At 62.4% G+C, this 57,671-nt stretch carries 29 protein-coding genes (2 of these 29 running past the window's edge); 20 read left to right on the top strand and 9 right to left on the bottom strand.

The annotated features are described in order from the left end of the window. Together ACZZZU_RS14400 and ACZZZU_RS14395 are read left to right on the top strand one after the other, a co-directional pair. Positions 1 to 441 carry the 3' portion of a DUF3237 domain-containing protein gene (locus tag ACZZZU_RS14400; protein ID WP_122492227.1) on the top strand. 147 nt of this gene lie to the left of the window's left edge, so 441 of the gene's 588 nt are visible here — the last part of the coding sequence; its start codon lies off the left edge, out of view; it ends in the stop codon at positions 439 to 441. 209 nt (positions 442 to 650) lie between these two features. Further along, complete coding sequence (locus ACZZZU_RS14395; RefSeq protein WP_463550988.1) at positions 651 to 2,309, top strand: C80 family cysteine peptidase; 1,659 nt, start codon at positions 651 to 653, stop codon at positions 2,307 to 2,309. Between the two features lie 21 nt (positions 2,310 to 2,330). Here the strand turns inward: ACZZZU_RS14395 and ACZZZU_RS14390 are convergent, their stop codons facing one another. Next, positions 2,331 to 2,972 carry a hypothetical protein gene (locus ACZZZU_RS14390; RefSeq protein WP_122492225.1) on the bottom strand — a complete coding sequence of 214 codons (642 nt, stop codon included), beginning with the start codon at positions 2,970 to 2,972 and terminating at the stop codon, positions 2,331 to 2,333. A 415-nt stretch (positions 2,973 to 3,387) separates the two neighbouring features. Between ACZZZU_RS14390 and coxB the strand changes: the two genes are divergently transcribed. Genes coxB through ACZZZU_RS14370 form a run of 4 tightly spaced genes read left to right on the top strand, consistent with a single transcriptional unit; the run spans position 3,388 to position 7,628 of the window. Further along, positions 3,388 to 4,512 (top strand): cytochrome c oxidase subunit II, encoded by a 1,125-nt coding sequence (gene coxB / locus ACZZZU_RS14385; RefSeq protein ID WP_463550987.1) that lies wholly within the window; start codon positions 3,388 to 3,390, stop codon positions 4,510 to 4,512. 10 nt (positions 4,513 to 4,522) lie between these two features. Further along, positions 4,523 to 6,124 (top strand): cytochrome c oxidase subunit I, encoded by a 1,602-nt coding sequence (gene ctaD, locus ACZZZU_RS14380; RefSeq protein ID WP_463384280.1) that lies wholly within the window; start codon positions 4,523 to 4,525, stop codon positions 6,122 to 6,124. A 7-nt stretch (positions 6,125 to 6,131) separates the two neighbouring features. Continuing rightward, positions 6,132 to 6,677, top strand: a complete 546-nt coding sequence (locus ACZZZU_RS14375; protein ID WP_122492222.1) for a cytochrome c oxidase assembly protein — start codon at positions 6,132 to 6,134, stop codon at positions 6,675 to 6,677. 27 nt (positions 6,678 to 6,704) lie between these two features. Continuing rightward, a complete protein-coding gene (locus ACZZZU_RS14370; RefSeq protein ID WP_463384278.1) occupies positions 6,705 to 7,628 on the top strand; it encodes a cytochrome c oxidase subunit 3 in 924 nt (307 codons plus the stop codon). A 2-nt stretch (positions 7,629 to 7,630) separates the two neighbouring features. Here ACZZZU_RS14370 and ACZZZU_RS14365 read toward each other — a convergent pair whose 3' ends face one another. Further along, positions 7,631 to 7,834, bottom strand: a complete 204-nt coding sequence (locus ACZZZU_RS14365; protein ID WP_122492452.1) for a twin transmembrane helix small protein — start codon at positions 7,832 to 7,834, stop codon at positions 7,631 to 7,633. Between the two features lie 76 nt (positions 7,835 to 7,910). Between ACZZZU_RS14365 and ACZZZU_RS14360 the strand changes: the two genes are divergently transcribed. The 7 genes from ACZZZU_RS14360 (at position 7,911) to ACZZZU_RS14330 (ending at position 13,002) form a co-directional block, all read left to right on the top strand. Next, positions 7,911 to 8,642 carry an SURF1 family protein gene (locus ACZZZU_RS14360; protein WP_463550986.1) on the top strand — a complete coding sequence of 244 codons (732 nt, stop codon included), beginning with the start codon at positions 7,911 to 7,913 and terminating at the stop codon, positions 8,640 to 8,642. Continuing rightward, a complete protein-coding gene (locus ACZZZU_RS14355) occupies positions 8,639 to 9,220 on the top strand; it encodes a hypothetical protein (RefSeq protein ID WP_463550985.1) in 582 nt (193 codons plus the stop codon). Before ACZZZU_RS14360 ends, ACZZZU_RS14355 begins: the two co-directional genes overlap by 4 nt. Before the next feature lie 15 nt (positions 9,221 to 9,235). Further along, the gene (locus tag ACZZZU_RS14350) at positions 9,236 to 10,267 is read left to right on the top strand and encodes a COX15/CtaA family protein (protein WP_463550984.1); all 1,032 of its coding nucleotides are present in this window, start codon (positions 9,236 to 9,238) and stop codon (positions 10,265 to 10,267) included. 27 nt (positions 10,268 to 10,294) lie between these two features. Beyond that, positions 10,295 to 11,194 carry a heme o synthase gene (gene cyoE / locus ACZZZU_RS14345; RefSeq protein WP_122492217.1) on the top strand — a complete coding sequence of 300 codons (900 nt, stop codon included), beginning with the start codon at positions 10,295 to 10,297 and terminating at the stop codon, positions 11,192 to 11,194. Positions 11,195 to 11,333: 139 nt separating this feature from the next. Next, the gene (locus ACZZZU_RS14340; RefSeq protein ID WP_463552139.1) at positions 11,334 to 11,906 is read left to right on the top strand and encodes a biliverdin-producing heme oxygenase; all 573 of its coding nucleotides are present in this window, start codon (positions 11,334 to 11,336) and stop codon (positions 11,904 to 11,906) included. Then, positions 11,899 to 12,300, top strand: a complete 402-nt coding sequence (locus tag ACZZZU_RS14335) for a YbaN family protein (RefSeq protein WP_463550983.1) — start codon at positions 11,899 to 11,901, stop codon at positions 12,298 to 12,300. The genes ACZZZU_RS14340 and ACZZZU_RS14335 overlap by 8 nt, the downstream gene beginning before the upstream one ends. 72 nt (positions 12,301 to 12,372) lie before the next feature. Further along, positions 12,373 to 13,002: an SCO family protein gene (locus ACZZZU_RS14330; RefSeq protein ID WP_463550982.1), complete on the top strand. Its 630-nt coding sequence runs from the start codon at positions 12,373 to 12,375 to the stop codon at positions 13,000 to 13,002. Between the two features lie 96 nt (positions 13,003 to 13,098). Here ACZZZU_RS14330 and zwf read toward each other — a convergent pair whose 3' ends face one another. Further along, positions 13,099 to 14,523 carry a glucose-6-phosphate dehydrogenase gene (gene zwf, locus ACZZZU_RS14325; RefSeq protein WP_241000496.1) on the bottom strand — a complete coding sequence of 475 codons (1,425 nt, stop codon included), beginning with the start codon at positions 14,521 to 14,523 and terminating at the stop codon, positions 13,099 to 13,101. A gap of 200 nt (positions 14,524 to 14,723) precedes the next feature. On the opposite strand from zwf, the gene hexR reads away from it, so the two are divergent. Both hexR and ACZZZU_RS14315 read left to right on the top strand, forming a co-directional pair. After that, positions 14,724 to 15,602, top strand: a complete 879-nt coding sequence (gene hexR / locus ACZZZU_RS14320; RefSeq protein WP_122492212.1) for a transcriptional regulator HexR — start codon at positions 14,724 to 14,726, stop codon at positions 15,600 to 15,602. A 174-nt stretch (positions 15,603 to 15,776) separates the two neighbouring features. Then, positions 15,777 to 15,998, top strand: coding sequence for a PA3496 family putative envelope integrity protein (locus tag ACZZZU_RS14315; RefSeq protein ID WP_122449843.1), 222 nt, complete (start codon positions 15,777 to 15,779; stop codon positions 15,996 to 15,998). Here the strand turns inward: ACZZZU_RS14315 and ACZZZU_RS14310 are convergent. Beyond that, positions 15,958 to 16,902, bottom strand: coding sequence for a LysR family transcriptional regulator (locus tag ACZZZU_RS14310; protein ID WP_463384271.1), 945 nt, complete (start codon positions 16,900 to 16,902; stop codon positions 15,958 to 15,960). The genes ACZZZU_RS14315 and ACZZZU_RS14310 overlap by 41 nt on opposite strands. 161 nt (positions 16,903 to 17,063) lie before the next feature. Between ACZZZU_RS14310 and ACZZZU_RS14305 the strand changes: the two genes are divergently transcribed. Continuing rightward, positions 17,064 to 18,479: an acetyl-CoA carboxylase biotin carboxylase subunit gene (locus ACZZZU_RS14305; protein ID WP_122449841.1), complete on the top strand. Its 1,416-nt coding sequence runs from the start codon at positions 17,064 to 17,066 to the stop codon at positions 18,477 to 18,479. 11 nt (positions 18,480 to 18,490) lie between these two features. Then, positions 18,491 to 20,302: a sodium-extruding oxaloacetate decarboxylase subunit alpha gene (gene oadA, locus ACZZZU_RS14300; protein WP_463550981.1), complete on the top strand. Its 1,812-nt coding sequence runs from the start codon at positions 18,491 to 18,493 to the stop codon at positions 20,300 to 20,302. 285 nt (positions 20,303 to 20,587) lie between these two features. On the opposite strand, the gene ACZZZU_RS14295 is transcribed toward oadA, so the two are convergent. Next, entirely contained in the window at positions 20,588 to 21,568 is a 981-nt protein-coding gene (locus tag ACZZZU_RS14295; protein WP_463550980.1) for an asparaginase, read from the bottom strand. 182 nt (positions 21,569 to 21,750) lie between these two features. Further along, positions 21,751 to 23,199, bottom strand: coding sequence for an alanine/glycine:cation symporter family protein (locus ACZZZU_RS14290; protein ID WP_122492208.1), 1,449 nt, complete (start codon positions 23,197 to 23,199; stop codon positions 21,751 to 21,753). A gap of 232 nt (positions 23,200 to 23,431) precedes the next feature. On the opposite strand from ACZZZU_RS14290, the gene ACZZZU_RS14285 reads away from it, so the two are divergent. Next, entirely contained in the window at positions 23,432 to 24,250 is an 819-nt protein-coding gene (locus tag ACZZZU_RS14285; RefSeq protein WP_463550979.1) for an XRE family transcriptional regulator, read from the top strand. 267 nt (positions 24,251 to 24,517) lie between these two features. On the opposite strand, the gene putA is transcribed toward ACZZZU_RS14285, so the two are convergent. Then, positions 24,518 to 28,459, bottom strand: coding sequence for a trifunctional transcriptional regulator/proline dehydrogenase/L-glutamate gamma-semialdehyde dehydrogenase (gene putA / locus ACZZZU_RS14280; RefSeq protein ID WP_463550978.1), 3,942 nt, complete (start codon positions 28,457 to 28,459; stop codon positions 24,518 to 24,520). Positions 28,460 to 28,871: 412 nt separating this feature from the next. On the opposite strand from putA, the gene ACZZZU_RS14275 reads away from it, so the two are divergent. After that, positions 28,872 to 29,969, top strand: a complete 1,098-nt coding sequence (locus ACZZZU_RS14275) for a DUF1615 domain-containing protein (protein ID WP_463384266.1) — start codon at positions 28,872 to 28,874, stop codon at positions 29,967 to 29,969. Positions 29,970 to 30,017: 48 nt separating this feature from the next. Here the strand turns inward: ACZZZU_RS14275 and gspD are convergent, their stop codons facing one another. Then, positions 30,018 to 31,940 carry a type II secretion system secretin GspD gene (gene gspD / locus ACZZZU_RS14270; RefSeq protein ID WP_463384265.1) on the bottom strand — a complete coding sequence of 641 codons (1,923 nt, stop codon included), beginning with the start codon at positions 31,938 to 31,940 and terminating at the stop codon, positions 30,018 to 30,020. A gap of 13 nt (positions 31,941 to 31,953) precedes the next feature. Further along, positions 31,954 to 32,649, bottom strand: a complete 696-nt coding sequence (locus ACZZZU_RS14265) for a type II secretion system protein N (protein WP_463550977.1) — start codon at positions 32,647 to 32,649, stop codon at positions 31,954 to 31,956. A 286-nt stretch (positions 32,650 to 32,935) separates the two neighbouring features. Between ACZZZU_RS14265 and ACZZZU_RS14260 the strand changes: the two genes are divergently transcribed. Next, positions 32,936 to 57,671 carry the 5' portion of an Ig-like domain-containing protein gene (locus tag ACZZZU_RS14260; protein ID WP_463550976.1) on the top strand. Its footprint extends 17,984 nt past the window's final position, so 24,736 of the gene's 42,720 nt are visible here — the first part of the coding sequence; the start codon lies at positions 32,936 to 32,938; its stop codon lies off the right edge, out of view.

The following is a 57,671-nucleotide window of genomic DNA, read 5'->3' as shown; positions in this document are numbered from 1 at the left end:
CCGCGCGAAGAAATGGGTAAAGGCCCCGACGGCACCCGGGTGAACTACCCCATCGCCGGCGGTACTTTTGTGGGCAAAGACATCGACGGCAAACCCATGAAAGGCACCGTGGTGCCCGGCGGCGCCGACATGTCGGTGATGCGCGAAGACGGCGTCACCCGCATCAACGCCCTGTACCGGCTGAAAACCGATGACGGCGAAATCATCATCATCGACAACGCCGGCATCTGGCGTTTGAACGAATCGGGCTTGGCCAAACAAGCCAAAGGTCTCGAATTCAAAGACATGAAAGAAACCGACTTCTACTGCCGCACCGTGCCCTCGTTTAAAACCCAACCGGGCAAGCACGCCTGGCTCAACGACTACATCTTCGTTGGCTCCATTGATGGTGTCAGTGAGCATGAGGTCTTGATCAGCGTTTATCGTATGGCCGGCGCTTAATCGGAACGGAAAGAACGCGGTTTCGACCGCGTTCTTTCCCGTTGGAATCAGCATTAAGTGGAAAGGACGAGCCGACGGTTTCGGCAACGCCATTGCTTTTTTCGTCGCGTAAAAAAGGGAAAGCGTGCCTGAGGGTACAGAGGCCTTTCCTGCATAGCTTCCTGCAGCGGACACCTACGCTGGTCCGACTTTTAATCCAGGTCGCGGCCATGAACAAACACTGCTTTCGCCTTATTTTCAGCAAGCCCCTGGGCTTTCTTATCCCCGTCGCCGAAATCTCCACCGCCCAGCGCAAGCCCGGGCAGCAGCGAGCCACCCCGGCCATTTCACTTCCTTCGATTGCGCCCGTTTATTCGCTTAAACGTTTGGTGCTGTCTCTGCTCTTGGCAGGCTCGCCAAGTTGGGCCACCGCAGAAATTTTGCTGGATCGCAGCACCGGCGCCACGGTATCCAGCGCCGTCAATGGCGTGCCCGTGATCGAGATCGCCAACGCCCCTGCAAACAGCAGTATGCAAAACGTGCCAGACACGCACACGGTCGTGAAGCCCATTGCAAGTGAAGCAGTAAATACCGCTAAAACGGCTTTGCCGGTGGGCGAAAGTACCGAATACCGTCCAACTCTACCGCCACCCAAAGGGCCCAAGATTGAGGTAGACAACTATTTGCTCGTTAACTTGCAGCCAGACGATGCGATCATTAATAAAAGTTTGAGCCTTAAACTTAATCGGCATCCGGACAATACCGTGTTGGCACACGTAACCCCAGAAGGCGGAGTCCAGTTTGACGGCGATGGAGCATCGCTCTTAGGAAAGAAAGTCGCATACAAGTTATCGGGCCACGGCAATATAGATGGTGACCCAACCATAGGTGGCCTCGACCATCTTGGCGTTAAGGACTTGTTGGATAAGATCAAGACGATCGCTCCCGATCATGAACTAGTAAAGCTGACACTGGCGGGCTGCAAAACTAACTGCGAAGCGAACAGTTTGACTAAGTTGGTCCAAAGCAGCTTATTGGGCTCTGGAATCGAAGTCCCCGTGAAAGGATATGATGCAAGTGTAGTTACGAAACCTGATGGTAAGGAATTGCGGGCGGTTACCGAGAAAATTGAGCCAGCGCTGGAGCTGACGGATTCTTGGGTAAACCGGACTGACGTTGCCTCCAAAAACGAAGGTAACTTTTACACCAGTCCGGATGGGGATTCTTGGCTTCTAAGGCCCGTTGCAGATGAGAATTATCGGCGGGCTACGAATGAACAGTTCGTTGCGAAATTATATGGCTTTACCAACGATCAAAACGCAGGCAAAACCCTTATATGGGACAAAGCCAACGATAAAATATTTATGGCCGAGCCTTATACAAAAGATTTCACTAGACCCTTGGCCGACGCGATGGCAACCGCAAGCGGTTTGACCGCCGGATTAGGAATGGATCTTTGGTTGGGTAACTGGGGAGTTTTAACAGACAAAACAAATGCGGCTGGAGAGCCTGTGTTCACTAGAACTACGGACCAATCCTTGGAATATTGGGCAGGAAACCAATACCAACGGAATGCAATTTCCTATGATGTTGCAACCCAACTAAAAAATATGGTAAATCCTGCTGTGGGAGAGAGGGCCAAGATTTTTGCAAACATGCCGAACTCTGATAAAGCCGAATCAATTATGAAAGTGTTAGCCTATTTTAATGACGATGCAGAGGTATGCGCAATTTGCAACGCTTTCGGGCCGGGGACATTTGAAGAACGGAAGGAGTTAGCCAAAACCCTTCTTTCGCGAAGAGACGAACTTGAGGACGCATACGTGAATATAAAGGTCGATATGCGGCTGGAAGCGGCCAACTCCCAAAAAACGGATACTCAACCTTAATTTGCCAAAAAGGCTCATCCTTCAACTCAACCCTTGCAACTCCACACCCAGTTGCTGCGAAAAACACGGCCACTTTTTCCACGCAGCATGGGTGATGGGGTTGCTAAGGCGGCTGCGGTAAGCCTGCACCGACTCCTGTTCGAAAATGCTCGCTTCGAGCATGCCATCCACTGCGCGGTGAACCACTTCATCCAACTCGTTGGCGAAGGGTTCGCCGATCAGTTGGTGGGCGATTACGTTGGCCAGGGTCGTGTCCAGCGGAATCAGTGGCTGGCCTAAATGGGTGATGTAACGGTCGTTCACTTCTTCAACCAGACGGTGGGCCAGGTAGGCCTCGTCGAGCATGCCGTCCAATCCTTCGTGGCCGTCCATTAGCGCTGATGGTTCGAGGAAAAACGCTTCGGCGACTTTCAGCACCGGTTTGATCTGCCCCTCTATGCCTGCATCCCGCGCCACTTGGTTGGCGGCGTCCAAAATGTCTGGCACCTGATCGATATAAGCCTTCACAAAACGCACCAGCGCCTGCTTGCCATCACCTTCGGGTAATCGAATGGTGTGGTGCAGCTCGGGCATTTTTTGTTCCAGCAGGTTGGCAAGGTTGGCGCTATCGGCTTCGTGTTGATGGGCGCGCTGGATCAGCTCGCGCAGTGCGGCGGTTTTCATGACTGCTCCCAAACAAAGGACATGGGTAAATGGACAGCCCCGTTCACGGATGAAACAGGTCGAAGACAGAGACATTAGCTGGCAGCGAGCGGGTGTTAAGACCGGATTGTCATAATTACGAAACCTTTATGCTAGCCCGTTATAACGCTGGCGTTACACCTTTCTCCAAGCCAATAGAACCGGGGGCTTTAGCACAAGGCCTGGCCGGTTGCGGCGATTTTTGCCTCGACATTGCGAGGAGCAAGTCGCTGGCTATACTCCGACTCGAAAGGCTGATTCGAAACACATGACCTGATGAACCCGGACTGAGCCACGGCAAGGCGAGGGTGCGACAGCTAAGTCAGTTTTCTAGCAGACGCTCCCTTGGCCGCAGGCATAGCCGGCGGGATAACAAGAACGATAAGGGGAACCCGCAATGATGCGACATCCACGAGTTTGGATGGGCCTCCTGCTGTGGTCGGTATTCAGCCAGGCAAACGCTGCCTGGACCATGAATATGACGCAGGGTGTAACGGCTACAAGTAACGCCGTGTTCGATCTGCACATGACAATCTTCCTGATCTGCGCCGTCATCGGCGTGCTGGTATTCGGCGCCATGTTCTGGTCGATGCTGGTCCACCGCCGTTCCACCGGCCAGGTCGCCTCACACTTCCATGAAAGTACGACGGTCGAGATTCTCTGGACCGTAGTGCCCTTCATCATCCTTGTGGCGATGGCCGTTCCGGCAACCAAGACCCTGATCAAAATCTACGACAGCAGCGAGTCGGAGTTGGATATCCAGGTCACCGGCTATCAGTGGAAGTGGAACTACAAATACCTCGGGCAAGAGGTCGAGTTCTTCAGCAACCTGGCCACGCCCACCGAGCAAATCCATAACCAGGCGCCCAAAGACGAGCACTACCTGCTGGAAGTGGATCAGCCGCTGGTGATTCCTGCCAACACCAAAGTGCGCTTTCTGATCACCGCCGCCGACGTCATCCACTCGTGGTGGGTGCCGGCCCTGGCGGTGAAACGCGATGCCATTCCAGGCTTCGTCAACGAAGCCTGGACCAAGGTCGACAAGCCCGGCATTTACCGTGGCCAATGCGCCGAGCTGTGCGGCAAAGACCACGGTTTTATGCCAATCGTGGTCGAGGTCAAATCCAAAGAAGATTTCGCCAAGTGGCTGGATGAGCGCAAGCAGGAAGCCCTGGCGCTCAAAGAGCTGACCAGCAAGGAATGGACGCGCGAAGAATTGGTTGAGCGCGGTGACAAGGTCTACCACACCACCTGCGCTTCCTGTCACCAGCCTGAAGGCCAGGGCCTGCCGCCCATGTTCCCGGCGCTCAAGGGCTCCAAGGTGGCCACCGGGCCGAAAGAAGAGCACCTGCACACGGTGTTCTTCGGCAAACAGGGCACGGCCATGGCGGCGTTCGGCAAGCAATTGTCGGAAGTGGATATTGCCGCAGTGATCACCTACGAACGTAACGCATGGGGAAACAACGTCGGTGACATGGTCACCCCTAAAGACGTGCTGGCCCTGAAACAGGCGAAGGAATAGGAGACCCATCATGAGTGCAGTGATTGAGCCTGGCCATGCTGGGCACGCCGACCACGACCACGGTCATCACGGCCCCGCCAAGGGCCTGATGCGCTGGGTGCTGACCACCAACCACAAAGACATCGGCACCATGTACCTGTGGTTCAGCTTTGCGATGTTTTTGATTGGCGGCTCGTTCGCCATGGTGATTCGCGCCGAACTGTTCCAACCGGGGCTGCAAATTGTCGAACCGGCCTTCTTTAACCAGATGACCACCATGCACGGCCTGGTGATGGTGTTTGGCGCGGTGATGCCGGCGTTCGTTGGCCTCGCCAACTGGATGATTCCGCTGATGGTCGGGGCGCCGGACATGGCCCTGCCGCGCATGAACAACTTCAGCTTCTGGTTGCTGCCTGCCGCCTTTGGCTTGCTGATCAGCACGCTGTTCACCGCCGGTGGCGGACCGAACTTTGGCTGGACGTTCTACGCGCCGCTGTCCACCACCTACGCGCCAGAAAGCGTAACGTTCTTCATCTTCGCCATTCACCTGATGGGCATCAGCTCGATCATGGGCGCGATCAACGTGATCGCCACCATCCTCAACCTGCGCGCCCCCGGCATGACGCTGATGAAGATGCCGCTGTTCGTCTGGACCTGGCTGATCACCGCGTTTCTGCTGATTGCGGTAATGCCGGTGCTGGCCGGTTGCGTGACCATGATGCTGATGGACATTCACTTCGGCACTAGCTTCTTCAGCGCTGCGGGTGGCGGTGACCCGGTGCTGTTCCAGCACGTGTTCTGGTTCTTCGGCCACCCCGAGGTGTACATCATGATTCTGCCGGCCTTCGGGGCCGTCAGCTCGATCATTCCGGCGTTCTCGCGCAAGCCGCTGTTCGGCTACACCTCCATGGTGTACGCCACGGCCTCGATTGCCTTCCTGTCGTTTATCGTCTGGGCGCACCACATGTTTGTGGTCGGCATTCCGTTGGTGGGCGAGCTGTTCTTCATGTACGCCACGCTGCTGATCGCCGTGCCCACCGGGGTGAAGGTGTTCAACTGGGTGACCACCATGTGGCAGGGCTCGCTGACCTTCGAGACGCCCATGCTGTTTGCCGTGGCCTTCGTGATTCTGTTCACCATTGGCGGCTTCTCCGGGCTGATGCTGGCCATCGCCCCGGCGGACTTCCAGTACCACGACACCTACTTCGTGGTGGCGCACTTCCACTACGTACTGGTGCCCGGCGCGATCTTCGGCATCTTCGCCTCGGCCTACTACTGGCTGCCGAAATGGACCGGCCACATGTACGACGAAACCCTCGGCAAGCTGCATTTCTGGTTGTCTTTCGTGGGCATGAACATGGCGTTCTTCCCGATGCACTTTGTGGGGTTGGCCGGGATGCCGCGACGGATTCCGGACTACAACCTGCAGTTCGCCGACTTCAACATGGTGTCGTCCATCGGGGCGTTCAGCTTTGGCGCCACGCAGTTCCTGTTTTTGTTCATCGTCATCAAGTGCATCCGGGGCGGCAAACCGGCGCCGGCCAAGCCGTGGGACGGTGCCGATGGGCTGGAGTGGACCATTCCATCACCTGCGCCTTATCACACCTTCACCACGCCACCGGAAGTGAAGTGAGTCTGCAATGAGCGACGGCTTGCCGACCAAAACCCTGGTCACCCGCCTGCTGTTGTTGGTGGTGGTGATGTTCGCGTTCGGCTTTGCCTTGGTGCCGATTTACGACGTGATGTGCAAAGCGTTTGGCATCAACGGCAAAACCTCCGGGCAGTACGCGGGCGCGCAACAGCAGGTGGACGAAAACCGGCAGGTGAAGGTGCAGTTCATGGCCACCAATGCGGCCGACATGGTGTGGGAGTTCCGCCCGGTGTCGAGCGATTTGGTGGTGCATCCGGGGGCGGTCAACGAGATGACGTTTATAGCCCAGAACCCCACAGACAAACCCATGGCGGCGCAGGCCATTCCCAGTATTTCGCCGTCCGAGGCAGCGGCCTATTTTCACAAGACCGCCTGCTTCTGTTTCAACCAGCAAGTGCTGCAACCCGGTGAACGCGTAGAAATGAAGGTGCGCTTCATCGTCGACCGTGATCTGCCCAAGGATGTCTTCCACCTGACCCTCGGTTACACGCTGTTCGACATCACTGCTCGCCATCCGCCGATCGCGGCCAAGTAAGCGGTGTAAAACAAGGAGAACAATAAAATGGCGACGCACGACGAGGCCCTGCCAAAGAGCCCCAACTCCACCTACGAGCATTACTACGTTCCGGCGCAGAGCAAGTGGCCGATCATTGCCACCATCGGCATGCTCGTCACCATGTACGGCCTGGGCACCTGGTTCAACGACCTGAAGGCCGCCCGGCCTGAATCCCACGGCCCGCTGATTTTCAGCATCGGCGGTTTGCTGGTGGCGTACATGCTGTTCGGCTGGTTCAGCGCGGTGATCAAAGAAAGCCGCTCGGGCCTGTATAGCGCGCAAATGGACCGCTCGTTCCGCTGGGGCATGAGCTGGTTCATCTTCTCGGAAGTGATGTTTTTCATCGCTTTTTTTGGCGCGCTGTTCTACGTGCGTTACTGGTCCGGCCCGTGGTTGGGCGGCGAAGGTGCGAAGGGCATCGCCAACATGCTGTGGCCGAATTTCGAGTACACCTGGCCGATGCTCAACACGCCGGATCCCAAGCTGTACCCGGCCCCGAAAGCGGTTATCGACCCGTGGCATCTGCCGCTGATCAACACCATCTTGCTGATCAGTTCCAGCGTCACCGTCACCCTGGCTCACCACGCGTTACGCCACGGCAAACGCGCCGCGCTGAAGGGCTGGCTGGGGCTGACGATTGTGCTCGGCGTGTGCTTTCTGGCGCTGCAAGTTACCGAATACGTTGAGGCCTATCACGAGCTGGGGCTGACGCTGGGCTCGGGTATTTATGGCGCCACGTTCTTCATGCTCACCGGCTTTCACGGTGCCCACGTCACCATCGGCACGCTGATGCTGACCATCATGCTGCTGCGCATCATGAAAGGGCATCTGGACGAGAAACAGCACTTCGGTTTCGAAGCGGCCAGCTGGTATTGGCACTTCGTCGACGTGGTGTGGGTGGGGCTGTTTATTTTTGTGTACGTGCTCTGAGGTTACCAGCGCGCGTGACTGACCAGCTGGCCGCTGTAAAAGCCCCAGGTGATGAGGGCCACGGTCAACGCCGCCAAGACCACCCGAACGGTGAGGGCGTTGACCACGCGCGACGAGTTGCCTTGGTCTTTGACCAGAAAGAACAGGCCGCTGAACAGGCTGACGATGGTGGCCAAGAGCATAAGCACGATTGCCGCTTTGAGCATGGTGTGAGTCTCGCCAATGGGGAAGGGGAATGCTGTGGAGTATAGCCAGTCACCTGCCGCTGTCCGGGCACGCCAGATGAGGCGGTTTCGCCCCGGCTGGGTGCCGACACTGGTGGTGGCCGTGCTGCTGCCGGTGCTGGTGTGGCTAGGCTTTTGGCAGTTGGCGCGCGCTGAAGAAAAGCGCCAGTTGCTCGCCAGCTACGAGGCCCGCCGCAGCGCCGAACCCATGGGCATTCTTGAACTGGAAACCACCGCCGATGCGGCTTATCGCCGGGTGCGTTTGAGCGGCCACTTCGACGACCAACACAGCGTGCTGCTCGACAACCGTACCCGCGACGGCAAGGTTGGCGTCGAGCTGCTGCAACCGTTTTACGACCAGGCCAGTGACTTGTGGGTGCTGGTCAATCGCGGCTGGCTGCCCTGGCCGGACCGTCGCAACGCCGCGCAATTTGTCACCCCCGCGGCCGTGCAAAACCTCGATGCCTGGGTGTACGTGCCGCCCGGCGAAACCTTTCAACTGCAAGCGGACGCGCCGAGTAACCAATGGCCGCTGCTAGTCAATGCCGTGCACCCGCAAGCGCTGTGGACGCAGCTGGGCCGTGCCGGCCTGGCCTACGAAGTACGCCTGCAACCGAGTGCTGCCGCTTACCAGGCCGACTGGCCCGTGGTCGCCATGGGCCCCGAGCGGCACCAGGCGTACGCCGTGCAATGGTTTGCCCTGGCGGCGGCGCTGTTGGGTTTATTTGTCTACTTCGGCTTTCACGTCACCGCCAAACACGAGCCTGTTCTGGGAGAACAACAACCATGAATCCAGCCATGCCAATGCCCCATGCACCTGTGCGCCGTCGTGGTCGTTTGCAACTGCTGTTGCTGCTGGCCCTCACCGTCGGGCCGATGGTGCTCGCCACCGCCATGTACCAGTTCCGCTTCTGGGTGCCGGAAGGGCGCAACTACAGCGGCGAGCTGATCGGCAACGGACAAAACCGCAGCGATCTCGGTGTGCTCGGCAGCGATGTAACCACCTGGCAAATTCTGGTGACGGCGCCGGGCACTTGTGAAGACGACTGCCGGCAGCTGGTGTACCTGGCCCGGCAAATTCAAATTGGCCTCGGCCGGGAAGCCTCGCGCGCCACCCATGGCCTGGCCACGACACAACCGGTCAGCGAGGCCTATAACGCCGAACTGGCGCGCGACTACCCGCGCCTGGACCGCTACGGCCTCGATGCTCAGGCGTACAGCAAAGCCAGCCCGGCCACCGGCAGCGCGCCGCAGCTATGGCTGATCGACCCCCACGGCAATCTGGTGCTGCGCTATGACGCCAAGACCAAAGGCAAGGCGATTCTCAACGACATGCGCCTGCTGCTGAAACTGTCGAATATTGGTTGAGCTAAGGACCGTCCCATGGCCAAACCCGGATTCCGTCTCGCCCTGCTCGCCACTGTTCTGGCAGTGGTCGTGGTGCTGCTCGGCGCCTACACGCGGTTGACCCACGCCGGCCTCGGTTGCCCGGACTGGCCGGGCTGCTACGGCTTTATCAGCGTGCCCGCCAGCGAGGCGCAGCTGGCCCATGCCGAGGCCAACTTCCCCCACGCGCCGGTTGAGGCCCGCAAGGGCTGGAACGAAATGATCCACCGCTACTTCGCCGGCAGCCTGGGCCTGCTGATTCTGGCCCTGGCGGTGCTCGCGGTTCGGCGGCGCGCCGAGCCGCAGCAGCCGCTGAAACTGCCGTTGCTGTTGCTGGGCGTGGTGGTGGCGCAGGCCGCGTTTGGCATGTGGACCGTCACCCTCAAGCTCTGGCCGCAAGTGGTGACCGCGCATTTGCTCGGCGGCTTCACCACCTTGGCGCTGCTGTTTTTGCTGACGCTGCGCTTGTCCGGCCGCCTGCCGAGCCTGCCCGGGATTCCCGCCCGGCTGCGGCAGTTGGCGGCGTTGGGCTTGCTGGTGGTGATTGGCCAAATTGCACTGGGCGGTTGGGTCAGTTCCAACTACGCAGCGGTGGCCTGCATCGATTTGCCCACCTGCCACGGCCAGTGGTGGCCGGCCATGGATTTTGCCAACGGCTTTCACCTCAGCCAGCACATCGGCCCCAATTATCTCGGCGGTCAGCTCGACAGCGACGCCCGCACCGCCATTCATTTCACCCACCGCCTCGGCGCCATGCTGGTCACGGTGGTGTTGCTGATACTCGCCTGGCACCTGCAACGCGGTGGTCATGGCCGCCTGGCCGGTTTGTTGGTGCTGGCCTTGGGCATGCAAATCAGCCTGGGCGTGAGCAACGTGTTGCTGCACCTGCCGCTTGCGGTGGCAGTGGCCCATAACGCCGGCGGCGCGTTGTTGTTGCTGACGCTAGTGCTGGTGAATTACAGGCTGCGTGCGGTCGCCAACCCGGCGCGCGCAGCGACAAAAAATTGGGTTAGCCAGTCGGCGGCCTGACCGATAAAAACAAGAAGGAGAGACGCCATGGCCACGCTACTCAGCCAAGCTCACAGCCAAGCGCTTTGGCGCGACTACCTGGAACTGACCAAGCCCAAGGTCGTGGTGCTGATGCTCATCACCTCGCTGGTCGGCATGTTCCTCGCCACGCGTGCCGGGGTGCCGTGGACGGTGCTGGTGTTCGGCAACTTGGGTATCGCCTTGTGCGCGGGCGGGGCGGCGGCGGTCAACCATGTGGTGGATCGGCGCATCGATGCCGTCATGGCGCGCACGCACAAACGGCCGTTAGCGGAAGGCCGGGTTTCGCCCGTAGCGGCGCTGACGTTTGCCATGGCGCTGTCGGTGGGCGGGCTGGTGATTCTGCTGGCCTTCACCAACGAACTGACCGCCTGGCTGACCCTGGCGTCGCTGCTCGGTTATGCCGTGCTGTACACCGGCTTTCTCAAGCGCGCCACGCCGCAAAATATCGTCATTGGCGGCCTGGCGGGCGCCGCGCCGCCGCTGTTGGGTTGGGTCGCGGTCACCGGTCATATCAGCGCCGAACCGCTGCTGTTGGTGCTGATTATTTTCGCCTGGACGCCGCCGCATTTCTGGGCCTTGGCCATTCACCGCAAGGCCGAATACGCCAAGGCCGACATCCCCATGCTGCCCGTCACCCATGGCGAGCACTACACCAAGGTGCATATCGTGCTGTACACCCTGGTGCTGCTGGCGGTGAGCCTGATGCCCTACGTGATTCACATGAGCGGCTTGCTCTACCTGGCCTGCGCCGTGGTGCTGGGCGCGCGCTTTCTGCAATGGAGCTGGGTGCTGTACCACGACAGCAAACCGCACGCCGCCATCAACACGTTCAAATACAGCATCTACTACCTGTTCCTGCTGTTTATCGCGCTGCTGGTGGACCATTACTTTTTGCTTGAGCGGTGACGGCGGCCTGGGCGCGAATTGCTCACGGGGAAAAATACTTGCCGGTCCCCCTGAGGATTTTCGCGCCTGCCGCGTCTTCTTGAAGCCACGGACACCGTGTTCACTTCGTCGAGACCGCCAGACTGCTCAAGCATCGCCACTGAACCACGCCCTGCGTTCGCAGCGCCTGAACGCCCTTACCCACGAGCCGCACGCGCGCCTGGATGCCTTGGTAAAAAGCCACGACCCGTTCGGCAGCCGCGAGAACTTCGCCAAGTTCGTCGCCGCGCAGTACCTGTTCCAGTACGACCTGGAAAACCTCTACCGCCATGCTCAGCTGGCGCAGATCGTTGACGACTTGCCGAGCCGTGGCCGCATCGAACAAGCGCGCTTGGACCTGGCTGACCTCGGTCATGCCGTACCTACAGGCGATGACAGCGTGCGCGCGCAGCAGCTGGGTCTGGGCGCCGCGTTGGGCTGGGTGTTTGTGTCGGAAGGCTCGAAGCTGGGCGCGGCGTTTTTGATTAAACGTGCCGAGGCGTTGCAACTGAGCGACAGCTTTGGCGCCCGTCACCTGGGCGAACCGGAAGGCGGTCGCGCGCAAGGTTGGAAGCACTTCGTTGCCGCGCTCGATGGTGTGGCGCTGGACGCCGAGCAGGAACGTCAGGCCGAGGCCGCCGCCATCGCCGCCTTCAACCGTTTCGCCGATCACCTGGAACGCACCTTTGCCTGAGGCTTGCAGCGGCACTGCGCCACGCCGGCCGCTGCGCTGGCTGTGGCTGGCGTTGGCCTATGTGAGCCTGGCGCTGGCGGTGTTGGGCGTGGTGATTCCCGGTTTGCCCACCACCGAGTTCGTGTTGCTGGCGGCGTGGGCGGCGGCGCGCAGTTCGCCGCGCCTGGCGGCCTGGCTGGAAAACCACCGGCTATTCGGTCCGCTGCTGTGCAATTGGCGCGACGGCGGCGTCATCAACCGCCGCGCCAAACTGCTCGCCAGCCTGAGCATGGTGGTGGCGTTGTTGGTCATGCTGCTGACGGTCAGCCACCTGCCGTCCGTGGCGTTTGCCGCGTTGGGCATGGGCTGCGGCGCGGCGTGGATCTGGTCGCGCCCGGAACAACGCAAACCCTGAAACGCTTGGCGGTTTCGGTGACACGGCCGGATGGGGTACCGTTTGCCTTTCGATCTGCCGAGCTGCCTTCCTATGACCCGCAAGCACATCACCGTCGCAATTCTCGTCGCCGTCGTGGCCTTGGTATTTGGCCTCACCGTCAACCGCGTGCTCAGTGGCAAAGGCCACGGCGACCCCGCCGCGATGATCGACGCCGGCATTATTCTGCTGCCGCAAAGCCGCAACCTGCCGGACCTGAGCCTGACTAATCAGCTGGGCGAAGCGGTGCCGGTCAACGAATTGAAAGGGAAATGGAGCCTGTTGTTCTTCGGCTACACCTTCTGCCCCGACATTTGCCCGACCACGCTGGCGCAACTGCGCGAACTGAAAACCAAGCTGCCAGAAGAGGCGGTGGACAACCTGCAAGTGGTGCTGGTGAGCGTCGACCCGAACCGCGACACGCCGGACCAACTGAAGAAATACCTCGGCTATTTCGACCCGCAATTTCTCGGCCTGACCGGCGATCTGGCGAATATCCAGAAGCTCGCCAATGCCGTGAGCATTCCGTTTATTCCCGGTGACACCAGCAAAGAGAACTACACCGTCGACCACAGCGGCAACCTGGTCATCCTCGGCCCGGACGGTACCCAGCGCGGCTTTATTCGGGCGCCGCTGAACAACACCAAGTTGGCGGTACAGATTCCGGATTTGGTGAAGCACTAGGTCAAAAAAAATCGAGGCTAAAGCCTCTCCCACAGGGTCGTGCAGTACCTGTAGGAGAGGCTTTAGCCTCGATGGATTTTCAGCACAAAAGGCGAGTCACTCCGCCCACTTACGCCCCTGCAACTCCAACAAACTCTGCGCCTGCTCCGGCCCATTGCTGCCAGCGGCGTAAGGCCGTGGATCCTGGTAATTGTCTTGCCAGCCTTTGAGAATCGGGTCGACCCATTTCCACGCCGCTTCCACTTCGTCGCGGCGCATGAACAGCGTCGAGTCGCCCTCGATCACATCCAGCAGCAAACGCTCGTAAGCGTCCCAGCGGCGTTTCTGGCGGAAGGCTTGCGCCAAGTTCAAGTCCAGCTCAACCGGTGCCAAGCGCATGCCTTTGCCGGGTGTTTTGCCCATCAGTTGCAGGCTGATGCGCTCTTCAGGTTGTAGGCGAATGATCAGGCGGTTGGGTTGGGTGTTGTCGAACAGCAGGTGCGGCACCTGCTTGAAGTGGATGACGATTTCCGAGGTCTTCTTCGCCAGGCGTTTGCCGGTGCGCAAGTAGAACGGCACGCCGGCCCAGCGCCAGGTATTAATGGCCACTTGCAGCGCCACGAAGGTCTCGGTGTCGCTGTCGTTATCGACGTTTTTTTCGAAGTAATACGCCGGCACTTCCTGGCCGCCGATTTTGCCGGCGGTGTATTGGCCGCGCACGGTTTTGTCGTGCACATCCATGCCTTGAATCGGTTTCAGGGCCTGGAGAATTTTCAGTTTTTCATCGCGCACCGACTCCGCGTCAAAGCGCGCCGGGGCTTCCATCGCCACCAGGCAAAGCAGCTGCAACAAGTGGTTTTGCACCATGTCGCGCATCGCCCCGGAGCGGTCGTAGTAGGCGCCGCGGTTCTCTACGCCGAGGGTTTCGCACACGCTGATTTGCACATGATCGATATGCCCGCTGCGCCACAGCGGCTCGAACAGGATGTTGGCGAAACGCAGCGCCATCAGGTTTTGCACCGTCTCCTTGCCCAGGTAGTGATCGATGCGAAACACCCGCGACTCATCGAATACCGCGCCAATGGCTGCGTTGATCGCCCGTGCCGAATCGAGGGAGTGGCCGATAGGTTTTTCCAACACAATGCGCGCGTTGGGCCCGGCCAGGCCGGCGACTTTCAGGTGGCGGGCGATGTCTTCGAACAGGTTCGGCGCGGTGGCCAGGTAATACACCTGCACGCGATCACCGGCTGGGCCAAGGTGACGGGCCAGGCGGCCGAAGTCGGCGCTTTGCGAGGCATCAATGGGAAAGTAATCCAGGCGCTCGGCGAAGCTCGCCCAGGTCGCTGCATCGAAATCGGCACGCGCCACCTGCGCCCGGCAGCGGCGTTCTGCCAGTGCCTGATACGCCACGCGCGCCATGGGGCTGCGGGCGAGGGCGAGAATGCGCGTGCCCTCGTGCAGGCGGCCGTCGCGGTGCAGGTGATAGAGCGCCGGCAGAAGCTTGTGCAGCGCCAGATCGCCGGTGCCGCCGAATACCAGCATGTCGCAAGGAATGGAAAGCAAATGACCCTCCGGGGTGCAGCAGACGGTGTGAAAACGACGGCGCTCGGTTGGCGGCGTGAAAATAGCTTTTTGCCCGCCGTGCATGGTTTGGCTGGGCGTCGGGAAGGTCATGTAGTATAACTACACGCGCGCTACAACCCGGCGTCGGCCGATCATAACTCATCAAAAGAGCCAATCCCTTGAACCTCTTGCAACACATTGCCCAGTCGCGTCACCTGTTACGAAAATCGGAGCTGAAAGTCGCCGATCACGTGCTGCTCGACCCGGCAGCCGTGATGCACAGCTCCATGGCAGATCTGGCCCACAGCGTTGGCATCAGCGAGCCCACCATCGTGCGCTTCTGCCGTGCCATCGGCTGTACCGGCTTTCAGGACTTGAAGTTGAAACTGGCGCAAAGCCTGGCCGCTGGCGCCAGCTTCGGCCAGTTCGCCATTCACGAAGATGACTCAGTCGCCGACTTCAGCCTGAAAATTTTCGACACCACGCTGCACACGCTCATCGAAGTGCGCGAAAAGCTCGACCCCAAAGCCCTGCAACACGCCATCGCCGCCTGCTCGCAAGCGCAGCGCGTGGAGTTTTATGGCTTTGGTGCGTCCGGCGCGGTGGCCGCCGATGCCCAGCACAAATTCTTCCGCCTGTTGCTCACCGCTGCGGCCTATTCCGACCCGCACATGCAGGCGATGTCGGCGGTCACGCTGAAGCCGACCGACGTGGCCATCTGCATCTCGCAGTCGGGCCGCTCCAAAGATTTGCTGATCACCGCCAACCTGGTGCGTGAAACCGGCGCCACCCTGATCACCCTGTGCCCGAGCCAGACGCCGTTGGCCGAGCTGTCCACCGTCAACCTCGCCATCGACGTGCAGGAAGACACCGAAATCTACACGCCGCTCACCTCACGCATCGCCCACTTGGTGGTGATCGACGTGCTGGCCATGGGCGTTGCCATGGCGCGTGGCCCGACCTTGGTGAACCACCTCAAGAGCGTGAAACGCAGTCTGCGCAGCTTGCGCTTGTCGCCCAAGTCGCTGAAATCGGCGGACGATGCGCGGGCTGATTGAGCGCTTCTAAAGCATCGCGGCTAAAGCCGCTCCCACAGTTCACGCAATCTGTGGGAGCGGCTTAAGCCGCGATGCTTTTCACCCGCCGTCACACGAAATTCATCCCGCCTGCACACAACTGTCGCTTTTGCCGCCCAGTCTGGTACTCCCGAATCCAACGATGGGAGCACGCACATGACTCGTTATCTGGATGAAGCACAGCCTTACGCCTCCTCTGCCGCGAAAACCAAACGCCAGCTTGAAGACCAGCGCCGCATGGCTTATCGCCGCGCCATCGAAGACTTCACCGAAGAGCGTCGCCTGCAACTTGAGCTGTCGGATTATCCCGATCTGGTTGCCGCCAATTACCTGGCCGCTAGCCAGGCACCGCGCCGAAGCGGGCCGCCAAGCCACTGATTTGCGCGCGTTCTGCGCGAATAAAGGCGAAGAACGTTTGCGCCACCGGTGACAGGTATTTGCCGCGCGGGTGCACCAGACACCAGCTGCGCATCAGCGGCAGCTCAGTCACCGGCAATTCGCGCAGCGCGCCGCTTTCCAGTTCGCGGCGCACGGCGTGGCGCGAGAGCAAGGCGATGCCCAGTCCGGCAATCACGCCTTCGCGTTGCGACTCCATCGAGCCCAGCTCTATGGTCTGCTGAAAGTGCGCGCGCTTTTGGTGGCAGTAATCTTCGATGGACTTGCGCGTGCCCGAGCCCGGTTCACGCACCAGCAGCGGCCACGCACACAGGTCTTGCAGCTTGAGGGTGGCGTGCCTGAGCAGCGGATGATCCGGCGGCGCGACGGCGACGATGGGGTTGTCGAGAAACGGGTAAAACTCCAACGACATGTCTTGCGGCACCTGCGACATGATCAGCAAATCGTCGCGATTGGCGCTCAGGCGGCGGATGGTTTGCGCGTGGTTAACCACCACCAGCTGCAAATTCACTTCCGGGTACTGGCGCTTGAACGCGGCAAACAGATGCGGCACGAAATACTTCGCGCTCGACTCCACCGCCAGGTTGAGTTGCCCCTGCAGCGAGCCCTGCAAGTCAGAGAGCTGCATATCCAGACTTTCCAGCCGGCCAAAAATGTCGCTGCTGGCGCGCAACAGCGCTTCGGCGGCTTCGGTGAGGTAGAGCTTTTTGCCGATGTAGTCGAAAAGTGGCTGACCTATCAGCGCTTCCAGCTGACGAATTTGTAGGGAAACGGCCGGCTGCGTCAGAGAAATTTCCTCGGCGGCGCGGCTATAGGACTTGCTTTCGCACACTGCCTGGAAGACTTGCAGCTGGCGTAATGTCATACGCAGCAATGACTTACGCATGGCGTTTGGCCTTTTGCGGGTTGTCGGGTCGGCCAACTATAAGCCGTTGCTTATGCCTAACCCAATAATTAATCATTTTGGGTAATCGTTGCGCGGGTCTAGGGTGTCGGGACGTTGACGCTTCAGGCGTTGCCCCGTTCAACCGGCTGAGGGCCAGCTCCGTGATCAAGAAAATTCTGATCGCTAACCGTGGCGAGATTGCCGTCCGTATCGTGCGTGCCTGCGCCGAAATGGGCATTCGCTCCGTGGCGATTTATTCCGATGCCGACCGCATGGCCTTGCACGTCAAGCGCGCCGACGAAGCCCACAGCATTGGCGAGGAGCCGCTGGCCGGTTACCTCAACCCGCGCAAGTTGGTGAACCTGGCGGTGGAAACTGGCTGCGATGCGCTGCATCCCGGCTACGGTTTTCTCTCTGAAAACGCCGAGCTGGCCGATATTTGCGCCGAGCGCGGCATCAAGTTCATCGGCCCGTCTGCCGAAGTGATTCGCCGCATGGGCGACAAAACCGAAGCGCGGCGCAGCATGATCAAGGCCGGCGTGCCGGTTACGCCAGGCACCGAAGGCAACGTGGCGGACATTCACGAAGCGCTCACCGAAGGCGACCGCATCGGTTACCCGGTGATGCTCAAGGCCACCTCCGGCGGCGGCGGACGCGGTATTCGCCGCTGCAACAGCCGCGAAGAACTCGAACAGGCGTTTCCCCGGGTTATTTCCGAAGCCACCAAGGCATTCGGCTCGGCCGAAGTGTTCCTGGAAAAGTGCATCGTCAATCCCAAGCACATCGAAGCGCAGATTCTCGCCGACAGCTTTGGCAACACCGTGCACCTGTACGAGCGCGACTGCTCGATTCAGCGCCGCAACCAGAAGCTGATTGAAATCGCCCCCAGCCCGCAACTAACGCCCGAACAGCGTGCCTACATCGGCGATCTCGCCGTACGCGCCGCCCAGGCCGTCGGCTACGAAAACGCCGGCACCGTGGAGTTCCTGCTCGCCGAGGGCGAGGTGTACTTCATGGAGATGAACACGCGCGTGCAGGTGGAGCACACCATCACCGAAGAGATCACCGGCATCGACATCGTGCGCGAGCAAATCCGCATCGCCTCGGGTCTGCCGCTTTCGGTGAAGCAGGAAGACATCCAATACCGCGGTTTCGCCCTGCAATTTCGGATTAACGCCGAAGACCCGAAGAATAACTTCCTGCCCTCATTCGGCAAGATCACCCGCTACTACGCCCCCGGCGGCCCCGGCGTGCGCACCGACACGGCGATCTACACCGGCTACACCATTCCGCCGTACTACGACTCCATGTGCCTGAAGTTGGTGGTCTGGGCGCTGACCTGGGAAGAGGCCATGGACCGTGGCCTGCGCGCCCTGGACGACATGCGCTTGCAAGGGGTGAAAACCACCGCCGCCTACTACCAGGAAATTCTGCGTAACGCGGAATTTCGCAGCGGCCAGTTCAACACCAGTTTCGTCGAAAGCCACCCTGAACTGACCAACTACTCCGTCAAGCGCAAACCCGAAGAGCTGGCCCTGGCTATCGCCGCCGCCATTGCCGCCCACGCAGGCCTGTGAGGAACACATTCATGTCCAAGAAAATCCATGTAACCGACACCATCCTGCGTGATGCCCACCAGTCGCTGCTGGCCACCCGCATGCGCACCGAAGACATGCTGCCCATCTGCGACAAGCTCGACAAAGTCGGCTACTGGTCGCTGGAAGTCTGGGGCGGCGCCACCTTTGACGCCTGCGTGCGCTTCCTCAAAGAGGACCCATGGGAGCGCCTGCGCCAACTGCGCGCCGCCTTGCCCAACACGCGCCTGCAAATGCTCCTGCGCGGCCAGAACCTGCTCGGCTACCGCCATTACAGCGACGACGTGGTCAAGGCGTTCGTGGCCAAGGCGGCGGTCAACGGCATCGACGTGTTCCGCATCTTCGACGCCATGAACGACGTGCGTAACCTGCGCGTGGCCATCGAGGCAGTGAAGGCGGCGGGCAAACACGCCCAAGGCACCATCGCCTACACCACCAGCCCGGTGCACACCATCGAGGCGTTCGTGGCCCAGGCCAAACAGATGGAAGCCATGGGCTGCGACTCGGTAGCGATCAAAGACATGGCCGGCCTGCTCACGCCCTACGCCACTGGCGAGTTGGTGAAAGCCCTGAAAGCCGAGCAATCACTGCCCGTGTTTATCCACTCCCACGACACCGCTGGCCTGGCTGCCATGTGCCAGCTCAAAGCCATCGAAAACGGCGCCGACCACATCGACACCGCCATCTCCAGCTTCGCCTGGGGCACCAGCCATCCGGGCACCGAGTCGATGGTCGCGGCGCTTAAAGGCAGCGAATACGACACCGGCCTGAACCTGGAACTGCTGCAGGAAATCGGCTTGTACTTCTACGCCGTGCGCAAGAAGTACCACCAGTTCGAAAGCGAATTCACCGCCGTGGACACCCGCGTGCAGGTCAACCAGGTGCCGGGCGGCATGATCTCCAACCTGGCCAACCAGCTCAAAGAGCAGGGCGCGCTGAACCGCATGAACGAAGTGCTGGCCGAGATTCCGCGCGTGCGCAAAGACCTCGGCTACCCGCCGCTGGTGACCCCGACCTCGCAGATTGTCGGCACCCAGGCGTTCTTCAACGTGCTGGCCGGCGAGCGCTACAAAACCATCACCAACGAAGTGAAACTCTACCTGCAAGGCGGCTACGGCAAAGCGCCGGGTCAGGTCGACGAGAAACTACGCCGTCAGGCCATCGGCAACGAAGAACTGATCGACGTTCGTCCGGCCGACCTGCTCAAGCCGGAAATGGACAAACTGCGCGCGGAAATCGGTGCGGTGGCCCAGTCGGCAGAAGACGTGCTGACCTACGCCATGTTCCCCGACATCGGCCGCAAATTCCTCGAAGAACGCGCCGCCGGCACGCTGACCCCGGAAGTGCTGCTGCCGATTCCCGAAGCCGGCAGCGTGGCCAGCGTGGGCGGCGAAGGCGTGCCGACTGAATTCGTCATCGACGTACACGGCGAAAGCTACCGCGTAGACATCACCGGCGTCGGCGTGAAAACCGACGGCAAGCGCCACTTCTACCTGTCCATCGACGGCATGCCGGAAGAAGTGGTGTTCGAACCGCTGAACGACTTCGTCGGCGGTGGCAGCGGCAGCAAACGCAAAAACGCCAGCGCACCGGGCGATGTCAGCACCACCATGCCGGGCAATATCGTTGATGTGCTGGTGAAAGAGGGCGACGTGGTCAAAGCCGGCCAGGCTGTGCTGATCACGGAAGCGATGAAAATGGAAACCGAAGTGCAGGCGCCGATTGCTGGCACCGTCAAAGCCATTCACGTGGCCAAGGGCGACCGCGTGAATCCGGGTGAGGTGTTGGTGGAGATCGAGGCTTGATCGGCTAGAAAGAGCACGTCCCAATGGGGGAGCCGCAGGGCTCCCCTTTTTTGTGGGGGGGACGGGGACTCAGAATTTAGCTCCGTCATTCTCGCGAGAGCAGACGTCCGACGATTCGGAATCCAGCCTTTTGGGGTTTTACTCCGTCATTCCCGCGGAGGCGGGAATCCAGGGCGGTGATTGTTCAGGCATCGCCGCTCTCCTGCACAATTCTGGATTCCCGCCTTCGCGGGAATGACGGTGGAGGGGCGGATGACGGCGTTGGAGCGATGTCGGTGTAGCAGTTTAAGAAACCCGCTCCCCACACAAATCCAACCCAAACCACTGCTCCACATCCCCTTGGCCCAACCCCGCCCCCAGCAAGCCAAACAACTTGCCCAACGCCGCCTCCCGCGTCATGCCGCCGGCCGATATCAATCCGGTACTCACCAGTGCGCTCCCCGCCGCATACACGCCAAATTCGACATGCCCCTGCGGACACTGACTGATCGCCGCCAGCACCACGCCACGCTCATGCGCAGCCTTCAGCACCGCGAGCAGTTCGGCATTGTCCGAAGGCCCGGTGCCGACGCCGTAACATTCGAGCAACAACGCTTGCGCGCCGGTGGCGAGCAGGGCTTCGGCATGGCTGGCGAGTACGCCGGGATACAGCGGCAGCACGGCGACATTCACCGGCTGACGCTTCACGTCGTACGCCAACAAAGCCGGAAGCGCCCCGGCCCGCTCGCCGACGCGGTGGCGGGGCTGCTCGGTGAAGGCGTCGAACGCCTCGCTGCGCAGTTTGCTCACCCGCGCGCCGTGCATCAGCTTGCCGTTGAAGTACAGGTGCACGCCCGGCTCGGCGCCGGCCTGCAGCGCCTGCATGGCGCCGAGCAGATTGCCCCAGGCATCGCTGCCCTCGGCACCGGCCGGCAACATGGAGCCGGTGAGCACCACCGGCACGCTCAGGCCCAGCAGCAGGAAGCTCAATGCGGCGGCGCTATAGGCGAGGGTGTCCGTGCCGTGCAGCACCAGCACGCCATCGAACCCGCCACCGCTGACGGCGTCGACGATCACATCGCGCATCGCCAGCCAATTGGCCTGGCTCATGTTGGCGCTGTCCAACAGCGGCAGCAGTTCGTGGAACTGCCAGTCGATGTCTACGCGCGGCGACAGGGTGCGCAGGTGTTCGCTCATTCGCGCCTCGAAGCCACCGGCCGGAGCCAGCCCTTGAGCGGTTTGCAGCATGCCGATGGTGCCGCCGGTATAGAGCACGAAAAGCTTCATGCCGGATTCCTTTGTTGTTATTGGAAAAGCATCGCGGCTAACGCCGCTCCTACGCTACGCACACTTTGTAGGAGCGGCTTTAGCCGCGATAAGTCGGTCGCAGCATACCGCGCTGAGCCCAGAGACAAGAATGCCGCGCCAGCATCCGCGGGCGCGGCATTGCGTCAAACAGTTACAGCAAATTAGCGGTGGCTGGCAGCCAGGTGACCGTCAACGGCGGCGCTGCTGGCAGCGGCCTGAGGGGTGGTCGGCCAGGCGTCGCGGTCCAGATCCAGATCAGCGAACTTGCGTGCATCGAACACCGGCGTGGCGACGCCGGCTTTGCGCTGTTCGTCGTAGTCGCGCATTACCCGCAGGCCGACTTTGATCAACATCGCCAGGGCGATCAGGTTGACGAAGGCCAGGCAGGTCATGGTGATGTCGGCAAAGGCGAATACGGTGGTGAGGTTCTGCATCGAGCCCCAGCAGATAAGCGCCAGTACCAGACCGCGATAGGTCAGCAAGGCCACACGGCTTTTGCCGAGCAGGAATTGCAGCGCGTTCTCGCCGAGGTAGTAGTTGTAGAGGATGCAGGTGAATACGAACAGGCTCAGCGCCACGCTGACAAAAATGCGGCCCCAATCACCGACCACGGCGGCCAGCGAGTTCTGGGTCAGCACAATGCCGTCGCCTTCGAACCCAGGGGTGTAGAAACCGGAGAGCAGAATTAGCAGGGCGGTGCAGGTGCAGATTACGAAGGTGTCGAGGAACACGCTGAACGCCTGAACCACGCCTTGCGCAACCGGGTGTTCAACGCTGGCAACTGCCGCCACGTTGGGCGCACTGCCCAGGCCGGCTTCGTTGGCGAACACGCCGCGTTTCACGCCCATCACGATCGCGCTGCCCAGCAGGCCGGCGAACGCAGGTTCGAGGCCGAAGGCGCTTTTCACGATGGTGACCAACATGCCGGGCACCAGGTCGATCTGGGTGAAGATCACGTACAAGGTCACGCCGATGTAGGCGAGGGTTTTCACCGGCACCAGCAGGTCGGACACCGAGGCGATGCGCTTGATACCGCCGATGAACACCAGACCCAGCAACACCGCCAGGCCGATGCCGGTGTACTGCACCGGGAAGCCGAAGGCGTTTTGCAGCGAGTGGGTCACGGTGAACGATTGCAGGCCGTTGAAGGCGAAGCCGTAGGTCACCAGCAGCAACACGGCAAACACCATGGCCATCCAGCGCAGCTTGAGGCCGTGTTGAATGTAGTAAGCCGGGCCGCCGCGATACAGGCCGTCACCGTCCGAACGCTTGTAGAGCTGCGCCAGGGAGCATTCGAAGAAGCTGCTGGACATGCCGACCAGTGCGGTCACCCACATCCAGAACACCGCGCCGGGGCCGCCAAGGGTCACGGCAATGCCGACACCGGCGATGTTGCCCGCGCCCACACGGCCAGCAAGGCTGAGCATCAAAGCTTGGAACGAGCTGAGTTGACCGCCGCTGCTGCGCAACGACTGCTTGAACACGCTGAACATGTGGCCGAAATGGCGGAACTGAACGAAGCGCGAGCGAATGGTGAAGTAACTGCCCAGGCCGACGATCAGTACGATCAGCAGCTTGCCGGACAGGAAGTCATTGAGCATTTCAAGCATGGGAGGTTTCCTCGACTCTTATTGTTCGAATGCAGCGGCGGGTTGTGAGCAACCCTGCGCAGTGGAAAAAGGTGCAGCGAAACAGGCACACGTTTCTGGATATTGCGGGCAGCAAAAAACGTGTCGCGCATGGTTGGCCACGGCTTGGCGTGGAGGCAATTTCGCGGGTCGACTCGATGTGGCGCGAGTTGATGCTACAATCGCGCCGCTCGCATCACCGGAGGGCCGCGTTGTGTCGGACAATTTGGGCACCAATCTGAAACTGCTGTGCAGCCACTACCGCTCTATTGCCGAGGTTTGCCGGCTGCTGTCGATTAACCGCGCGCAGTTCAACAAGTACCTCAGCGGGCAAAGCCAGCCGACGAGCTACAACCGCAAACGCATCGGCGATTTCTTCGGCGTTGAAGAGTACGAACTGAGCCTGCCGCCGGAGCAATTTGCTCGTCTGGTCGGCGCCCGCCTGGCCGACAGCCACAACACGCCGGTCAACGATCCGTTGGCCAACCTGCTGCAACCGCTGCGCGAGCACGCCACCAGCCTGTCGCGCTATTGCGGTTACTACTTCGAATACTCCAACTGCATGTCGGTGCCGGGCTCGATCCTGCTGTCGCTGGTGCATCTGCGCGAGGAGCGCGGCACGTTTCTGTTCGAGCGCCAGGAGCGCCAAGAGCGCTCGGCCAGCGCCAATGTGCAGGCTGAAGATTGGGTGCGCTGCCGTTATTTGGGCGCCGCGTTTCACCTGCAAGACCGCGTGTTTCTCATCGACTACGAGTCGCTGACGCTCAATGAAATGAGCCAGACCATCCTGATTCCCAGCTACAAAAGCCGCATCACTCGGCTCAACGGTTTGAAAACCGGCGTGTCCAGCGGCGACCGCCGAACGCCAGCCTGCACCAGGGTTGTGTGGGAATACCTGGGCGAAGAGATAAACCGCGTGAGCGCCTATCGCCAGGTGATGCTGTATCGCCCGGATGACCCGCGTATCGACGAAGACATTCGCCAGCGGCTCACGGTGGGGCCGATCAGTAACGGCTTGTTCGAGATCGAATAGGGCAGGGAAACCTAAATTCCCGCACCGGCTGGATAAGCCGGCGCAGGGCACCGAAGTGCTGTAGGGAAAGCGCGCGTCGCTGGGCGGGTAGCCCTCGCAAATGGATGCGCCGCGCGTGACGTTGGCGACGGCTCGGTGAGCGCCGCTTCAGTCAGGGTCAGGCCCTTAGAGCAAAGGCCTGGGTGCGGCCCGAAGGCCGCGGGGTTCAAACAGGGAGTGTGCTGAAAGCAGCTTTCGCCTTCCTTTCAGCGCCACCCACTTTTTCACTTAACCAATGGTCATCAACGACGCGTTGCCGCCGGCCGCTGCGGTGTTGATGCTCAGCGCGTGCTCGATCAGCAGGCGTTCCAGCGGAATATCCGTCTCGCCTTTATTCAAGCCGTGCACGCCGACGATGGCGCCTTTGCGCTGCGCTGCCGCTTCGCATACGGCGCGCAGCTGGTCGGAGTCGCCATGGTGCAGGATGGCGTCGAAGCTGGCGTCGCTGGTGCTCCAGTCGCTGACCAGACGGATGCGTTTCTGCACCTCTTTGGGCAAGCCGTTGTACAGCTCTTTGCTCAGCGGCTGCTCCTGCCAGATCACCTGACTGCCCACGGCGAGCGCGGCGGCCAGTTGTACCAGCAAATCGGTGCTGTCTTCTGCCAGGCACAGCACGTGTTCGCGTGGCAGCAAGCTGTAGGTGTTGCGCTCACCGGTCGGGCCAGGCAACACGTGCACGCTGCCGCTTTGCGCCAGCTCGCTGTATTGCTGGTGCAGGGCGACCAGGCTCGGCTCTTTTTGCGCCAGCCATTCGCCAAACACTTGGGCGGCTTTGCTCTGCTCGGCCGGGCGCTGTGGTGCGCTGGCAGCCTGGCCGAGTTGCTTGGCCACCGCATCTTGCGGGCGGGTGGAGAGCAGGCGGTACATGTACAGCGGGCCGCCGGCTTTCGGGCCGGTGCCCGACAGGCCTTCACCGCCGAACGGCTGCACGCCCACCACGGCGCCGACGATATTGCGGTTCACATACAGGTTGCCGACCTTGGCGGTGTTCACCACCTGGGCGATGGTCTCGTCGATGCGCGTGTGCACGCCCAGGGTCAGGCCATAACCGCTGGCGTTGATCTGTTCAAGCAAGCTGGCGAGGTTGGCGCGCTGGTAGCGAACCACGTGCAGCACCGGGCCGAAGATTTCCCGTTGAAGCTCGCTGAAGCTGTCCAGCTCGATCAGCGTCGGCATCACAAAGGTGCCGCGTTTGATCTCATCACCCTTGGCGCGGGCGGCCTGGAACACCTTGCGGCCCTTCTCACGCATTGTCTCGATATGCGCTTCGATGCCGGTCTTGGCTTCGGCATCGATTACCGGGCCAACGTCGGTGCTCAGGCGCTCCGGGTTGCCCAAGGCGTACTCGGCCATGGCGCCTTTGAGCATGTCGATCACGCGGTCGGCCACGTCTTCCTGTACGCACAGCACACGCAGTGCCGAGCAGCGCTGACCGGCGCTGTCGAACGCGGAGCTGACCACATCGACCACCACCTGCTCGGTGAGCGCGGAAGAGTCGACAATCATGGTGTTCAGGCCGCCGGTTTCGGCGATCAGCGGAATGGTGCGGCCCTGGGCATCGAGGCGCCCGGCGATGTTGCGCTGGATGATGCCCGCCACTTCGGTAGAGCCAGTGAACATCACGCCACGTACGCGCTCGTCGGCAATCAGGCGTGCGCCCACGGTTTCACCCCGGCCTGGCAGCAACTGCACGGCACCGCCTGGCACGCCGGCTTCGAGCAGAATGCGCACGGCTTGCGCGGCGATCAGCGGGGTTTGTTCGGCCGGTTTGGCCAGCACGGTGTTGCCGGCAGCCAGCGCCGCAGCCACCTGCCCGGAGAAAATAGCCAGTGGGAAGTTCCACGGGCTGATGCACACCACCGGACCCAGCGGGCGGTGGCTGTCATTGCTGAAAAAGTCGCGCGCCTGGGCGGCGTAGTAGCGCAGGAAATCCACCGCTTCACGCACTTCGGCGATGGCGTTGGCGAAGGTCTTACCGGCCTCGCGAACCAGCAAGCCCATCAGCTGCTGCATCTCGGCTTCCATCTGGTCGGCGGCGCGCTCCAGCACAGCGGCGCGTTCGTCAGGCGTGGTGGCTTGCCAGATCTGCCCGCTGGACACCGCACAAAGGATGGCGCTCTTGATGTCGGCTTCGCTGGCTTCGCTGACGTGGCCCACGGTGTCTCGATGGTCGGACGGGTTTTTCACCGCCTCGGCTTCGCTGGGCGCCGGGGTGTCGCAACCGAGCATCGGCAGCGCCACATAACGGTTGTTGGTGCTGCTCAGCAGTGCCGAGGACAACGAGCCCAGGCGATGTTCGTTGGCCAGGTCGATGCCTTCGGAATTCAGGCGTGCTTCGCCATACAGGGCGCGCGGCAGGGCAATGCGCGGATGCGGCAGGCCCAGGCCACCTTCGGCAGCGGCCATTTGCTCGATCTGCACCACCGGGTCGAGCACCAGCTCTTTAATGGAGATGCTGTGGTCGGCAATACGGTTTACAAACGAGGTGTTCGCGCCGTTTTCCAGCAGGCGGCGAACCAGATACGCCAGCAAGGTTTCATGGCTGCCCACCGGTGCGTAAATGCGGCACGGTCGGTTCAGCTTGCCATCGGCCACCTTGCCCACAACCTGCTCATACAGCGGCTCGCCCATGCCGTGCAGGCACTGGAACTCGTACTGGCCGGGGTAATAATTCTGCCCGGCAATGGTGTAGATGGCCGACAGCGAATGGGCGTTGTGAGTGGCGAACTGCGGATAAATCGCCTCCGGCACCGCGAGCAATTTGCGCGCGCAGGCAATGTAGGAAACGTCGGTGTACGGCTTGCGGGTGTACACCGGATAGCCTTCCAGACCGTCGACCTGCGCGCGCTTGATTTCGCTGTCCCAGTAAGCGCCTTTCACCAAACGAATCATCAGGCGGTGGCGGCTGCGCTTGGCCAGGTCGATGACGTAATCGATCACGTACGGGCAGCGCTTCTGGTACGCCTGAATCACAAAGCCAATGCCGTTCCAGCCGGCCAGGCTCGGGTCGAAACACAAGCGCTCGAGCAGGTCGAGCGACAGTTCCAGGCGGTCGGCTTCTTCGGCGTCGATATTCAGGCCAATGTCGTACTGCTTGGCCAGTTGCGTGAGGCTCAACAGAATCGGATACAGCTCATCCATCACCCGCTCGTACTGCGCGCGGCTATAGCGTGGATGCAGCGCCGAGAGCTTGATGGAAATGCCCGGACCTTCATAAATGCCACGGCCGTGGGAGGCCTTGCCGATGGCGTGAATCGCTTGCTCGTACGAGGCCAGATAGCGCTTGGCATCGGCATCGGTGAGCGCTGCTTCACCGAGCATGTCGTAGGAATAACGGAAGCCTTTGCTTTCCATGTTGGTGGCGTTGGCCAGTGCTTCGGCGATGGTTTCGCCGGTCACGAACTGCTCACCCATTAGGCGCATGGACATGTCTACGCCCTTGCGAATCAGCGGCTCGCCGCCTTTGCCGATCAGGCGATTCAGCGACGTAGCGAGGCCGGCTTCGTTGTGCGTGGCCACCAGCTTGCCGGTGATCAGAAGGCCCCACGAAGCGGCGTTGACGAACATCGACGGGCTGTTGCCCAGGTGCTGACTCCAATTGCCGTTGCTGATCTTGTCGCGGATCAGCGCGTCACGGGTGGCTTTGTCCGGAATGCGCAGCAGCGCTTCGGCCAGGCACATCAGCGCCACACCTTCTTGCGACGACAGCGAAAACTCTTGCAGCAGACCCTGCACCAGCCCCTGACGACCGCCCGCGCTCTTCTGGTTACGCAGCTTTTCCGCGATGCCCATGGCCAGCTTGTTGGTGGCTTCGGCCTGCTCCTTCGGCAAGCGCGCCTGCTCCAGCAGCATGGCCAGCGCTTCGGGCTCAGGGCGGCGATAGGCCGAGGTGATGGCGGCGCGCAGTACCGATTGCGGCAGGATGCTTTCGGCGAAATCCAGGAAGCACTGCAAGCCTTGCTCAGTCAGTGCCTCCAGCGGCTCTTCACCCAGGGCGGCAGCGACACCGGACAGCTCGGGCGGCGTCAGACCGCCTTCTACCTGCTCCAGGTAATTGAAGATCGCCTGCTTGATCAGCCAGTGCGGCGTGCGGTCGATCGACTGTGCTGCCAGCTTGAGACGCTCGCGGGTGGCGTCATCAAGTTTTACGCCAAGGGTGGTGGTGGCCATTGGTTTTTTCCTAAAAGTGCGTGCCAGAGAGAGGCAACCGAAGCGCTCGGTCAGGCGGCGCGGTGTGCAAAAATTCAGCGTGGATTAAACCCGCTGGAAGTCAAAGGTGCAACCAGGCGCAACCTTTTTCTCTTAAAGCCGTGTAGGCCTTTGCCCACGCCGTGTAGCGAGGCGTTACCTTTATGCACTCGCGCGGTGCAGCCGAGGCATTACGGCGTTTTCACTGCTACAAAACGGATCGTTTTTGCGGCGTTTGACGAAAGGTGCAACCCGAATTCCCGTCGGCCAAACCGACGAACGTTCTCCGGTGTATGTGCTGCGCACTGCGAAATGAGCGAACCGCTCAGCGCGGTACTTGTCTTCACTGCGGCGCTGCCTATTACTTAACCGACCCACCGCTAAGGCTTCCTTCATGTCCCGTTTTCCGCCGTTTGCCAACTGGCTTCTGCTGCTGGCCGTGCTCGCCCTTACTGGCTGCGGCTCGCGCTCCGTGCAACCGCCGCAACCCAGCCCCAGCGAAATACAAGCCAAGGTAGTAAAGCTGATGCCCGCCACGGTGAACGACCGGCAGGGTTGGGCGACGGACATTCAGGTGGCGTTCACCACGCAGAAGCTGGACGCCAACAACAGCAACCTGTGCTCGGTGCTGGCGGTAACCGAGCAGGAGTCCACCTATCAGGCGGACCCGCCCGTGCCGGGGCTGGGCAAAATCGCTCGCCAGGAAATCGACCGACGCGCCTCGCGGCTGCATATACCAGGCTTCGTCGTCAGCGCCGCGCTGCAACTGAAATCACCCACCGGCAAGAGCTACAGCGAACGTCTGGCCGGCGCCCGCAGCGAACGCCAGCTCAGCGCCATCTTTGACGACTTCATCGACATGGTGCCTCTGGGCGCCCAACTGTTTGGCACCTTCAACCCCGTGCACACCGGCGGGCCGATGCAGGTCAGCATCGCCTTTGCCGAAGAACACGCGCGCGGCTACCCCTATTCCCACACCGGCACGCTGCGCCAGGAAGTGTTCACCCGGCGCGGCGGCATGTACTTCGGCATCGCCCATTTGCTCGGCTACCCGGCCAACTATCCCGAGCCGCTGTACCGCTTCGCCGACTTCAACGCCGGTTGGTACGCCAGCCGCAACGCCGCTTTTCAGCGCGCCGTCAGCCAACTGACCGGCATTGAGCTGGAACTCGATGGCGACCTGCTGGTGGCCGGCTCGCTGTTGCCCAGCTCCACCGAAAAAGCCGTGCGCACGCTCGGCAAACAACTGGGCATCAGCGACACCGCCATCCGCCGCGCGCTGGAAAAAGGCGACAGCCTCGCTTTCGAAGACACCGACCTCTATGCCGACCTGTTCGCCCTCGCCGACAGACGCGCTGGTAAGCCGGTAGCCCGCGCGGTGCTGCCGGGCATTACCCTCAAAAGCCCGAAAATCACCCGCAAGCTCACCACTGCCTGGTTTGCCAAGCGGGTGGATGAGCGGTATCGGAAGTGTTTGACGCGGGCGCGGTAGAGCTGCGGCTAAAGGGGATCCCTGGAAACACCTATCCAGCCAGGCCGATTACTGAGTAATCACAGGCAATTCAGGTGGCGACACCTTCAGCTCTTTCTCGATGCTGTTAACCCGCTCTGGCAAGGTGGGTACGCCCTTGGGGATTTCTTCGTCGGCATAGCGCAGCTGACGTTCGCGGATAAAGTTGTACTTACCCTCGGTCAGCTCGTTGGCATGGTCGAAGTCGTTGATGATGGTGGGCTTGATAAACACCATCAGGTTTTTCTTCGCCACTTCCTTGCGGTCGCTGCGGAACAGGCGGCCGATCAAAGGAATTTTCGACAGGAACGGCACCTTGTCGCCGGAGTCACGAACCTCGTCCGAGATCAGTCCGCCAAGCACCAGCGTCATGTTGTCTTTGATCAACACGCGGGTTTCGATGGAGCGCTTGTTGGTCACGATGTCGGCGGCGCTGGTGTCGTTGGTGACGCTGGAAATTTCTTGGTAAACGTTAAGCGTCACCGAATCGCCTTCGTTGATCTGCGGCTTGATCTTCAGCGTGATACCCACGTCCTGACGCTCGATGGTCTGGAACGGGTTGGTCGAGGGGTTCGAGGCACTGGTGGAACTGCCGGTCACGAAGGGTACGTTCTGGCCAACGACGATTTTGCCTTCTTCGTTGTCCAGGGTGACCAGGTTGGGCGTCGACAGAATATTCATCGAATCGTCTGTCGACAGCGCACGCACCAGCGCTTGCAGCGAGCCGTTGCTGTAAAAGCCCAAGCTGAGGCCGGCGTCGAGCTTGATCGGGTTGGTCGGAAAACTGTCGATGGTGTTGCCCTTGAGCGACGACTTGAAGCCGCCGAACAGGCCGTCGCCGCCAAGCGCCGCTTCCGAGGTTTTCCACTGCACGCCGAGTTCGTTGACCTTGTTATCCGACACCTCAACGATCACCGCTTCGACCAGCACCTGGGCGCGACGGATATCCAGGCGTTTCACCACGCCTTCGATGGTCTTCATGATTGCCGGCGGCGCGCTGATGATCAGGGCGTTGGTGGTGTCGTTGGCTTGAATCGATATGTCGGCAGTGCTGATGCCTACGTCTTTGTCTTGCTTCTGCAGGCTGGTGGCGACGTTTTGCAGAATCTGTGCGAGCTCAGACGCCTTCAGATAGTGCAGGTACATGACTTGGGTGTCGCGGATGATGTTGCCAGGGCGGTCGAGGTTCGCCAGCACGGAGCGCAGTTGCTGGCGTTTGCTCGGGTCGCCAGAAATCAGAATGCTGTTGGTGCGTTCATCCACCGACACGCTCATTTTCGACGCGCCTTCCTGCCCAGCCGTCTGCGGCACCAGCGTGCCGAGCATGGCCGACAATTCTTTGGCGTTGGCGAACTTCAGCGGAATGACGTCGATCTCGAACTGACCGGCACGGTCTATTTCTGCCACCAGCTTGAGCAGCTGGTTAATGTTTGAAGCACGGTCGGAAATGATCAGCGCGTTGCTGTCGGGGTAGGCGGCCAAGTGACCGACCTGCGGCACCATTGGCCGAAGAATGTTGACCAGTTGCGTGGCGGGCACGTGCTCGGTACGAATGACCCGAACCACGAGCTGGTCGTCGTTGAGGTCGTTGTCGTCTACCAAGGGCACGCCGGTCTGTTTGGCGTTGGCGTCGGGAATCACCTTCACCGCGTCGGCCGATTCAATCGCCGAAAAACCATGCACTTGCAGCACCGAAAGAAAGACGCGGTATGCCTCTTCGGGCGCCATGGCTTCATTGGAAATGACCGTAACTTTGCCGGTAACCCGCGGATCAATAATGAAGTTTTTGCCTGTGGCTTTGGCAATCCACTCAATAAACGAGCGGATATTGGTGTCCTGCATATTAATCCGCACTTCGTTGCCAGGTTCTGGCGCGGCTTCCTCTGCCCAGGCAAATGGGCTGGCGCATACACAGACGAGCAACAGCAGTTTCAGAACGGCTCGGATCGACACGTTGGGCACTCTACTACTTGGCTTGCGCGAGTTTGCGCTGGATATATTGTTGATAGGCAGTGGGTGAGTTCTGCTCTACGGCGGCAGGTGGTGCAGGGGGTATTTCCACGGGCGCCTGAGCAACCATGTCGGTGTTATCGGGTTGTATATCGGGCAGTGCCGCGCTGACTTGCGAGGCCGCCGGTTCAGACGTTGTCGCTGGCGCTGCGCCCGGCATCTCGCCGTAACCCTTGAAACTGATTTGTTCGAGTTTTCCGTTACGTTTCAAGGTGATGCGATGGCTTTCGATGTTCTGCACAACAATGCCGGGCCGGGCTTCCTCGCCGCGTTTAAGCATTAACGTGCGGTCGCCGTCTTCCAGAATCACCGAACTTTGCTCAGCGCGGGCCATAAAAAAGATCGCCGAGACTTGCAGGTTAAGATTACTTTCCGGAAGTTTTTCAAGTGTTTGCGCGGTTAAATCGGCGTCTGCGTTTTTAGCGCCAAATAAACTTAACAGCGAACTTCCGGGTTTTACCGGAGCGCTTTCGTTAGTTGCCTCACTATTTTCCGTGCTGGCAAATGGCGCTTGCGTGTTCACGCCGCGAATAAATTGGCTAGTTTGCCAGCCGAGCGTCGCCAACATGGCAATAGCCAACGCCAGCAGTGCACTCAAGCGAATTGAGCGGACGGCGAGAAGTTGGTTAAGGCGGGCAACTAAGGTGGCCATGAAATCGTCCCTGTAATGGCGCGGCAATACTATCGGCACAATGTTTACGTGCAAAGACAGCGGATAACTCCGTTGGTCGCTTCGCTATTTTCCATGCGCTGGTTCACATTTTCTCTGGCTATGCGATTTAGGTATTTGTATCGGGCTTGAAATACCCAAAGCGCCTGTATAGCATCTCGCCATCGTAAAGGCTGAGTCTATCAACAGCCTTGTGCTAGATGCACAAATTAAATGGAACTTATCGACGAATATGCTGCACGGATGCCGCTTCTACGGGTTTCGCCGATTGCTTGTCGCGCTTTTTGCGCTGGCAACGCCGGACGCGTTTGCCTCGGTAGAAGTCGATATTCGTAGCGCCACCGCCCTCGGTTCGTCGGGTAGCGCCAGCGACTATGTGCTGGCCGTTACCGATTGTCGGCAGCTCGCCGAAGTCTCCATTGTCGCCACCTCCCAACGCCTGTTGCCGATCGACGCGGCTCGCGAAAGCGATGCCCCGAACAGCTGCGCCTTCACCTTCCGCATCGACAGCGCCAGCGCACTGCAACCGGCCGTTAAGCTCAAGTTCGCCGACGGCACCACGCAGGATTACAGCGAAAGCTTCCAGCAAGAGCGCGTAGCGCCGAGCCTGGAGCTGACGCAATTGGCCATTGAATCCAGCGGCGACGATCAATTTCTGGTCGCCAGTTTCGATGCCGCCGACGACATCGACCTCAGTTACGTCAGCTTCACCCTCACGGGCCTGCGCGCCTCCGATTTGCGCGCGGCGGGCGGCGTGGTCAGCCGTGCGGAGGCCACCGCGTTTCTGCGTATGCCCCAGGGCGCACGGGTGTTCCCACGCACGGACGGACAGAGCTCCTACACGCTGCGTCAACGCCTCGACCAGCGGTTGTCGGCCGATGAAGTGGCGCGCAACGCCCTGGTGATGGTGCAGGCCGTGGCGGTGGATGCCTCCGGCAACCAAAACAGTTATTCCGACATCCGCTTTATCGGCGACAACGTCGACGAAGCCGCCCGCTCCATCGCCGTACACCCTGACCGTTTGCTGTTCAGCGATGCCCTGCAATCGGCGCGCTTGGTGCCGGAAGTGGACTTCGAATTCCGCGGCGTCACGCCACTGGCCGGGCTCGGTAGCGGCATCAGTTACCGCTCCGGCGACCCGGACAAAGTCTGGGTCAGCGCTGAGGGGGTTGTGTATCCCCTGCAAGAAACCGCCGGCCAGGCGGTTTCTGTTTATGTGAGCTACCCGGGGCTGGCTGAGATCAGCTTGCCGGTGATCGTCGACTTCAGCCGCCAGCTCACCGCCCTGCGCTACCAAGGCCAAGCCGCCGGTCAGCCGCTGGTGCTGCCGCGTTTGAACGGTTTCCAAAGCCTGCCGGCGCTGATTGCCGTGTTTGACGACGGCAGTGAAGCACCGCTGGCAGACAGCCTGGCCGTTGAGCTGAAATTGCCCACCGGCAGCGAAGGCGTGCTGGAGCGCAACGAACAAAGCCAGCTGCTGGCGCGTGCGCAAATCCCGACCACCAGCCCGCTGACCTTGCATGCCAATCTGCAGCGCTACCCGCTAATCGGTGTCGACCTGCCGGTTGCCGCCGAAGACGCCGCGCCAACGGTCGAGCTGCAGCCCGAGGCCACCATCGCCGTGGGCTCGGTGCTGGAGCTCAGCGCTGCCGCCAGCGATGACGTCGGCGTGAAAAGCGTGGAATTCTGGCTCGACGATGCCCTGGTCGGTCGCCGACTTGCGCCGCCGTTTGCCCTCAGCCTGCCGGTTGAGCAGGAACTGGAGGGCCGCACCCTGCGCCTGCGCGCGGTGGCCTTCGACGCCACCGGCAAAAGCACCAGCACGCCTGAACGCCCGGTGAAAGTGGTCGCTAAAAGCAATCCGCAGGTGCCGGCGTTCCTCTTTGAAAACCCGGTCGACGCCCAGCGCGTCATCGAGAACAGTCCGCTGCGCGCCGTAATCGCGGTAAACCTTGGCATTCTGCCGGACGTGGAATACCAGAGCGGCATAAGCCTGGTGGAATACTTCTTCGATGGCCGGAAGGTCGGCGAAACCTCATTCCCGGCGTTCGAGCAGCGGCCGCTGGAAAGCGATCCGAATACCAAGCAGCTGTTCGAAATCTGGCAGGTAACCCTGCAAGTGCCGGAAATTTCCGTGCGTGAAACCAGCCTCGGTTTGTCGGCCCGCGTACACGCTTCCAACGGCGGCGTCACCGATGCGCCGGCGCGCCTGATTCGCGTGCTGGAAAACCAGCGCCCCATCGCCCGCATCACTCAACCGGCGGCCGGGAGCATTGCTACCGTCGGCCAGACCTTGTCGGTCACCGTGGAAGCCAGCGACGACACGCTCGACGGCGGCACCGACATGTTCCTGCTGGTGAACGGCGAGGAGGTCGGCTCCTATCGTCACGTGGTCGACAACTACGACGGCAACGCCTTTGGCCTGCGCAGCACCACCCACACCTTCCAGTTGCCGATCAAGGCCGACTGGCTCGGCCGTACCCTGGAGTTGCGCGCGCAAGCGGTTGACCTGCACCAACAAAGTAACCAGTCCGAGCCGCTGCTGATTCCAGTCAAAGGCGATCAGGCGCCGACAGTCGCCATGAGTTACCCGGTGGAAGGCGCCCATTTGGTTTCCGGCCAGCCGGTGGAATTTCGCGCCAATGCCACCGACGACCTGGGCCTGCGCCAGGTCGATTTCTATGTGAACGACAAGCTGGTCGGCAGCGACCTGCGCGCTCCGTACAGCGTGGTGTACCAGGCGCCGCCGGGTGTTGAGAGCGAAACGCCGCTGGTGCTGCATGTGGTGGCCACCGACTCCGCCAACCAGACCGCGCGCAGCCCGGCGGTGAACGTCACCCTCGGCAAAGACGAAGAAGACCCGGTGCTCAACCTGGCCTCGCCGGCCATCAGCGTCAGCGACGCCGGTCAAGATCTGGCGCCCGTGGTAGAAAACAGCACCTTCGTGCTCAAGCTCACCGGCTACGACAACGTCGGCGTCGAGCGTCTGGAACTGTTCGGCGTGGCCAAGCAGGCGGGCGTCGGTTACTACCTCACCGGCAACCTCAACGACCGCCTCAGCAGCGTTGACGGCGACCTTACCGTGCAGCAGATTCCGGGCGCGCTGAAGGCCTACTCCAGCATCAAAGTGGTCGCCGCGCCGGCATTCAAACACCTTGATGGCGTGCGCTACGACCGCTACCCGATCCGCGCCGTGGCCACTGACGGCACCGGCAACGACAGCGAGCTGCAAGTGCTGATCGGCGTTGGCGACGACAACAAGCCCGAAGTGCGCGCCCTCAGCCCAACCCAAGGCAGCATCTACAGCCAGGACACCCTGAGCGTCGACGTGGTGGCCCGCGACGACCGCGCCGTGCATGCCCTCGAAGCCAGCCTGTGGGCCGAAAACGGCAGCGCGCCGCTGTGGCAAAAACGCGTCGACCAGGCCGGCGGCCTTACGCCCGGCCCGGAAACCGTCAACCGCCTGAGCATCGACCTCAAGCCATTGAACCTCGGCAATCAGCCGCGTCAGCTGCGCCTGAAAGTGGCCGCCGTGGACGACGGCGGCCAGACCGGCGACAGCAAAGAGCTGGCCGTGAATATCCTTGCCGACACCCTCGGCCCGCGCCTGGCCGTGACCTCGCCCATCCAGGGCGCGCCACTGTATGCCGGCAACAAGGTGACGGTGAAACTGCGGGGCGTCGATGACACCAAGCTGGTCAGCCTGCGTGCCCTCAGTGGCAGCACGGTGCTGCACAGCCGCACCCTTACCGCCGAGCAACAAGCCGCCAGCGTTGACGATCAGTTCGAGCTTACCGTGCCGAGCGACGGCGAAGAGTTGGTGATCGAGCTGCAAGGTAAAGACCAGTACAACAACGAAGCGGCACCTACGCTGTGGCGCTTCCCGCTGAGCAAAGATTTGCCCCCGGTCGTCAGCGTGCGAGCGCCGGCGCCGGGTGTGCGGCTGTATGAGGGCGAGGCCTTCACCGCCCAGGTACTGGCCACCGACGACCGCAAAGTCGCCAAGTTGGAATTCTTCCAGCGCCAGGGTGGGCAAACCCAGGTGCTGAAAACCGTGACCGGCGCTGAGCTTGAAAAAGGCGCGGGCGGCTACATCGGCGCGGCCTTGCGCGTGCCGAACAAAGCCGGCGCCGACACGCAGATGGGCGCCCGGGCCACCGACAGCGCTGGGCAGGTGACCGAAGCGTCGTTCGAGCTGGACATCATCGACGACACCGAAGCGCCGACCCTGCAACTGAACAAGCCGGCCGGCGAGTTCAGCCTGCAACCAGGCGCCAGCTTCGAGCTGCAAGGCAGTGCCGGCGACAACCAATACGTCGACGCCATCGACGCGGTGTTTATCGACCCGATCAGCAAAGAAGAACACGCCGTGGCCTGGACCTTGTTCAGCCGCATGGACCGCGTCGAAACCGTCAAAGTGCCCAACCCCGGCACGCTGGGCGCGGTGCTGGTAGGCCAGCGCTTCTACGCCGACTTCGAATCGCGTCTGCGCCTGACCCCGGAGCTCAGCCGCCGCTACGCCGGCAAAGTGCTGCAACTGGTGCTGCGTGCCCGCGACCGTGGCGTAAACGAAACCCGCTCGCCGCCGATCAATGTGAAGGTGCTGGCCGACGAAGCCGGCCCGCTGATCAATATTCAGGAACCCGCCGAGCGCCTGTTCGACCGGCAGGAAACCAGGCTGCAAGTCAGCCTCAAAGACGACACCGCCGTTGCCTCCTATGAAGTGCGTCTGCTCGACGACGAGGGCCGTAACGAAGTGCTGGCCAAGGCCAGTGGCCTGAGCGACACCGACGTCAACGTGCCGGTCGCCGGTCAGCAAACCCTGATCGACATCCAGCGCTACCGCCCGCAAGCCGAACCGATTGCGCTGACGCTGACCGTCACCGCCACCGATCTGCTCGGTAACGCCAGCGTGCAAACCCGCCGTCTGCTGATTCAAGCCGACCAGCCGCCGAAACTGGCGTGGCGTGACAGCTCGCCATCGACCCAACAAGAGCGCGGCCAGCCGCTGCGGGGCAGCCTCAACGTCAGCGACGACGTAGACAAGAATGCCATTCGCCACCTGCTCCTTATCAGCTCCTTGCGTGAGCTCACCGGCAGCCGCGCCGCCAAGGGCCTTACGCTGCGTAACGAGCGCGATGAAAACCTCGCGCAAATTGCCTTTGCCTATCCCGAGGCGGGCAGTTGGCAGGGCGCGCTGCTGTACAACGAGAAGCCGTTTCTTACCATCGCCAATGGCCGCCTTATTGCTCAGGGCGGCGAAGAATCCAACGCGCCGCGCAGCCTGAAAATCGGCACGCAAACGAGCCTGTGGGAAGCCGAAACCTTCTCGCGCAACCTCTGCCAGGTGCGCCCAGCCAGCCGCGAAGTGCAGGCAGTCAATGGCCTGCTCGACCTGAAAGCTCTGGTCACCGACGACACCACTCGCCTGGTGCTGCGCCCACGCGGCGGCGCGCCGACGTTTATTCGTGAGCTGCAATTTATTGCCCAGGAATCGGCCGCCGCCGACGTCGCCATGGCCAGCGGCACGCGCGTTCCGGGCCGTTTTGCCCTAACGCTGTTGCTGCAAGACGGCACCGATGCCGCCGCGCAAACCGCCTTCCTGCAACTGGCACGCAGCGGTTCGCAAAACGATGCCGAGGCGAACTTCGCCGCATTGATGCCGATTCCGGTGGAAGCCCAAGGCACCAGCGTCACCCTATTGGGCCACGCCGCCGACCGCCTCTCCCACGAACGCGGCGAACAAACCCTGAGCGCGTTGCTGCAACAGGCGCTGATTGTCGACGAGCAAGCGCCGACGGCCCGTCTGATCAGTCCGGTGGCCGGCAGCGTGGCCATTCCGATGCAGCAGTTGGATCTCAAGTTGGGCTTCAGCGACGACAGCCTCGCGCTGAAAAGCCTGCGCCTGCTGGAGAACCGCAGCCGCACCGTGCACGACCTGGGCGTCAGCTATGGCCAGACCACCTGGCAAGTGCCGTACAGCGTGCCGAAGAATTTCAGCAGCGGTGAGCTGGAGCTGACCCTGATCGCCGAAGACTTCAGCGGCCGCAGCAGCGAGCACAGCCTGGTTTACCCGCTGCAAGCCAACGAAAAACCGCAGCTGAGCTTCACCGGCTTCAACACCTATTGGGTTAACGGCCACTACGAAAAAGCCCTGACCGACCCGGCGCGCATCAACTACGGCGAGTTCTGGGTACGCATCAACGAGCGCTTCCGCCTCGACACCACCTTGCGCGATGACGCCGGCCTGGCCAGCTACCGAATCCTGCGCCTCAAGCGCGACGGCAGCGTGGCGGCCGTCGTGTATGAGCGTGGCTTCCAGGTCAATTGCCCGGTGGCGCCGCCGCTGAGTGCCGACGACAAAACCGAAGTGCTGTTCGACCAGACCGAACCTACCGAATACCGCCTGGAGTTGACCGACACCTACGGCAACCTCAGCGAACGTACCTTCCTCGTTCACCCGCTGACCAACGTTGTGCCCGAAGTGCGCATTACAGCACCGGCCGAAGACCAGGAAATTGTCGCCGGCACCTTCCGCATTCGCGTTGGCTTGGTGGCCGCCGATGACCGTCTGCTCACCGACTCGCGCCTGAAAGTGTTCGCCAATGGCGTGCCGCTGCCCGTGCTGTCTACCGCCAGCAACGTCGCCGCCGGTGGTGAGTTGGTGGTCGATGCCGCCTTTGCCGCCATTCACGACAGCCTGCAAGCCAACTACGACGCCAGCATTGCCGATGACTACGGCCGCCGTAACAGCCCGTACGCAGTGCAACGCACCTTTGTGTTGGAAGTGCCGCAAGGGCTCATCCGCCACAACGAAACGCTGAAGCTCACCGCGCAGATCGAAGATTCGGACGGCGCCGTTGGCCTGTTTGACCGGCAGATCAAAGTGATGGCCGACGCCATCAAACCCGAAGCGTTAATCAAGCGCCCAACCGTCGGTTTTGGCGCCCCGGAAGACAGCGATTTCACCGTTGCCTTCCAGGCCTACGATAACGTCAAGGTCAACCGCCTGACCCTTTCGCGCTCCTACGGCGTATTGAAAAACGACGGCACCTATTTGAAGCTGCCGTTCACCTTGGTGCGCAGCGTTGACGGCATTCCGGCCGATGACTACGAGCCGGTCACCACGCTGAATATCGACACCCCCGAATACAACCAGCTGCTGCACGTAGAACGCCTGTTCACGATTTTGCAGGGCTTCGGTTTGTCCACCGCCGACGTCAAGCGGGTGGATGTGCTGGTGCGCGTCGAGGCCTTCGACGTCGCCAACAGCCAGGCGTGGGAAATCGGTTATCCGGTGCGCCCGGATGAGCGTCCGACCCTAGATGTGGCCGAGCCAGTGCCGGGCGCCAAAGTGGTGGAAGGCAACCCGCTATACGTCAACGTAAAAGCCTTCGATGACGTGGGCATTGAATACGTGAATCTGGTTGCCACCTATGGCAGCGGCCAAACTCCGTATATCCAGCGCCTGCGCACCTCGCCCTACAACTTCATGGTGCCGGTGCCGGCGTTCGACACCGCCGATCCGGCTGCCAACCGCATTCACCTGAGCATCGAAGCGGTCGACACCTATGGCGTGGCCCATAACGACCTCGACGCGCACCGCGCCGAAGAAAGCCTGGACGTGGAAATCATCCGCGACCAGTTGCCGAGCGTGGCCATCGGTACGCCGAAAGACAACAGCGAAACCACCGAAGGCCAGTTGCTGCTGGTGGAAGTCAACGCCGTCGATGACGTGGGCGTTGACCGCGTGGTGCTCAACCTCGGCGGCTACAAAGGCGGCGACCGCAGCCTCACCGACATGGTGTTCCCGTACGAATTCTTGGTTGAAGTGCCCTACGGCCAGGCCGGCACCGATCTCAACCTGACCGCCAGCACCATTGAGCGTCGCGCCGATGGCAAAGGCCGCAGCGTGTCGACGCCGCAGCCGGTGAGAGTGCGCGTGGTCAAAGACGACAAAGCGCCGCAACTGACGGTGAAACTGCCGCTGGCCACCGGCGCCAGCGTCGCCGAAAAACGCAACCTGCCGTATCAGCTGGAAGTGACCGACAACGTGCGCGTCGGCTCCATCAGCCTGGGCCTGTATGCCGACCGCAATGCCGACGGCCAATTTGCCGACAGCGAGCGCGTGGTCGACCGCCTGCTGCTCAGCGCGCCGTATATGGGCAGCCTGCCGCTGGGCAGCATCGCCGATTACCTGGGCCGCACCGACAACCTGCCGGAAAGCCTGCCGCTGCAGTTGCGCATCACCGCCCGCGACCCGAGCGGCAACGAAGCCAAGGAAACCATCGGCGTTAACTTGCTGCGCAACCAGGCGCCGGAAGTGAACGCGATCAAGCTGCTGGACGCACGCGGCTTTGCCATGGGCGAGGTCGCCGAGCTGACTGAAGGCCGTGGCATTGTCGTGCAGGTGCAAGCCAGCGACGCCGAAGTGGGCGTAGACGCCGCCGCCCTGTATTACGCCATCGGCCCAGTAGGCGCCGAGCCGAAGTACCAGGCGCTGGGCGAAGATTCTGCCGCGCCGTACCAGTTCCAGTTCAAGGTGCCGACCGGGCGCGTCGACCAGGTGCTGCGCCTGCGCGCCAAAGCCCGCGACCTCGACGGCTATGAGTCGAGCTTTGTCGACCTGCCCGGTAGCATCAAAATCAAAGCCGACAAGGCGCCGACCGCACGCATCGTCAAACCGGACAACGACAACGCCGTGGTCATCGACGGTGATGACGTCGAAGTGTTCGTCGAAGCCTTTGACGACCTCGGTCCTGAAGGCATCGACCACGTCACCTTCTATATCAACGGTGTACCGGTCACCAGCACCGAGCAGAGCTACGGCCAGCAGGTTGGCAGCCACGCCCAGGACCACGTGTACCGCGCACTGATCGCAGCGCCAGCCGGGGTTAACGGCTTCACCGTGCAGGCCATCGCCTATGACGTGCTCGGCCAGGCTGGCGAGTCGCAAGTGGTGCGCGTCGGCAAGCTTGAAGACACCGTGGTGCCGCGTCTGGCCGTGCTCACGCCTATCAATAAAGACGTGCTGACCATGGGCGAGAGCCTGCGCGCGGTGGTGTCGGTCGAAGACATGGGCGGCGCCATTTCCGACGTCAACATGCTCTGGACCCGCGAGTACCAGACCGAAGCCGGCGAATGGAAAGTGGCCGATCAGTACCCGCTGAAACTGTTCCGCGACGACAACCGTGGCGCGGGCGATACCACGCCGGTCAGCGACCCGGACAAGCACTACTTCATCTACTGGGCCGACTTCAGCCAGGGCGACGTGTTGCGCCGCACGGGCCTGCGTAACGAGCGTCTGCACGTACTGACCAAAGTGGTAACGCCCAACCACACCGTTACCCAGGACACCTATCACGAGATGGGCTGGCCGCTCAGCGAGCGCCGTTACGTGGCGCCGCAAGCGGGCGCGCAGGCGGCCGCCAAAGGGGTGCATTACAGCGCCGTGGACCAATACCGCGCGCTGGACCGCGCCGGCGCCATGATCGCCGCGTGGTCCACCGTCGACCCGCTGCGCATCGAGCAAGGCCTTGGCCTGCTGAGCAAAACCCAGGCGCTGGCCGGCAATGCCCCGGCGCGCACCGGTATCTTTATTCTCGATGCGGTAGACGAAGCGCAGAGCAACGGCTCCGGTGATTTCTTCGCCTATTCGCCGCTGCTCAACGGCGCGGCGGAAATCTTCAGCGGCAGCATTGGTGAGTTGGTCAGCGATGAAAACATTGTGCTGGCTGGCAAGTCCGGCATGGCCGGCGGCAGTTGCCGGGATGGCGGCGACGCCTGCGAATTCGTCGATCAACTGACCAGCGAAATCAAGAAAGACTGGCACGGCGGCGACACCCCGAGCGAAGGCACCGGCGCCCTGTATCTTGATAACAATGCCGGCGAACTGTTGCTGTTCGGCCAGAAGAATGGCGACGGCCAATTTGGTCTGCCGTACTTGTTGCTCGGTCGCGTCGACATGCCCTATCCGGACGTGTACGGCCTGACCCGCAGCGGCAACCTGGCGCTGGTGGCCAACGGCAACGGCGGCGTGCAGGTGATCGACGTCACCAACATGACCGCGCCGTATCACGTGGGTTACATCAAACCGAACGGCTTCGCCCGCGACGTCAAAGTGCGCGGCCATTACGCCTATATCGCCGCCTCGGAAGAGGGCGTGGTGGTCGCGGACCTGAGCACGCCGGCCATGCCGATCGTGGCCAAGGTCGACACCTTGGGCATTGCCAACCGCCTCAATCTGGTCGGCAATCAGCTTTACGTCACCGACATGGCCGGCAGCGGCGACAGCGCGCGCCTGAGCCGTATCGACATCAGCGAGCCGGACCAGCCGCGCGTGGCGCAGGTGGTGGAAATCGCCCCGCACCGCCCGGACCAGGCCGCCGATGGCCTTTACGATGTGCATGTGTCCGGCAACCTGGCGTACGTCACCCAACTGCTCTCCGACCAGGAAGACAAACCGTCGCAAAGCCTGGTGCAGATTCTCGACCTCGCCCGCGTCGGCCAAAACGGCCTGGACGCCAGCGTGCCGGTGATGGTGCAGCGCAACGCCACGGTGGATAATTTCGCCGTCCGTGGCGTGACCCTGGCCCGTGGCGCTATTCAGGTGGCGGCCGGCAAAGGCGGTATCGGCCGCATCGACCTGCCGGCCTTGACCGTGCTGCAACACAGCCCGCAAGTGGGCGAAACCGATATCAGCACCCAGCTGCCGCAAATTCTCATTGAGTTGTCGGCCGTGCTGCCGGGCGACACCGTGCTCGGCGACTACGTGCAAGTGCTCGAAGGCGATGCGCAGATTGGCCGTGACGTGACCGCCCAGTTTGATTTGTCGTTCGCGCCGCGCGGCACCGACACCACCAAACGCCGTATTCAGCTGGTGCGCAAAGACGGCCAGAACCTGTTGCCGCGTCAGCGTTATTACGTGCGCCTCAAGCAAGGCCTGAAACCAGTGACCGGCCAGGCGTTGGCCTCCGATTACGTATTTAGCTTCAGCACCGCGTCGGCCGATGCGCTGTACCCCGACATCACCAGCATTTGCACCCGCGAAAGCGCCGAGCGCCATGGCTGCGTGAACGTCGGCGATGTGCGCGGCGGCACCCAAGTGGTGGTGCGTGGCACGAATTTCGGCGAGCAACCGCGCCTGTCGGTGGGTGGCGAGCCGCTGGTGGTGGAAAGCCGCGTCGCCGATGCGGACACCGGCATCGTCACCCTGTACGCCAAAACCGTGCCCAACTATCCGGGCCCAGCCTCTGTCACCGTGACCACCGACGCCGGCTTGAGCGACACCGTACTTGGCGGTTTCGTGTTCGTCGATGAGCTGAGCATTTCCCACCTCACGCCGGCCGTTGTGCGTGTGGCGCAGTCCGGCAAAAACGACCGCGTCGAACTGGTGGGTAAAGGCTTCCACGCCGGCATGACGCTCACCGCCTACAAGAGCGGCGAGCCGGGTACGGCAAAAACCTTCAAGGTCGGTTCCGACGACTTGCGCCTTTATAGCGCCGAGCGCATGAGCTTGCTGGCGCCGGATCTGCGTGACGAAACAGGCGGCGGCTATCGCGGCTTTATCGACATCGAGCTGGCCGATGATCTCGGCCGCCGCTACGTGCAACGCAACGCCTTGTTCTACGGTCGCCTGCAACTGGACAGAAGCGTCGAAGCCGAGCCGCCAATGACCATGGCGGAAATCGACAGGCGCCTCGCCACCCTCGCCAACGGCGGCCTCACCGACTATGTGCCCGACCCGCTAAAACTGCCGCCGGGCAACATCGTCGACCTGGCCGCCGACAGCGACCTGCACATGCTGTATGTGCTCGGCCGTGGCGAACTGAAAGGGCCATCGCCCAGCGCGCTGCTGAACCTCGAACAGCTGGAACACTATTACGCGCCGGGCTGGATCAGCCTGGTTAAATACGACCCGGCGAAAGTCGCCGAGGCCGCGCCGCGTCATGGCCTGGGTTACTACAACCTGCCGCAGGACCTGCAGCCGAGCGCCATGGCCCTGGCCGACAAGCACCTGTACGTCGCCGCTCGCGGTTACACCTTCCCGTACCTGGACACTGAATACGAAAGCCGCAGCGTGCTGCTGGTGTTCGACCGTGAAATTCGCGACCCGGATGTGCTCACCGAACAGCCGCCAGGCAAAGACCGTGGCGTGCTTTACAGCCTGCCGTTGCCGACCAATACCGTGGCCGAAAAAGTGGTGGCGCATCAGGGCTTGCTCGCCATCAACGCCGGCACCGAAGGCGTGGTGATTGTCAGCGTCGCCGATCCGCTGCGCCCCAGCGTGGTCCGTCGCCTGACCAGCGCCACGGTCGATGGCCGCAGCCAGAGCTTGAACAACGTCACCGACATCAGCGTTATCGGCGACACCCTGCACGTGGTCAACGGTGCCAGCCGCGTGCTGTTTGACCTGAGCAAACCGTCGTTGCCGCAGCTGGGCGACAACCGCGTTGCCGGCTTTAGCGGCCTGACCGCCGACGGCAGTCAATTCGTCACCGGCAATGGCTTGAGCCTGTACGACGCCAGCCGTCCGGCCTTCATTCGCGAGAAAGGTCGCTATCTGTCTGGCGGTTTCAGCGTACCGGGCGAAAGCCGTGGCATTCGCGCTCACGCCAGCGCCGCGCTGAACCTGACCCAGGCTGCCAGCGACCGCAGCGATTGCATAAAAGGCGAAATCGGCTACCTCGGTTTCTATGACTTCAGCCGCGCCGACAACATCAACCTGCTCGACGCCCTCAGCCTGCCGTTCTGCATCAAGCCGCCGGGCTCTGGTCTGCTGCTCAAGCCGTACCGCAGCAACCCGATGGTGCTCACCGATCAGGGCATCGCCGCGTTCACCATTTACACCGATGACGAAACCCGCTCGCACCTGAACCTGGTGGACTTGCTGACCTTGGAACTGGTGAGCTCGACGCCGGCCGACCAGACCGACGGCGTGCCGCTGGACAGCCCGCTGACGCTGCGGTTTACCCGTCCGCTGACCGCCCTGGACGACGCTCAGCTGCGCCAGTTCCTGGTGCTGCAACACGACGCACAAAACAACCAGCCGGCCAGCGAACTGCCGTTCAGCCTGCAGCGCAGCAGCGACGGCCGCACGCTCACCGTGCAGCCAGCGCAGGCCCTGCAAGCCAACCACAGTTATCACCTGGTACTTAAAGGTGACCTGGCCAGCCGCCGCAGCCGTGGCCTGCTGGAACACAGCATTCAGTTCCGCGCCGGTAACGGCAGCGGTGCGCAGGTGGCGATCATCAGCACCGCACCCGGCATGCTCGATGTTGGCGGCGGTGACCTGGACGTGGTGCTGCGTGGCGCCAGCGGTCAGGTGCAATTCAGCGTGTCCGGCCAGGCCGCCACGGGCGCGCTGAGCGAAACCTTGCCCAACGGCACCGCCCGTTATCGCGTACAGGCACCGGCCAGTCTGCCGGGCGCCGCCAGCTTGCAAGTGGTCAGCGGCAACGGCAGCAAGGCCTCGAAAGTCGGCGCCGTGCAGTTCGTTGAACCGTTGCTGCTGCGCAGCCTGACCCCGGCGCTGGGCTCGCTCAACGGCGGCACCCGCGTGCAGATCAAAGGCCAGGGTTTCCGCAGTGAAACCGGCGCCATGACCGTGCACTTCGGCGATATTCCGGCCACCCAGTACAAAGTGCTGGATGCCGAAACCCTGGAAGTGGTGGCCCCGGCCGGCCCGATTGGCACCGTCGACGTACGCGTGCAGTTGAACAACGGCCAGCAGGGCACGTTGACCCAGGCCTTCACCTACCAGCAGCCGCCGCAGTCGCAGATTCGCGACAAAGGCCGCGTCTACGACATGGCGCTCGACCCGTCCGGCAGCCTGTTGTTCTCGGCCCAGGGCGACAACGGCGTGCTGGTGTACGACCTCAACGCCGGCAACTACACCGCCGACCCGACAAAGCCGCTGAACCCGGACGACCTGCTGCGCCTGATCGACCGCAATGGCGACAAGTCGGACGACCGCATCGTCTCGCGCATCAGCTTGCCGGCTGGCTTTATCGCGGTCGGCGTAGAGCCGTTCTTCGAGAAGGGCAGCGACCGCGTTTATGTCACGGCCGTGCGCCTGGGCAGCACCGGCACGCCAGATGCCGCGCGCCTGTTCACCGTGGCCTTTGATGAACTCGACCCGGCGAAAACCACCCTCATCGGCAGCCTGGAATTGCCCGGTACCGAAGTGCGCGGCCTGCGCGTTCGCAACGCCCGCGTACTGCTGGCCATGGGCGCTGAAGGCCTGGGCATTGTTGACTCGTTCCTGCCGAACAAAACCTACCTGGTGCAGAGCCTGCCGGCAGCACCCGCCTTGCCGATGCTCGATGTGGCCACGCAAAACGCCGATGCCGGCGCGGCCGGTCTGGTGGTCGCCGTGGGTGGCAGCTTCGACTACCGCAGCAACCGTCTGCTGAGCAAAGAAGCCATCGGCAGCGGCGGCTTCCAGGTGTACCGCCAGAACGCCAGCCAGGGCCTGCAACGCCTCGGCGCGCTGGACTTGCCGGGTACCCGCGTGTCACTGCAAGGCCGCTACGCATACGTGGCCGCCGGTGCCAGCGGCGTGGCGGTGGTCGATCTGCTCGACCCGAGCGCGCCGACTGTGGTGGCGCGTATCAACGACATCGGCTACGTCTACGACCTCGACTTCGACGGCAACACCCTCTACGTGGCACGCGGCGATAAAGGCGTGCTAATGGTCGACGTGACCAATCCGCTCAAGCCAGTGGCCGGCCGCAGCATGGCTGCAAGCGGCAGCGTGGAAAGTGTGGTGGCCGGCGATTACTCCGCCCATTCCGGCGGCGTCGATGCCCAGGGCAGCGTGCTGCAAGTGGTGCCGGACGTGCTGCTGAAACTGATCGGCGTAGACCCGGCCAACAGCATTCTCGACCGTCAGGTAGACGGCAGCGTGCAAGTGATCGCCCGCTTCAACAAAGCCATTGATCTGCACCCGGCCAACAACGCCCTGCTGCAACTGCTCGACGGCCAGGGCCAGGCGTTGCCGGTGAGCGTGACCATCAGCAACAACGACGCCAAGCTGCTGCTGGCACAAAGCACCGCCGACCGCCTGCCAGCCGGCGAGCGCCTGACCCTGGTGGCCAAAGCGGGTATCGCCTCGGTGAAACCGGTCAGCGCCACCGACACCGTGGTGCTGCAACGTCTGGCCCAGGAACAGCGCGTGGCGTTGACCTTCCGTGGTGCGCGCAACGATGCCTTGTCGATTGAAGCGGTAACGCCGCGCCGCGTGGCGCGCGACACCGTCAGCCTGATTACCGTGAGCGCCCTTGGCTTGCCGGCCAACCTTGCCCAGGTTCGCCTGTATGCCGGCGACCGCGCACTGAGCATCGAAAGCGTGACGCGCGATAACGCCAGCGCGCCGGCCATTCTCAAAGTCAGCGTGCCGGCCCTGCCGAGCGCCGGCCAGTACAACCTGACCCTGCAAGTACAGCGCGACGGCCTGTGGCAACAAGCGGTGCTCGAAGGCGCCTTGCTGGTGGACGCGCCGATTCGCTTCGACGCCCTGGTGCCGTTGTGGGGCCCTGTGTCTGGCGACACCACGGTGACCCTCAGCGGCGATGGTTTCGAGCCGGGCAATACGGTCATGGACGGCCTGAAAGTGCGCTTCGGCGGGCTGCCGGTCGGCCGCATCGAAGTACTCGCCAGCAACCGCATGCGCGTGACTTCGCCGCGTGGCGCGCCGGGCAAGGTCGATGTGCTGGGCGAAGACCGTTACGGCAACCAGGCCAGCCTCAGCGGCATTCGCGGCTTCGGTTACGGCTTGCGCAAACAATCGGAATTGCACCCCTCGCTGATTTTCCCGAGCGATGTATGGATCGATCAGCAAACCGGCGTGGCCATCACTAACGGCGGCTATATGGTCAACGGTTACGGCAGGCAGAACCTGGCGGCCGGTGGCTGGTTGCCGGAGCTGTACCGCGCCGCCTCGTTCTCGGTGCAGGACGCTAGCAAGCCGGTGCTGGTCGGCGGCTCGCCGTCACTGCCAAGCGACGCCACGCGCCTGAGCCTGAAATCGCAAGCCATGGCGATCGCCAAGCGCCTTGACGGCCTCAACGCCACCGAGCCGACCGAAGAAGAGCAAGAGATTCTCGACCGTCAGGCCGCGCAGGATTTCAAAGTCGGCTTCGACTCGCTGCGCGTCAGCCCGACCCTGGAATGGGAACAGAACACCTGGCGCAAACGCCTGTACGTGGCCAGCGGCCTCGGCGGCGTGGCGCGCCTGAACCTGGATGAGCAGAACGGCCTGCAAACCATCCACGAAGAAAACCTCGACACGCCAATCAGCCGCCTGGTCAAACAAGGCCCGGGCTTGTTTGCGGCCTCGTCGGGCGTAACGGTCGATCCACCCGATGCGCAAACCTGCGCCTTCAACATTGGCGTTGGCGCGGCCGGTGAAGTGTTCGGCCTGAACTACCAGAACGGCGAAGACCCGGTCCGCGTAGCCGGCCCGGCTGGCTTGGCCGGCGGCGCCTTACTGCAATTGAACGATGGCTGGCTGTTCAGCGGCGGTCTGGTGCAAGGCGCGGCGTGGATCAATTGCCCGGGCTGGACCGAATCGCTCGGCGTGCCGGTAGACGGCAAAGCTGGCGAGATCAAAGCGTTGAACCTGTTCGACCCGGCACAAACGCGCAGCTACAGCTTTGTTGCCAACCCGCAAGACATCGTCGCCTACGGCCGTTACCTGATCGCCGCCGTCGGTAGTCGTGGCGTTGAAATCATCAACCGCGACGAGCCTGAAGAGCGCGTGCTGCTTAGTCTCGACCAGACCCTGCAAGCCAGCGCCGGCCGTGGTGTGCGCCTGCGTCTGGCGGGCAGCCTGTTGTTTGTGTCCGCCGACAGCGGCGTGGTGGTGGTGGACCTCAGCGAGCCGCTGCAACCGCGTGTGGTGTCCGCCGGTAACCAGGAGCGCATCGAAGCGCTGGATCTGTTCAATAACCGTCTGGTGGCCGGCTCCGGCACAGGCGGCCTGACCTTGCTGGAATTGCCGGGTGCGCTGGTGCTGGACGCCAGCGTCAAGCAGGGCGGCGTGATGCCGGCGGGCGAGCAGGCGCTGCAACTGACCTTCAACGAACCGGTGACGCTGGAATCGCTGCGCGCCGCCGGCAGCATCCGCCTGCTGGACTTGAAAAACGGCGCGGCGGCGCTGACCACACCGACCGTGGAAGCGCTGAACGGCGACGGCCAGTCCGCCAGCCGCATTACGCTGCGCTTTACCCCAACACCAGGCGCGCAATTGCGGGTTCGCGTTGAACAGGCACGCAACCTGCGCGGTGCCGGATTGTGGGCGCCGTACCAAGTGGACTTCACCGTAGCGCCAAGCGGTGCCAGCCAACCGGCAGTCAAATACCTGGAAAACGCCAGCTTCCATCGCGGCGCGCAAGACCGCGTGGTGATTCACGGCAGCGGCTTCTCCAGCGGCGTGAAAGGCTTTATCAACCAGTACCCGATCGAGCTGCAATGGGTCAGCGCCGAGCGTCTGGAAATTGCTCCGCACGCCCTCGACCTGTTGCCGCTGACGCCTGGCCAATGGCACCTGCGTCTGGACGACAACGGTCTGCGCAGCGATACCCTCGGCGCCTTGGTAGTGGGTGCCGACAAGGCACTGGAGGAAGTCATTTACCGCCTCAGCCCGGATTCGGCGAGCAAAAAAGGCGGCGCCAAAGTGACCATCGCTGCCGGCCACGACGTGCTGATGCCCGGCACCAAAGTGGTGTTGCGCGCCCGTCATGGCGCCACCGAGATCTACACCGGCCGCAGCCCGATTGTGGAAGAGCCGGGCAACGTCAGCATCGATCTACGCGACAACGTCGAAACTCAGCGCCAATTCAGCTTTGTGCTGCCGGGTGTGATCGATCCGGATATCTACGACGTGTTCCTGCGCATTCCAAGCGGCGCCGCGACCCGTGAAATAAAAGTTGGCTCGCTGTCGTACACCCTGCCGCAGGGCCTGGGCATCGTCCTGCCGAACTATCCGCCGATGCAGATTGGCGCCGCGCAAGTGGTCGGTGACCGCCTGTTTGTCGGCGTGAAAGCCGGTGCGCAGCCCACCTCCAGCAACCGTTTCCTGATGACCGCCGGCCTTGAGATTTACGACATCGGCCTGTGGGAGCGTCCGATTCGCCTGTCGCAGCTGCGCCTCACCGAACCGGTGCTGGGCCTGGAAGTGCTCGACAGCCTGGTTTACCTGGCCAACGACCACGACGGCGTGCGCGTGGTCGACATCAACGACTTGAACAAGCCGCTGCTGGTGTCCAGCCTGACCCTGCCGAACCATCGTGCGGTTGATCTGGCGGTGAACATCGAGCGCGGCGCACTGGCGGTGGCGGCTGCCAACGACCTGGGCACCGGTTACATCCGCTTCCTGCCGATTGGCCGCAACGAACTCGGCGCCCAGGCGCCGCTACCCAGCATCGCCTTCGACGGCAGCCTGAAGCCCGATCTGCTCGGCGCGCCAGTGGATGTGCAATGGCTCAACGGTCAGCTGTACGTGCTGTACCTGCGCGACAAGCAGTTGTATCTGGCCAGCTTCAAAGACTTCGGCACCCAGCTGGACTACCGCGTGCAAGCCATCGAGCGCGGCACTGTGAAGGCCGATTCGGTTTCGGCCGCCATCGGCAGCCTGACCCTGCAAGTGCAGCAAGGCCTGATCAGCGTGGGTACCGGCGACAGCTACCTGCTGCTCGAAGCGGACGCGCAAGGCCAATACCAGACCATTTACTGGCAGCAGAAGAATGCCAACGGTGAACTGCTCAGCGTTGGCGGGCAGATCATGCAGGGCAACGGCAAAGGCGTGCAGATCAACACCTCGCCGTACTTGGCCGTCGCCTCCAGCACACCGGGCAATGGCGCGGTGCTGGGCCTGAACGAGCCGGTAACCATCGCCTTCAACAACCTGATCAACACCGATCCGGCCCATTTGGCCCAGGTCATTCGCATCACCGGCAACGGCGGCCAGGCGCTGCCGGCCGACTCCGTCGAAATGACCGGCACCAACACTCTGCGCGGGGGCCAGCTGGCGCTGCGTTTCAAAGGCGCTTACCAGGGCCCGATTCGCATTGAAGTCAGCACCGGCCTCACCGACCTGGCTGGCCATGCGCTGCGCCAGGCGTTTGTGTTGCAACTGGAACGCATCACCGGCGTGCGGCCGCTGATCAGCCAGGTGCAGCGCATCGTTGGCGCCACGGCCGGGCTGCACTACTTCCATGCGGTGGGTGGCGAAATCGCGTCGATCAAAGGCAGCGGCTTCGGCGTCGCGCCGGAGCAACTGGCCGTGTGGCTGGGCGAAACCCGTCTGCAAGCGCAACAGATTCAAAGCGTCAGCGACACCGAACTGCGCGTGGCCGTGCCGGATCTGCAACTGGGCGGCGTCAGCGCCAGCCTGGCGGTGAAAGTCGAGCGCCTGGATCAGGGCTTGGCGTACTTGCGCCAAGGCGCCATGACCGTGCTGCCGCAAATTGAAATCGACGACTTGCAACCGCAAACCGGCCCGCCGCAGGGCGGCAGTCTGGTGACCCTGTACGGTCGTGGTTTCAACCATTACATGCAGGTGCGTTTCGCGGGCGCGCTGGCCGGCGACCTGAAGATTCTCAGCAGCAACAAAGCCGAAGTGCGTGCCCCGGCCGGCACCTTTGGCAAAGCCCAGGTGGCAGTGACCAGCCCGCTGTTCGACGGCGAGCAAAGCGTGTCGCCCGTCGAGTATTTCTACACCGGCGTGCCGACCGGTTCGGTGAACCTCCCGGGCGACATGGCCAGCCCCGTGGCGGCCATCGCCCGTCTTGACGACGGCAGCAGCCAGCTGCTCTACGCGGTAACCGGCGGCAGCTTCGACAAGGTTGACGGCCAAGGCCGCGTCGCCCGCGTCACCAGTAACGCCGCGCGCTTGCTGGTCGCCGATATCAGCGACCCGGTGCACCCGGTCATCGTCAACCGCGACTTCGCCGGTCAGCTCAAACCGTTCCACTACGAAGCGCCGAACGGCCTGGGCAGCACCGGCTTTGTCGACCTGGCGATCAACGACCACCAGTTGTTCGCGGCTGGCGGCAAGAAGCTGCTGCAGTTCGACCTGACCCTGCCAGCCGAACCGAACAAGCTGGCCGAACTCGAGCTGGCCAGCGACATCACCGCTCTGGCCACACGCGACGATCTGCTCTACGTCGGCAGCAAAGAAGGCGTGCGCCAGTACCGCATCACCAACGAACTGAAACTGGTCGATCTGGGCCTGATCAGCGCGACCCAACTGGGCGGTGCGCCGGGTCGTCTGCGCTTGAACGGTTCCAGCCTGTGGCTGACCCTGCCGGCCCAGCGCCAACTGCTGGAAGTGGAACTGGCCAGCGGCGAATTCCGCGTGCTGCGCCGCGTTGCCACCCGCGATAAGGCCGGCAATGCCTTTACCCCGGAAGACCTGCTGATCAGCAGCCAGGGCCTGATGGTGTCCAGCGGAGAAAGCGCCACGGTGCAGTTGTTCGCGCTGGACAGCGAGAGCAACGCCACGCCGGTGGCCGATCTCAAACTCACCTACCTGGTCAGCCGCGGCAGCCTATTCGCCGGCCAACTGCAATTGGCCGGGCAAACCCTGTATGTGGCTGGCGGCCAGGGCGATGTGCAGCTGTTCGACGTATCGTCGTGGCTCAATGGTCGCACCCAGGAAACCATTGGCCTGCGCGACTATTTCAGCGTGGTCGGCAACGTCAACAGCCTGTCGCTGGGCAGCCAGGCGTTGTACGCCGGCAGCGCCTTCGTTTACATCGACGGCACGCCTGAAGAGAACCCGCTGCCAAGTCTCGACGCCGCCAGTTACCTGGGCGGTAGCCTCAACACCCTGGCGTACCAGACGCTGACCATTCTCAGCCAGCAGCCGCAGCCCTCTGGCCGCCTGGCCAAAGACGCCGGCATTGAAGTGCAATTCAACCGCCTGCTCGACAACGCGCAGCTGCGCGACCAGGGCAACCAGCTGGTGCAACTGCTGCTCGACGGTGCGCCGGTGCCGAGCCAGGTGGCGCAAGTGGGCGTTGGCCGTCTGGTGTTGCGTCCGACCGCCGCGCTGCAAAGCGGCAAGCAGTATCAGGTCAACCTGAGCGGCGACCTGCGCGACCAGCAAGGCAAAACCCTGGGCGCCGATTACCGCTTTGGCTTCGTCAGCGACGACCAACTGCAACCGGAGCTGGTGAGCATTTCGCCGCGGCAGGCGAGCTGGCGCGGCGGTACCGAAATCAGCCTGAGTGGCCACGACTTCAGCACCACCGCCACCATCGAAGTGGGCGGCCAGCGTGTGGCGGCCGGCGACATTCTGTACCGCGACGACAGCCTGATTCGCTTCCGCCTGCCGGGTCTGCTGGCCAGCCCGGACAGCAACCGTCCGGTCGGCGTGCGCCTGCAACAAGGCCAGCAGTCGCTGTTCCGGGGCGCGGCAATTACCTATGTGGCCGATCCGCGTATCGACCAGGTTGGTCTGTACGACCGCCTGAGCGGCAGCCTGGCGGCGCAGAGCAAACGCTTTATCTACAACGCCGGCGAAGTGATTGGCGTACAAGGTCGCGGCTTCGGCGAAGCCACGGTGGTGCGGGTGAATGGCCGGCAGGTCGCCCAGGTGCGCCTGGAGCGTGCGGACCTGCTGAGCTTCAGCGTGCCGCAAGATCACCTCGGCCCGCTGTTGGTGGAAGTCAGCAACCTCGGCTTTAGCGGTGACGTGGCCAGCGACGCGAGCCTGCGCATTGAATTGCCGGTGCAAAAACAACTGAACAACGTGGCGTTCTACCGCCGCGCCGGCGACCTGTTGCTCACCGCCAATGGCCGTGACGTGCAGCTTTCCAGCCTGCGCGATGGCAGCACGCCGCAGCTGCTGGCCAAGTGGCAAGCCGCTGGCGAATTGCGCGACATCGCCCTGAGCGACAGCTACGCCGCGCTGCTGGGCAGCAACGCGCAGGTGCAGGTGTTCGACCTCAGCAACCTGTACGCGCCACAAGCGCTGCCGGCCTTGACCAACACCCGTCAGATTGATTTCCAGAGCGTGCGCCTGGCCGCCGATGTGCTGCTGCTCAAAGCCGGCAACCGTGTATTCCAGGGCCAGGTGCAAGGGCCTGAACTGCGTGAGCTGACGCTGGAAAATCCGGCTGGCCTCGTGGATATCGCCCTCGATTCGCGCGCCGCTTACCTGCTGTTCGGCGACCGTCTGGAAGTGCGCAGCGCCCGTGACGGCAGCCAGTTGCTTGGCACCCACAGCCATGGCCTTAGCACCGTTAAACGCCTGTGGCTCGATGGCAGCCGTGTTTATCTGCAAGGCGGCGACACCCTGCAAGTGCTGCAACGCGCGGCGCTGTTGCGCGGCCGTGGCGAGCCGGTGCTCGGCGAATTCGACCTGCCGAGCCGTATCAGCCAACTGACGGCACAAGGCGAGTTGCTGGCCTGGCTGGACGCTGGCCGCGTGCAAGTGTTCGACCTCGATCTCGACGCCCAGCGTCAGCTCAGCGCCCGTGAAGTGGCGAGCCTGGCCGTCGGCAGCACGGAAGTCGGCAGCCTGGCGCAGCTGGAATTGCATGGCGACCTGCTGGAATGGCGCAACGCCGGTAACTACCTCAACGCCGCCATCCCGCTGAACAACACCTGGGCGCTGAACCCAGACACCCTGGCCGTTGCCGATGAACCGGTGGGCCTGCGCTTTACCGGCGCCGACTACGCCTGGCGCGAAGCACAAGTGGCCGTTACCGGTCTGGCCGGCGACACCGTGGCCACCAGCACCCAGGTGCTGGGCCGTGAACTGCGCGCCATCAGCCAACAAGCCGCTTACCAGCCGGCCGGTCTGTATCGCCTGCAAGTCAGCCAGGCGCCGCTGGACTGGCTCAAAGGCGCTGAAGTGCACATCGACCTGCCGTGGCTGGTGGATGCCGTGGACTTCTTCGGCGCCGCGCAAGTGCGCCTCGATGGTCTGCAACCGAACCGCAGCGTTACCGGCGTGGCCCGTACCTACGTGCTGCGCGGCCGTCAGCTGAACTTGATCGATGAACTGCAGGTGGGCGAGCGCGTGCTCGGCCGCGAGCAGCTGCAAGTGAACGCAGCCGGCGACCAGTTGAGCTTCAGCCTGCAAATGGACCAGGCCGGTCTGTACAGCGTGAACGTGCGCTTCGGCCAGCAGCGCGCGGTCTTGCCGACGGCGTTGTCGGTGGTGACACCGCTGGCCATCGACAGCGTGGTGTCGGCACATGTGCAGGGCCAGGTCGTTAGCGATGCTGGCGGCACGCCGATTACCGTGCAGGCTCAGGGCCTGTCGGAAGGCTTGAGCGTGCATTGGTTCCCGGCCGGCCAGGGCATCATCCCAAGCGCCAGCAACAAAGTGCCGTTCACCCTCGGCGACAACGTGCTGAACTTCGTCACCCCGCGCAGCCAGCCGGGCTGGCAGTACCAGATTGCGGTAGTGCGCGAAGCCAGCGGCGAGCGCGTGGACAGCGTCGCCAGCCAATGGCTGACCGCTATCGACGACACCGCGCCAAGCGTGCGCCTGATCAGCGCCCTGGGTGCCTCGCAAGCGCTGGTGCTGGAAGCCGACGAGCCGCTGAACGTGCAGGGCTTCAGCGTCAGCAAAGTGTTCAAGGACTACGACACCCACGCGCAGCCAAGCGAAGACATCAGCAGCCGCTTTGGTGCGGTGATTCGTCAGGGCAATCGCCTGGAACTGCGCCTGCGCGCCGACGCCGTGTTGGAAGCCAACGCCCTCTATCAAGTGACCCTGACCGGCGTTCGCGACGCGGCCGGCAACGTGGCCCGCGACAACACCCTGATTCAGGCCGGCACCTACAGCGGCAGCTACCAGGCCGAAGACCGCCTGGCGCCGCGTCAGGATTCGCTGGCTGTGAACATTGGCGGCCAGCCGCTGACCGCCGCCACCCAACTGAAACTCGGCAGCCGTTACGCCCTGAGCGTCAGCGCCGTGGACAACGTGCAGGCCAGCGACAAACTGGGCTTTGCCTATCGCGTGTCGGCCGACGGCGGCCAGACCTGGAAAACCGACTGGATCAGCATCCAGAAAGGCCAGTTCAACCTCGACATCCAAGGCCAGTACCAAGGCTTCGCTCTGCTGCTGCGTGCCAGTGACGGCCGCAACACCAGCGAGCGCCGTTTCGATGCGCAAGTGAGCGCGCCCGACCTCACCCTCGGCCAGTTCAGCACCGTGCCAACGCCGGTTGAAGAGAGCACGCCAGCCGACCTGCGCTTCCAGATTGTGGGCGACCTGGACCTGGTACGCAGTGCCGAAATTCGCGTGCTCGACGGCCGTTACGCCGCCGCCAGCTTCGACCGCAGCACCGGTTTGGTCAGCCTCAACTACCTGCACCCACGCTTGAGCGAACTGCCAGGCGCGCCAAAAGACCAAGCCAGCCTCACCGCCGAACTGCGCGTGGGCTTTGGCCTCACCGGCCAGGAAAGCTACCGCTACTTCCCGGTTAGCTACGACTTGCTCAGCGACCGCACGCCACCGCAGTTGTCGATCATCGCGCCGCTGGATGGCGAGTTCGTGCCGCGTGGTGAAGTGACCGAGGTGCTGCTGCGCAGCTACGACCGCTACGGCATCGACCACGTTGAAGCGTGCATCAACAGCCAGGCGCCGGACGTATTCAGCGATGCCGCCGCCTGCCAGCGCCTCACCGACCCGAACGGTCTGCGTGTGCCGGTGGCCAGCGATGCCACGCAGCCGCTGCGTATCGTTGCCCGCGCCATCGACCTCAACGGCCTGGCCAGCGCGCCGGCTACCGTCACGCTGCAACCGTATGACAGCCAGACCGGCGCGCCGGAGCTGGGCTTCCTGGTGCCTGCTGACGGTCAGCACGTGCAAGCCGGCGAAACCGTGCCGGTGCGTGTGCGGTTGCGCAAACTGGAACAGGCCACGCTGTACCTCGACATCGCCGGCGACCCGCAGAACGCGAGTAACCCAGCCCCACGCAGCATCAGCCGCACGGCTACGGGCGATGAAGTGATCGAGCTCAGCGTGCCAATGCCGGCCG

This window comes from Pseudomonas sp. AC136 (assembly GCF_979258585.1).
Note: the sequence above shows the minus strand (reverse complement) of the source record. Positions and strands in the feature narration are given on the sequence as shown.

Excerpts from the sequence above, each read along its gene's own strand:
- ACZZZU_RS14375 (WP_122492222.1), top strand. The coding sequence starts at position 6,132 with ATGAGCGACGGCTTGCCGACCAAAACCCTGGTCACCCGCCTGCTGTTG.
- putA (WP_463550978.1), bottom strand. The coding sequence starts at position 28,459 with ATGGCCACCACCACCCTTGGCGTAAAACTTGATGACGCCACCCGCGAG.
- ACZZZU_RS14295 (WP_463550980.1), bottom strand. The coding sequence starts at position 21,568 with ATGAAGCTTTTCGTGCTCTATACCGGCGGCACCATCGGCATGCTGCAA.
- ACZZZU_RS14395 (WP_463550988.1), top strand. The coding sequence starts at position 651 with ATGAACAAACACTGCTTTCGCCTTATTTTCAGCAAGCCCCTGGGCTTT.
- ACZZZU_RS14355 (WP_463550985.1), top strand. The coding sequence starts at position 8,639 with ATGAATCCAGCCATGCCAATGCCCCATGCACCTGTGCGCCGTCGTGGT.
- ctaD (WP_463384280.1), top strand. The coding sequence starts at position 4,523 with ATGAGTGCAGTGATTGAGCCTGGCCATGCTGGGCACGCCGACCACGAC.
- zwf (WP_241000496.1), bottom strand. The coding sequence starts at position 14,523 with ATGCTGGTATTCGGCGGCACCGGCGATCTGGCGCTGCACAAGCTTCTG.
- cyoE (WP_122492217.1), top strand. The coding sequence starts at position 10,295 with ATGGCCACGCTACTCAGCCAAGCTCACAGCCAAGCGCTTTGGCGCGAC.
- ACZZZU_RS14390 (WP_122492225.1), bottom strand. The coding sequence starts at position 2,972 with ATGAAAACCGCCGCACTGCGCGAGCTGATCCAGCGCGCCCATCAACAC.
- ACZZZU_RS14275 (WP_463384266.1), top strand. The coding sequence starts at position 28,872 with ATGTCCCGTTTTCCGCCGTTTGCCAACTGGCTTCTGCTGCTGGCCGTG.
- ACZZZU_RS14350 (WP_463550984.1), top strand. The coding sequence starts at position 9,236 with ATGGCCAAACCCGGATTCCGTCTCGCCCTGCTCGCCACTGTTCTGGCA.
- ACZZZU_RS14360 (WP_463550986.1), top strand. The coding sequence starts at position 7,911 with ATGAGGCGGTTTCGCCCCGGCTGGGTGCCGACACTGGTGGTGGCCGTG.
- ACZZZU_RS14290 (WP_122492208.1), bottom strand. The coding sequence starts at position 23,199 with ATGCTTGAAATGCTCAATGACTTCCTGTCCGGCAAGCTGCTGATCGTA.
- ACZZZU_RS14315 (WP_122449843.1), top strand. The coding sequence starts at position 15,777 with ATGACTCGTTATCTGGATGAAGCACAGCCTTACGCCTCCTCTGCCGCG.
- ACZZZU_RS14365 (WP_122492452.1), bottom strand. The coding sequence starts at position 7,834 with ATGCTCAAAGCGGCAATCGTGCTTATGCTCTTGGCCACCATCGTCAGC.
- ACZZZU_RS14310 (WP_463384271.1), bottom strand. The coding sequence starts at position 16,902 with ATGCGTAAGTCATTGCTGCGTATGACATTACGCCAGCTGCAAGTCTTC.
- ACZZZU_RS14370 (WP_463384278.1), top strand. The coding sequence starts at position 6,705 with ATGGCGACGCACGACGAGGCCCTGCCAAAGAGCCCCAACTCCACCTAC.
- ACZZZU_RS14265 (WP_463550977.1), bottom strand. The coding sequence starts at position 32,649 with ATGGCCACCTTAGTTGCCCGCCTTAACCAACTTCTCGCCGTCCGCTCA.
- oadA (WP_463550981.1), top strand. The coding sequence starts at position 18,491 with ATGTCCAAGAAAATCCATGTAACCGACACCATCCTGCGTGATGCCCAC.
- ACZZZU_RS14330 (WP_463550982.1), top strand. The coding sequence starts at position 12,373 with ATGACCCGCAAGCACATCACCGTCGCAATTCTCGTCGCCGTCGTGGCC.
- coxB (WP_463550987.1), top strand. The coding sequence starts at position 3,388 with ATGATGCGACATCCACGAGTTTGGATGGGCCTCCTGCTGTGGTCGGTA.